This is a genomic window from Saccharothrix mutabilis subsp. mutabilis (assembly GCF_039521145.1).
GTDB lineage: Bacteria > Actinomycetota > Actinomycetes > Mycobacteriales > Pseudonocardiaceae > Actinosynnema > Actinosynnema mutabilis.
Genome location: NZ_BAAABU010000024.1, coordinates 57672 through 115342, shown reverse-complemented (window position 1 = coordinate 115342; position 57671 = coordinate 57672). Strand labels below are relative to the sequence as shown.

At 70.0% G+C, this 57671-nt stretch carries 54 protein-coding genes (2 of these 54 cut by a window edge); 30 read left to right on the top strand and 24 right to left on the bottom strand.

The window, feature by feature from the left end:
• On the bottom strand, positions 1 to 3602 hold the 5' portion of the coding sequence (locus ABD126_RS33120; RefSeq protein WP_343938489.1) for a polymorphic toxin-type HINT domain-containing protein. It extends 3043 nt beyond the left edge of the window; 3602 of the gene's 6645 nt are visible here — the first part of the coding sequence; it begins with the start codon at positions 3600 to 3602; the stop codon falls past the left edge of the window.
• A gap of 385 nt (positions 3603 to 3987) precedes the next feature.
• Here ABD126_RS33120 and ABD126_RS33115 point away from each other — a divergent pair, with 385 nt between their 5' ends.
• Positions 3988 to 9381: a LamG-like jellyroll fold domain-containing protein gene (locus ABD126_RS33115; protein ID WP_343938487.1), complete on the top strand. Its 5394-nt coding sequence runs from the start codon at positions 3988 to 3990 to the stop codon at positions 9379 to 9381.
• Positions 9382 to 10008: 627 nt separating this feature from the next.
• Positions 10009 to 10590, top strand: a complete 582-nt coding sequence (locus ABD126_RS33110; protein ID WP_343938485.1) for a hypothetical protein — start codon at positions 10009 to 10011, stop codon at positions 10588 to 10590.
• Between the two features lie 352 nt (positions 10591 to 10942).
• Here the strand turns inward: ABD126_RS33110 and ABD126_RS33105 are convergent, their stop codons facing one another.
• Positions 10943 to 11098 carry an acyl carrier protein gene (locus ABD126_RS33105; RefSeq protein WP_343938483.1) on the bottom strand — a complete coding sequence of 52 codons (156 nt, stop codon included), beginning with the start codon at positions 11096 to 11098 and terminating at the stop codon, positions 10943 to 10945.
• Entirely contained in the window at positions 11091 to 11438 is a 348-nt protein-coding gene (locus tag ABD126_RS33100; protein WP_343938481.1) for a hypothetical protein, read from the bottom strand. The genes ABD126_RS33105 and ABD126_RS33100 overlap by 8 nt, the downstream gene beginning before the upstream one ends.
• Positions 11439 to 11759: 321 nt before the next feature.
• Between ABD126_RS33100 and ABD126_RS33095 the strand changes: the two genes are divergently transcribed.
• The 5 genes from ABD126_RS33095 (at position 11760) to ABD126_RS33075 (ending at position 16739) form a co-directional block, all read left to right on the top strand.
• Positions 11760 to 12065: a type VII secretion target gene (locus ABD126_RS33095; protein ID WP_343938479.1), complete on the top strand. Its 306-nt coding sequence runs from the start codon at positions 11760 to 11762 to the stop codon at positions 12063 to 12065.
• Positions 12062 to 13339, top strand: coding sequence for a WXG100-like domain-containing protein (locus tag ABD126_RS33090; protein WP_343938477.1), 1278 nt, complete (start codon positions 12062 to 12064; stop codon positions 13337 to 13339). The genes ABD126_RS33095 and ABD126_RS33090 overlap by 4 nt, the downstream gene beginning before the upstream one ends.
• The gene (locus ABD126_RS33085) at positions 13336 to 13674 is read left to right on the top strand and encodes a hypothetical protein (protein ID WP_343938475.1); all 339 of its coding nucleotides are present in this window, start codon (positions 13336 to 13338) and stop codon (positions 13672 to 13674) included. The genes ABD126_RS33090 and ABD126_RS33085 overlap by 4 nt, the downstream gene beginning before the upstream one ends.
• A 333-nt stretch (positions 13675 to 14007) precedes the next feature.
• Positions 14008 to 16368, top strand: coding sequence for an FxSxx-COOH system tetratricopeptide repeat protein (gene fxsT, locus ABD126_RS33080; protein ID WP_343938473.1), 2361 nt, complete (start codon positions 14008 to 14010; stop codon positions 16366 to 16368).
• 245 nt (positions 16369 to 16613) lie between these two features.
• Entirely contained in the window at positions 16614 to 16739 is a 126-nt protein-coding gene (locus ABD126_RS33075; RefSeq protein ID WP_343938471.1) for a hypothetical protein, read from the top strand.
• Between the two features lie 579 nt (positions 16740 to 17318).
• Here the strand turns inward: ABD126_RS33075 and ABD126_RS33070 are convergent.
• Both ABD126_RS33070 and ABD126_RS33065 read right to left on the bottom strand, forming a co-directional pair.
• On the bottom strand, positions 17319 to 17609 hold the full coding sequence (locus ABD126_RS33070) for a DUF4342 domain-containing protein (RefSeq protein ID WP_343938469.1): 291 nt from the start codon (positions 17607 to 17609) through the stop codon (positions 17319 to 17321).
• Positions 17610 to 18003: 394 nt separating this feature from the next.
• Positions 18004 to 18483, bottom strand: coding sequence for a DUF6326 family protein (locus ABD126_RS33065; RefSeq protein ID WP_343938467.1), 480 nt, complete (start codon positions 18481 to 18483; stop codon positions 18004 to 18006).
• A gap of 162 nt (positions 18484 to 18645) precedes the next feature.
• On the opposite strand from ABD126_RS33065, the gene ABD126_RS33060 reads away from it, so the two are divergent.
• Together ABD126_RS33060 and ABD126_RS33055 are read left to right on the top strand one after the other, a co-directional pair.
• Positions 18646 to 19788: a sensor histidine kinase gene (locus ABD126_RS33060; protein ID WP_343938465.1), complete on the top strand. Its 1143-nt coding sequence runs from the start codon at positions 18646 to 18648 to the stop codon at positions 19786 to 19788.
• The gene (locus tag ABD126_RS33055; RefSeq protein WP_343938463.1) at positions 19785 to 20441 is read left to right on the top strand and encodes a response regulator; all 657 of its coding nucleotides are present in this window, start codon (positions 19785 to 19787) and stop codon (positions 20439 to 20441) included. Before ABD126_RS33060 ends, ABD126_RS33055 begins: the two co-directional genes overlap by 4 nt.
• A gap of 345 nt (positions 20442 to 20786) precedes the next feature.
• Here the strand turns inward: ABD126_RS33055 and ABD126_RS33050 are convergent, their stop codons facing one another.
• The 3 genes from ABD126_RS33050 to ABD126_RS33040 all read right to left on the bottom strand — a co-directional run bounded on the left by ABD126_RS33050 (position 20787) and on the right by ABD126_RS33040 (position 22896).
• Positions 20787 to 21536, bottom strand: coding sequence for a GH12 family glycosyl hydrolase domain-containing protein (locus ABD126_RS33050; protein ID WP_343938461.1), 750 nt, complete (start codon positions 21534 to 21536; stop codon positions 20787 to 20789).
• Between the two features lie 437 nt (positions 21537 to 21973).
• Positions 21974 to 22585 carry an HAAS signaling domain-containing protein gene (locus ABD126_RS33045; RefSeq protein ID WP_343938459.1) on the bottom strand — a complete coding sequence of 204 codons (612 nt, stop codon included), beginning with the start codon at positions 22583 to 22585 and terminating at the stop codon, positions 21974 to 21976.
• The gene (locus ABD126_RS33040) at positions 22582 to 22896 is read right to left on the bottom strand and encodes a PadR family transcriptional regulator (protein WP_343938457.1); all 315 of its coding nucleotides are present in this window, start codon (positions 22894 to 22896) and stop codon (positions 22582 to 22584) included. Before ABD126_RS33040 ends, ABD126_RS33045 begins: the two co-directional genes overlap by 4 nt.
• Before the next feature lie 321 nt (positions 22897 to 23217).
• Here ABD126_RS33040 and ABD126_RS33035 point away from each other — a divergent pair, with 321 nt between their 5' ends.
• From ABD126_RS33035 to ABD126_RS33020, 4 genes are read left to right on the top strand one after another with little or no spacing between them, the layout of a single operon-like run.
• Positions 23218 to 23664, top strand: a complete 447-nt coding sequence (locus tag ABD126_RS33035) for a YbaB/EbfC family nucleoid-associated protein (RefSeq protein WP_343938455.1) — start codon at positions 23218 to 23220, stop codon at positions 23662 to 23664.
• Positions 23661 to 23969 carry a type VII secretion target gene (locus ABD126_RS33030; RefSeq protein ID WP_343938453.1) on the top strand — a complete coding sequence of 103 codons (309 nt, stop codon included), beginning with the start codon at positions 23661 to 23663 and terminating at the stop codon, positions 23967 to 23969. The genes ABD126_RS33035 and ABD126_RS33030 overlap by 4 nt, the downstream gene beginning before the upstream one ends.
• Entirely contained in the window at positions 23966 to 25354 is a 1389-nt protein-coding gene (locus ABD126_RS33025; protein WP_343938451.1) for a hypothetical protein, read from the top strand. Before ABD126_RS33030 ends, ABD126_RS33025 begins: the two co-directional genes overlap by 4 nt.
• A complete protein-coding gene (locus ABD126_RS33020) occupies positions 25351 to 25824 on the top strand; it encodes a DUF6346 domain-containing protein (RefSeq protein WP_343938449.1) in 474 nt (157 codons plus the stop codon). Before ABD126_RS33025 ends, ABD126_RS33020 begins: the two co-directional genes overlap by 4 nt.
• Positions 25825 to 25912: 88 nt before the next feature.
• Here the strand turns inward: ABD126_RS33020 and ABD126_RS33015 are convergent, their stop codons facing one another.
• Complete coding sequence (locus ABD126_RS33015; RefSeq protein WP_343938448.1) at positions 25913 to 27286, bottom strand: MFS transporter; 1374 nt, start codon at positions 27284 to 27286, stop codon at positions 25913 to 25915.
• 58 nt (positions 27287 to 27344) lie between these two features.
• On the opposite strand from ABD126_RS33015, the gene ABD126_RS33010 reads away from it, so the two are divergent.
• Positions 27345 to 27737, top strand: coding sequence for a MerR family transcriptional regulator (locus ABD126_RS33010; protein ID WP_343938446.1), 393 nt, complete (start codon positions 27345 to 27347; stop codon positions 27735 to 27737).
• A 115-nt stretch (positions 27738 to 27852) separates the two neighbouring features.
• Here ABD126_RS33010 and ABD126_RS33005 read toward each other — a convergent pair whose 3' ends face one another.
• Together ABD126_RS33005 and ABD126_RS33000 are read right to left on the bottom strand one after the other, a co-directional pair.
• A complete protein-coding gene (locus ABD126_RS33005; RefSeq protein WP_343938444.1) occupies positions 27853 to 28488 on the bottom strand; it encodes a choice-of-anchor M domain-containing protein in 636 nt (211 codons plus the stop codon).
• Positions 28485 to 29132, bottom strand: a complete 648-nt coding sequence (locus ABD126_RS33000; protein WP_343938442.1) for a choice-of-anchor M domain-containing protein — start codon at positions 29130 to 29132, stop codon at positions 28485 to 28487. Before ABD126_RS33000 ends, ABD126_RS33005 begins: the two co-directional genes overlap by 4 nt.
• 225 nt (positions 29133 to 29357) lie before the next feature.
• Between ABD126_RS33000 and ABD126_RS32995 the strand changes: the two genes are divergently transcribed.
• The 6 genes from ABD126_RS32995 to ABD126_RS32970 are packed head-to-tail and all read left to right on the top strand — an operon-like array spanning position 29358 to position 36212.
• Positions 29358 to 30824 carry an anchored repeat ABC transporter, substrate-binding protein gene (locus tag ABD126_RS32995; RefSeq protein ID WP_343938440.1) on the top strand — a complete coding sequence of 489 codons (1467 nt, stop codon included), beginning with the start codon at positions 29358 to 29360 and terminating at the stop codon, positions 30822 to 30824.
• Positions 30812 to 31609, top strand: a complete 798-nt coding sequence (locus tag ABD126_RS32990; protein WP_343938438.1) for a choice-of-anchor M domain-containing protein — start codon at positions 30812 to 30814, stop codon at positions 31607 to 31609. Before ABD126_RS32995 ends, ABD126_RS32990 begins: the two co-directional genes overlap by 13 nt.
• On the top strand, positions 31602 to 32354 hold the full coding sequence (locus ABD126_RS32985; protein WP_343938436.1) for an anchored repeat-type ABC transporter ATP-binding subunit: 753 nt from the start codon (positions 31602 to 31604) through the stop codon (positions 32352 to 32354). The genes ABD126_RS32990 and ABD126_RS32985 overlap by 8 nt, the downstream gene beginning before the upstream one ends.
• Complete coding sequence (locus tag ABD126_RS32980) at positions 32351 to 33229, top strand: anchored repeat-type ABC transporter permease subunit (protein WP_343938434.1); 879 nt, start codon at positions 32351 to 32353, stop codon at positions 33227 to 33229. Before ABD126_RS32985 ends, ABD126_RS32980 begins: the two co-directional genes overlap by 4 nt.
• On the top strand, positions 33226 to 34599 hold the full coding sequence (locus ABD126_RS32975; RefSeq protein ID WP_343938432.1) for a choice-of-anchor M domain-containing protein: 1374 nt from the start codon (positions 33226 to 33228) through the stop codon (positions 34597 to 34599). The genes ABD126_RS32980 and ABD126_RS32975 overlap by 4 nt, the downstream gene beginning before the upstream one ends.
• Positions 34596 to 36212, top strand: coding sequence for a choice-of-anchor M domain-containing protein (locus tag ABD126_RS32970; RefSeq protein ID WP_343938430.1), 1617 nt, complete (start codon positions 34596 to 34598; stop codon positions 36210 to 36212). Before ABD126_RS32975 ends, ABD126_RS32970 begins: the two co-directional genes overlap by 4 nt.
• A 63-nt stretch (positions 36213 to 36275) precedes the next feature.
• Here ABD126_RS32970 and ABD126_RS32965 read toward each other — a convergent pair whose 3' ends face one another.
• Both ABD126_RS32965 and ABD126_RS32960 read right to left on the bottom strand, forming a co-directional pair.
• On the bottom strand, positions 36276 to 36701 hold the full coding sequence (locus tag ABD126_RS32965; RefSeq protein WP_343938428.1) for a Fur family transcriptional regulator: 426 nt from the start codon (positions 36699 to 36701) through the stop codon (positions 36276 to 36278).
• 20 nt (positions 36702 to 36721) lie between these two features.
• Positions 36722 to 37342, bottom strand: coding sequence for a methyltransferase family protein (locus ABD126_RS32960; protein ID WP_343938426.1), 621 nt, complete (start codon positions 37340 to 37342; stop codon positions 36722 to 36724).
• A gap of 300 nt (positions 37343 to 37642) precedes the next feature.
• Between ABD126_RS32960 and ABD126_RS32955 the strand changes: the two genes are divergently transcribed.
• From ABD126_RS32955 to ABD126_RS32935, 5 genes are all read left to right on the top strand, one after another.
• On the top strand, positions 37643 to 38665 hold the full coding sequence (locus ABD126_RS32955) for a hypothetical protein (RefSeq protein ID WP_343938424.1): 1023 nt from the start codon (positions 37643 to 37645) through the stop codon (positions 38663 to 38665).
• A 156-nt stretch (positions 38666 to 38821) separates the two neighbouring features.
• Complete coding sequence (locus ABD126_RS32950) at positions 38822 to 38968, top strand: hypothetical protein (protein ID WP_343938422.1); 147 nt, start codon at positions 38822 to 38824, stop codon at positions 38966 to 38968.
• A 47-nt stretch (positions 38969 to 39015) separates the two neighbouring features.
• Positions 39016 to 39516 carry an Imm26 family immunity protein gene (locus ABD126_RS32945; protein ID WP_343938420.1) on the top strand — a complete coding sequence of 167 codons (501 nt, stop codon included), beginning with the start codon at positions 39016 to 39018 and terminating at the stop codon, positions 39514 to 39516.
• Positions 39517 to 39758: 242 nt separating this feature from the next.
• On the top strand, positions 39759 to 40193 hold the full coding sequence (locus tag ABD126_RS32940; RefSeq protein ID WP_343938418.1) for an SUKH-3 domain-containing protein: 435 nt from the start codon (positions 39759 to 39761) through the stop codon (positions 40191 to 40193).
• Positions 40194 to 40929: 736 nt separating this feature from the next.
• Positions 40930 to 41946 carry a hypothetical protein gene (locus ABD126_RS32935; RefSeq protein WP_343938416.1) on the top strand — a complete coding sequence of 339 codons (1017 nt, stop codon included), beginning with the start codon at positions 40930 to 40932 and terminating at the stop codon, positions 41944 to 41946.
• 209 nt (positions 41947 to 42155) lie between these two features.
• On the opposite strand, the gene ABD126_RS32930 is transcribed toward ABD126_RS32935, so the two are convergent.
• Positions 42156 to 42323: a hypothetical protein gene (locus ABD126_RS32930; RefSeq protein WP_343938414.1), complete on the bottom strand. Its 168-nt coding sequence runs from the start codon at positions 42321 to 42323 to the stop codon at positions 42156 to 42158.
• Between ABD126_RS32930 and ABD126_RS32925 the strand changes: the two genes are divergently transcribed.
• A complete protein-coding gene (locus tag ABD126_RS32925) occupies positions 42303 to 43088 on the top strand; it encodes a class I SAM-dependent methyltransferase (RefSeq protein WP_343938412.1) in 786 nt (261 codons plus the stop codon). The genes ABD126_RS32930 and ABD126_RS32925 overlap by 21 nt on opposite strands.
• Here ABD126_RS32925 and ABD126_RS32920 read toward each other — a convergent pair.
• The 4 genes from ABD126_RS32920 to hisS form a co-directional block, all read right to left on the bottom strand.
• Positions 43072 to 44349: an MFS transporter gene (locus ABD126_RS32920; protein WP_343938410.1), complete on the bottom strand. Its 1278-nt coding sequence runs from the start codon at positions 44347 to 44349 to the stop codon at positions 43072 to 43074. The two genes, ABD126_RS32925 and ABD126_RS32920, sit on opposite strands and share 17 nt — an antisense overlap.
• A gap of 37 nt (positions 44350 to 44386) precedes the next feature.
• Complete coding sequence (locus ABD126_RS32915; RefSeq protein ID WP_343938408.1) at positions 44387 to 45247, bottom strand: M24 family metallopeptidase; 861 nt, start codon at positions 45245 to 45247, stop codon at positions 44387 to 44389.
• 42 nt (positions 45248 to 45289) lie between these two features.
• A complete protein-coding gene (locus tag ABD126_RS32910; RefSeq protein WP_343938406.1) occupies positions 45290 to 45949 on the bottom strand; it encodes an HAD family hydrolase in 660 nt (219 codons plus the stop codon).
• A gap of 402 nt (positions 45950 to 46351) precedes the next feature.
• Complete coding sequence (gene hisS / locus ABD126_RS32905) at positions 46352 to 47629, bottom strand: histidine--tRNA ligase (protein ID WP_343938404.1); 1278 nt, start codon at positions 47627 to 47629, stop codon at positions 46352 to 46354.
• Positions 47630 to 48054: 425 nt separating this feature from the next.
• Here hisS and ABD126_RS32900 point away from each other — a divergent pair, with 425 nt between their 5' ends.
• Both ABD126_RS32900 and ABD126_RS32895 read left to right on the top strand, forming a co-directional pair.
• Complete coding sequence (locus ABD126_RS32900) at positions 48055 to 48834, top strand: hypothetical protein (protein ID WP_343938402.1); 780 nt, start codon at positions 48055 to 48057, stop codon at positions 48832 to 48834.
• A complete protein-coding gene (locus tag ABD126_RS32895; protein WP_343938400.1) occupies positions 48835 to 49047 on the top strand; it encodes a hypothetical protein in 213 nt (70 codons plus the stop codon).
• A 55-nt stretch (positions 49048 to 49102) separates the two neighbouring features.
• Here the strand turns inward: ABD126_RS32895 and ABD126_RS32890 are convergent, their stop codons facing one another.
• The 3 genes from ABD126_RS32890 to ABD126_RS38875 all read right to left on the bottom strand — a co-directional run bounded on the left by ABD126_RS32890 (position 49103) and on the right by ABD126_RS38875 (position 51660).
• The gene (locus ABD126_RS32890) at positions 49103 to 50152 is read right to left on the bottom strand and encodes an NAD-dependent epimerase/dehydratase family protein (RefSeq protein WP_343938398.1); all 1050 of its coding nucleotides are present in this window, start codon (positions 50150 to 50152) and stop codon (positions 49103 to 49105) included.
• Positions 50153 to 50219: 67 nt separating this feature from the next.
• On the bottom strand, positions 50220 to 50888 hold the full coding sequence (locus ABD126_RS32885; RefSeq protein WP_343938396.1) for a DUF1990 family protein: 669 nt from the start codon (positions 50886 to 50888) through the stop codon (positions 50220 to 50222).
• Positions 50889 to 50952: 64 nt separating this feature from the next.
• The gene (locus tag ABD126_RS38875; RefSeq protein ID WP_425542918.1) at positions 50953 to 51660 is read right to left on the bottom strand and encodes a GbsR/MarR family transcriptional regulator; all 708 of its coding nucleotides are present in this window, start codon (positions 51658 to 51660) and stop codon (positions 50953 to 50955) included.
• Between the two features lie 173 nt (positions 51661 to 51833).
• On the opposite strand from ABD126_RS38875, the gene ABD126_RS32865 reads away from it, so the two are divergent.
• A complete protein-coding gene (locus ABD126_RS32865) occupies positions 51834 to 52244 on the top strand; it encodes a hypothetical protein (RefSeq protein WP_343938394.1) in 411 nt (136 codons plus the stop codon).
• A gap of 61 nt (positions 52245 to 52305) precedes the next feature.
• Here ABD126_RS32865 and ABD126_RS32860 read toward each other — a convergent pair whose 3' ends face one another.
• On the bottom strand, positions 52306 to 52932 hold the full coding sequence (locus ABD126_RS32860) for a class I SAM-dependent methyltransferase (RefSeq protein WP_343938392.1): 627 nt from the start codon (positions 52930 to 52932) through the stop codon (positions 52306 to 52308).
• A gap of 135 nt (positions 52933 to 53067) precedes the next feature.
• On the opposite strand from ABD126_RS32860, the gene ABD126_RS32855 reads away from it, so the two are divergent.
• Positions 53068 to 54954, top strand: a complete 1887-nt coding sequence (locus tag ABD126_RS32855) for a PA domain-containing protein (protein ID WP_343938390.1) — start codon at positions 53068 to 53070, stop codon at positions 54952 to 54954.
• Positions 54955 to 55034: 80 nt separating this feature from the next.
• Here ABD126_RS32855 and ABD126_RS32850 read toward each other — a convergent pair whose 3' ends face one another.
• Both ABD126_RS32850 and ABD126_RS32845 read right to left on the bottom strand, forming a co-directional pair.
• Entirely contained in the window at positions 55035 to 56036 is a 1002-nt protein-coding gene (locus ABD126_RS32850; RefSeq protein WP_343938388.1) for a C40 family peptidase, read from the bottom strand.
• A 345-nt stretch (positions 56037 to 56381) separates the two neighbouring features.
• Positions 56382 to 57671, bottom strand: the 3' portion of a protein-coding gene (locus tag ABD126_RS32845) for an MFS transporter (RefSeq protein WP_343938386.1). Its footprint extends 180 nt past the window's final position; the window shows 1290 of its 1470 coding nt (coding positions 181–1470); its start codon lies off the right edge, out of view; its stop codon occupies positions 56382 to 56384.

Sequence of the window (57671 nt, the reverse complement as noted above, 5' to 3'; positions counted from 1 at the left end):
CGGACGTCGGTGATGGTGGTACGCGTGACCGAGCCGTGCGGCGGGAAGACGGTGGTCCGGTCACCGCCGTGCACCGTCCTGGTCTTCCATGTCGGGGTGAGGCCCTTGTAGGCCGTGGTCAGCGTGGCGCGTCCCGCGCCGTCGTACTCGGTGACGGTGCGGTCGTCGACCTCCGACGGGCCGACCTGGAGCAGGGTGGTCGACGGTGCGCCCGTGGTGGCGTAGCGGTTGTAGCTGTGCCGCACGCGGCCGAGCGAGTCGTAGAAGACGTCCTTGACGACTCGGTTCGCGGTCCCGTCGAGAGCTTCGGACTGGGTGCTGCGCAGTTGTCCGAGTGAGTCGAAGACGTCGATCTTGGTCAGGTAGTTCAACCCGGTGCGGTAGTCGACCAGCGTTCTGGTGGTCACGGCCAGCGGTCCGTTGGTGCGGACCGTGTACTCGTAGGTGGTGGCGGGCGATCCGCCACCGGCGCGGCGGATCTGTCCGGGCTTCCACACCTCTACGACTCGGCCCAGTGCGTCGTAGACGACGTCGTGTCGTCGTCCGCCGACGTCGATGGCGGCGGTGGTCTTGCCGCGGGCGGGCTCGACCTCGACGGTGCTCGTCTGGTTCTTGGCGTTGGTGGTCACCGTCTTGGTGAGCACGCCGCCGTCGGCCGGGGTGTAGGCCACACGCGTGGTGCGCTGGAGCGCGTCAGTGGTCGTGAGGAGGCGGCCGGTGGCGTCGTAGCTGACCGTGCCAGTGGTGGCGAAGGTCAGCTGGCCACCGGTGTCGGCGGTCGCCGAGTCGGTTCGGAACGCGTTGCCCGTGGTGACCTGGCCGAGGGTCGCCTGCTGGTCGTAGTAGGTGCGCTTGGCACTGAGGATGTCGGTCTGAGCGACTCCGTCGGCGGGGCACACCTGCTGGGAGACAACGGTTTCGGCGACGCGGTCGCGTACCCACGCGGTGGTGTTGTCGGCGTAAGTGGTCCTGGTGCACAGGTCGGGCACGCCGTCGCCGGATTCGGTGCTGTGGGTCAGTCGGCCCAAGGCGTCGTAGCGGCTGGTGGTGGTCGCTGTTCGCGTGCCGCCGCCGGCCAGGTCTGTGATGGTCCTTTTGCGTGTCTCCGCCACGATGACGGCGGTCAGCGGAGGCAGGCCGGTGCGGGTGCGGGTCGCGGTCGTGCCCACGATCGTGGGCTCGGTGATCGTGCTGGAGACCCGTGGGCCGCCGTCGCCGTTGAACACCTCCTCCTCGAACGCCGCGCCGGCGAACCGCGCCTGGTCGGTCACCGTCTCGCCGAGGGAGTTGGTGACGGTGGCGGTGCGGCGCCCGTTGGAGGGCAGGGTGTCGCCATCCATACCGCGGAAGTAGGTGGTCCGTGTCAGGGTCTGCCTGTCGGCGACGTCGTCGTACTTGTACGCGGGGTCACCGGTGCGCTTCTCGACCTTCGCATAGCCGCGGAACTGGCCGTAGGTGCGGTGTTCGGGGCGGACGAGTTCGAAGTCGTCGTAGTGCCAGGCGGGCGTGCCGAGGTAGGTGTAGGTGCTGACCTGGTCGGGTGAGGTCGTTCGCCGGTCGTTCGGGTCCTGGTACCGGCCGAGGTCTTGCGTGACCACCTTCTCCACCACGTACTTGTGGAAGAAGTCCAGGGTCGGGTCCTGGTTGAACGGCAACGTCCAGTAGACCGGGAAGCAGCGACGGGTGTTGTTAACGAGGTCGGTCGGGACGTTGTTCGCGGCGCAGTCCACCGGGCTGTAGGTGACCCGGATCGCCGAGCCCGTGTCGGTCTGGATCTCGGTGAGGCGTTTGTGCGCCATCGCCGAGTTGTCGCGGTACCCTACGACGCGGTTGTCCATCGACTGGTAGGCGAAGGTCAACGGCGGCAGTTCGATCGACGTGGTGCCTTGGAAGCCCTTGCGGGTGATCGAGGTGAGCAGCAACTCCTTGACCGTGTCGAGGTGGTGCGGAAGCTGCTGGCCGAGGCTGTACTGGTCGACCTTGACCGGACCCGAGCCCTGGTTGTACTGGGTGGTGATCGTGGTCAGGCGCTTGGTCGACCAGTACGACGGCGAGTGCACGTTGCACACGGCACCCGCCTTGCACTCTTGGTCCTGCGGGACGTCGGGCCAGTACTTGGCGTTGGCCGCAGTGAACTTCGCCGGGTCGCAGTCGAACTCGGCGCTGGGCTGGCAGCGCTCGGTGACGTCGAAGACGACCTGGTGCGGCACCACGCCGCCGTAGATGGAGCCGTTGACGTTGCGCAGCCCGTAGTCGATGCGCTTGAGCCAACCACCACGGGTATAAGAGACGCCGGTGGTCTGCTTGTTGGCGCCGTAGTGGTTGTTCTCCGGTGTGTAGTAGTACGAGGTGACGTTGCCCTGCGTGTCCTCGACGAAGTCGAGGTTCCACCGCCACGCCTGGTTGCACCACGAGGCGGCGAAACCGCTGGGGTTGTGGCACTTGTCGCCGGAACGGGGGCCGTACACCGGAACCGTCCAGGCGGAGTTGGTCTGCTCCTGGTCGGTGTAGCCGGGACCGCGGTTGCGGCCGAAGTAGTAGCTGACGCCCGACGTGTTGGTGACCTTCCAGTACTCGCCACCGTTGACGCCGTTGGCCGCGCCGGTCAACAGCTCGATCCGCGCGCCGCCATCGCTGGCGGACTTCCACGTGTTCGTCGCTTCCTCGTACACCAGTTCGGCGGCTTGGCCTTCGAGGTTCATCGTCACGATCTGCCCGGCCCAGCACAGGTCACCGGTCCGCTGTTCCTGTGGCAGCGTCTTGTCCGAGGAGCAGGACCGGTAGGTGCGCTCGATCGATCCCGGCGAGAACCCCCAACCCTGACCGATCGCCCCCGCCTGGTTGTTGGTCGCCATGGTGCGACCATCCACAGTCGACGAGCTGTAGGACAGCGCCACCGTCGGCGCGACCGCCTTGCCGTACGTCAGGCTGGGCAGCTCGATCGGGTACGACCACCCGAAGGTCCCGGAGTTCCCACCCACCGACCAGGTGCCCGACGGAGCAAGCGCGGACGCCTCGTAAGTACCGTTGGGCCCCTCGCCGTCCGCCGTGGCGGCGAGCACGACCGGCTCGGCGGCCAGCTCGGCGGTCACCGTCTTCGCCGCGCTGTCGTTCCTGGACGGCAAAGGTTCCCGGACCTGGCACTGTGCCGACTCGGGCGTCGTCAGCGCGCACGCCGGAAGCCGCTCAAGCCGGAGCCTGGACCCGAACTCACCACCGACGGCATTGCGGAAGGCGGAGTAGTCCACGCCCACCGACATCGAGGCGTCCGCATCCTCGGACGGTGTCACCGCGAGCACGACACCGACGACCCCGGCCCGCTGCGCTGCGCTCTGGTCGGCGACTACGACCTCGATGTCCTTCTCGCCCGCCTGCACCGCGACCGTCACCGGCAGGTCACCCGCGCGGCGGGGGGAAGCACCGGCGGCCACGGTGGCCGTGCCCCCTCGGGGCCACGTCGCGTCGACGGCTTCGAAAGGCGCAGGCCCGGGTGCGGTCCGCTGCTCGGCGAGCGGGTGCTCGGTGTGCGGTACCGGCTTCACCGGCTCCGCGACCGGCAGGTCGACCGTGCGAAGGACGTCCGAGGTCAACCCGGCGGTCATTGAGGCGGCCACAACACCTGCCAGGAGCAGGGACATGGCACGCCTGGGTCGTCCGGGACGGGACGGCTCCACGGCCGACGGGCGCGCGGATCTACCACCGAGCATGTCTCAAGCCCCCCTGAGAACAGGACCGTGATCGGTCACAGGCGAGCGGAACAGTAAGCCATCGGAAGCGCCTTAGGAAGCATTCGCGAACGACGGCTGCGAGGTGCTCCCGACCTGTGAGTCGTGTTCGTGAGCGTTACACCGATCGCTGTGATACTCGCCACGCGCGACAGGGTTCTCCGCAGGTAGACGGCGTGGTTAGGGTCTGCTCCGGCCTGAACCGGCCCTATCGCGGAACCGTCCGGGGGGACACATGCGTCCAAGACCATCCGGCTTTGCCATGCGCAAACGACCGGCCGTGCTCGCCGTGGCGACCGCGTGCGCACTGCTCGTGCAGACCTTGGTCGGGCTGCCGTTCACGGCATCCGCTCAAACGGAGCACGCCCCCGCGCCGGACACCCCGTCAGCCGATAGCGGCTCCGAGCAGGAGCAGACCGCGCTGGCCGAGGCGCAACGCACCGGCCAACCGGTGCCAGTGGGTGACAAACTCACCGAGACCAGCACCGTGTTGGCCAACCCGGATGGCACGCTCACCCTCCGGTCGCACGCGAAGCCCGTGCGCACCAACAAAGACGGCACCTGGCACGACATCGACACCGACCTCACCCGCTCCGCGGACGGGACGCTCACACCGACCGCGACACCGGTCGACGTGTCCTTCTCCGCCGGTGGCACCACGCCCCTGGTGACGATGCGCGAAGGTGACAGGCAGTTCACCCTCAGCTGGCCCACGCCGCTGCCCGTCCCGGTCGTCGACGGCGCCACCGCGACCTACCCGGAGTTGTTGCCCGGAGTCGACCTGCGGCTCACCGCGAACAGCACCGGTTACTCCGAAGTCCTGGTGGTCAAGAACGAGCAGGCGGCAGCGAACCCGGAACTGTCGTCGTTCAAGCTCAACGCCACCACCACCGGTCTGGACCTGTCCAGCACCGGTGACGTGCTCAGCGCTACCGACAACACCGGCAAGGTCGTCTTCCAGGGCTCCACGCCGATCATGTGGGACTCCTCCACGGACGAGAGGCGCGGCCCGGCACCCACTCCCACCGACCCCGGTGGCGGCAAGGTCACCGAACTCGGCGTCACCGCCACCACGACCGACACCGGCACCTCCGCGACCGCCGAACTCACCATCACCCCGGATGGCGAAGCCCTGCGCGGCGAAAACGTCCAGTACCCGGTCTACATCGACCCGCTCATGTCGCGCCACAAGTCCGCGTGGCTGGAAGTGACCAGCAACGACTGGCAGTACTGGAACGCCGACATGGACGCCCAGGTCGGTCGGTGCGAGTGGTCGGGCTGCGGCAGCGTCTGGGTGGCGCGGTCGTTCTTCCGCTTCGACACCGCGGAGCTCAAGCCCCGCAACGGTCACAAGCCGCACTTGTACGGCGCGATGATCTACACCACTCAGAAGCACGGCACCTCGTGCACCGAGGAGGCGGTCGCGCTCTACCACACCGACGCGTTCGGACCCCAGACCCGCTGGCCGGGCCCCAATGGCCACCACGTCGAGACCAAGTGGTCGAAGGTGGGCGACCAGTGCGGCGGCGCGGGCACGGTGCCGTTCAACGCGTGGTCTCCGGTCACGAGTGCCATCAACGGCAGTTGGGACTACTTCCATGTCGGCCTGCTCTCGCCGGACGAGGGCGACAAGTACCAGTGGAAGAAGTTCGACAACAACCCCTATCTCGACGTGCTGTACGCCTATCCGCCCAACGGCGCCAGCGGCCTGTGGGTGGGCAACGGCGTGACCTGCGCGGGTAAGGTCATCACTCCGGACTCGAAGCCGACGCTGTACGCCACGGCCACCGACAACAACAACCCCCCGTTGCCACTCGAACTGCACTACGAGGTGCAGACCAGCGGCGGCGCCGCGGTCGTGGCCAAAACCGACGAAGCCAACCCCACCGTCATCTCCTCGGGAAGCCAAGGTGGGTGGCAGACCAACAACGCCCTGTCCAACGGCGTGTACGCGGTCAAGGTCGGCGTGAAGAACCGGTTCCCGGGTGACTCCACGAAGAACCTTTGGGGTCCGTGGCTGGACTGGTCATACTTCACCGTCCGCCCGAACCCGATCACCGCGACGCCGACGATCACCAGCGCCGACTACCCCGCCGACTACTGGGGTCGCCCGCAGAACCAGCCGGGCACGTTCACCTTCGACGCCAAGGGCGCGGCCAACATCGTCGGCTTCACCTACACCTTCAACGGTTCCGGCACCGCGGTGGTGCCGACGACGACCGACTGCGACTACAACCGGACGTTCGGCACGACCGGTGGCTGGGTGGCCAACAACGGCGGCAAGGCGACCATCACCGTGCCGCCGAACCTGAGCCCCGGTTACCACACGTTGCACGTACGCAGCTTCGACGACGCCCACAAGCTCTCGCCGGAGTCCCAGGCCTACACCTTCTACGTCGCCCCGTCCTACATCGCACCGGTTCCGTCACAGCGGATCGAGGCGGAGAACACCACGCCGACCGGGGCCATCCCCGGTGCGGTGACCACCGATGCGATCGCCTCCGGCGGCAAGTACGTCACCGCCACCACGTCGACCAGTGGCGGCACCGCACGCATCACCTTCCCGTTCACCGTACCGACCACCGGCTACTACAACGTCGACGCGGGTCTGATCGACAGCGCGACCGTGCCGGACAGCGCCGAGTTCGAACTCGACGGCAAGTGGGTCCACACGATGTTCACCCCGTCCGCCGCCCAACCGACCAGCGTCGACCGGCAACTCTCGGGCGTGCACCTGACGGCGGGACAGCACCAACTCTCCGTCAAGGTCACCAAGAAGACCGATTCCACCGCGACCGCCTTCAAGGTCGGCATCGACTACATCGACCTGTCCCCGACCGTGAAGCTCGACTTCAACTCGCTCGCGGTGGAGGCGCAGGACAAACCGCTGGCCCGCTTCGGCGGCGTGCCTTGGCACAGCAGCGACATGGTGCGGTTCGAAGCCGACGGCACCAACCAGTCGGTCAGCTTCAGGTTCACCGCGCCGATCGAGGCCGACTACGCCGTAGGCGTCGGCGTGGTCAAGAACGTCAACCGCGGCAAGTTCACGGTCAGCGTCGACGGCACGGTGGTCGGCAGGACCGACACCAATCCCGTCGACGGCTACGACCCGAACCTGACCAACACCTTCGTCGGCCTCGGCGGCGCACACCTGACCGCCGGTGAGCACAAGATCACCTTCACCACAGCCGAACCGAATCCCGCGTCCACCGGACCCAGGCACCTCATCAGTGCCGACTACCTGACCATCCAGCCGATCAACAACGTCACGACGTCCAGCTTCACCGATGCCATGAACAACAAGGGCATCTCCAACGACGGCGTCACAACCGGCAACTTCGGTCTCGCGGACCACTCCCTGTCCGCGCAGACCCTCGCGGCGGCCGGCCTGGCGCCGGGCAAGACGATCGCGATCAACGGCGCGGCGTTCACCATGCCCGCACCCAACCCGACCACCGGCAACGACAACGTCATCGCCATCGGCCAAACCATCCCGTTCCCCGCCGCGCAACAGGTGAAGGCCAACTCGATCGGCCTGCTCGCGCTGAGCACCTGCGGCACCAGCCCTTCCCGCTACGCCACGATCACCTACACCGACGGCACCACGACCAACCCGTGGTTCCCGGAGGTCGGCGACTGGGTCAACCCCATTCCGCAGGACCACACCGGGATCAGGCTGCCGTACCGCAACGTCCTGCTCGCCAAGGAACCGCGCTACCAGCCCGTCATTCAGCCGATCTTCGTGCCCGCCGACCCCACCAAGACCGTCAAGTCGATCACCCTGCCCAACTACGGCAGCACCTTGCGTGACCGCGCCTGCGACGCCGAACTCCACGTCCTCGCCATCGCCCCTCGCCCGGTCGACACCGGCTGGGTCGGTGCGTGGGCCGCGCCCGCCGATGCGGTGGTCGTCCCACCGGGTGGCCACGGTTTCGGCAACAAGACGCTGCGCACCGTTCTGCATCCGACCGTCACCGGCGGTCAGGCCCGGGTGAAGCTGTCCAACGCCCTCAACAACGCTCCGGTCACCATCAGCGCCGCCACCATCGCCGCCCAGACCGGAACCGACTCGGCCACCGGCACACCCACCTCCCTCAAGTTCGGCGACGCCGGCTCGATCACCCTTCCCGCCGGCGGCGAGACCTACAGCGACCCGGTCACGTTCCCCGGCGGTGGCAACGGGAACCTGGTCGTCAGCCTCCACCTGCCCAACGCCACCGCGCTGGCCCCGGTGCACGGCAACGCCACCGCACCGACCTACCTGGCCTCGGGCAACACCGTCACCAACACCGACGGCACCCCGTACACGACCACTCTGACCGGCAGCTACTTCATCACCGGCGTCGACGTGTCCACACCGGACACCGGCCACGGCACCGTTGTCGTCCTCGGCGACCACCTGACCGCGACCGCGCCGCCCGGCAGCACCCAACGCGACACCTGGGTCGACGAACTACCCGGCAAGCTCGCCGGCGTCGGTGCGACCTTGCCCGGCGGCCTGGTCAACGCATCCCGCGCCGGCATCCCCGACACCGCCCGCTGGCGCCTCAACGACGGCACCGGCACCACCGCGCGCGACACCGTCGGCACCCACCACGCGACCCTCAACGGCGGCGCCGCCTGGAGCACCGACCGAGGCGGCAGCGCCGTCCTCAACGGCACCACCGCCTACCTTCAGACCGCGGGCAACGTCCTCGACACCTCCAAGAGCTTCAGCGTCTCCGCCTGGCTCAAGCCCAACTCCAACGGCTGGCAGACCGCCATCACCCAGGAAGGCAGCCAGTACAACGCCTTCCACCTCGGCTACGACGGCGACGCGAAACGCTGGAACTTCACCACCCTGTCGGCCGACGGCGACAACTACACCTTCCTACGAGCCCACTCAGCGGCCGAACCGGCCCTCAACACCTGGGCCCACCTCACCGCCACCTACGACCACACCACCGGCACCATGCGCCTCTACGTCAACGGAACCCTCGAATCCACCGTCACCGGCGCAACAGTCTTCGCCGCCACCGGCCCCCTTGTCATCGGCCGCGGCAAGCACGACGGCTACTACATGCACAACTACAACGGCGGCATCGCCGACCTCCGCGTCCACCAGCGCACCCTCAGCCCCGCCGACGTCATGCACACCGTCCGCACAACGGGAACGGGTTCGGACATCGGCGCGACGGCAGCAGCCAGAGCCGGACAAGATCTGCACCGCACCACACTCGCCGCACCGAACGTTCGCACCGTTATCGTCGCAGCCGGCGCCACCGACATCCTCAACGGCGCCACCGCCGTCGAAGTTGGTCAGAACCTCACAAAGCTGATCGGCACCGACACCGCCGACGGCATCAAGCGCCAGAGACGCACCGACGGAACGCTCGTGCACGTCATCGTCACCACGATCCCGCCCCTAGGCCTCGACGCGAACGACCCGCGCGAAGGTCACCGGCAGGCTCTCAACCAAGCCCTGATCGCCAATCCGACCCGCTACGGAGCGGACTACGCCGTCGACTACGACGCCGCGGTCCGCGACACCGCGAACCCCAACAACGTCGCAGCCCACTACCTGACCAGCGGCATTCCCAACGAGGCCTACCACAACCAGCTTGCGCAGTACCTCGCTGACGCCGTCAACGACTTCCCACCCCGAGCCGAACTCTGACTGCACACGACACTCCTTGTCAGCCGCTCAAACCGCTGAACCGACCGCGAAGATCACCACCTCCCAACGCAATCGCTGACCGTGCAGGTCCGAACCCTGCCGAGGCTCGAACGTACACAGCGTCGTTCCCGTGTCCACGGTGAATCACTTGATTCACCGTCAAGGGAGTCGGCAAGGAGGAGTCAGAGAAGCAGAGTCCGTTCTGCCGCAACGGGTTCCGCCTGTGCCAAACTGCCCTCAACAGAGCCGTTCCGGGTGCCGCTGGACCTGTTTCCGCAGGTCAGGGCATGATCAAAGCCACCCTGGGGTAAAGGGAGCGCAGGCTGAAGTCCTGTCTTCTCAACGGTCTGAAGGAGCCCGCTGGCTCTGGGTATAAGCCCAGGTCAGCGGGCTCTTTCACGTTGTGGTGTCGATCACCGCATGATCGCCCGGACCACGGTCAACAGGGGCGTGAAGGAGCGACGAAGGAGCGAACGGCTCCAAGTTTTTGACCAACGGCGAATGGGGTCGTCCCCGAGCGGGTGAATCTGCGCTAACCGACGCCAAATGTCACCCGTCAGGGTGGACCGCCCTGAACATCCGTCAAACGTCTGTGACCGCTCCGTACATGGTCCTCGGCTCGTTCAGGTGACCGGAACCGACGCGGCAGGGCGCAGGCTGCGGGTAACCGCCTCGATCGACGTCGAGGTGACCGATCCTGCGGCGTTGGCACAGGCGGCGCTGCGGCGACTCGATCAGAACGACTACCTGGACGAGGACCGGACGGACGCCCTCGACGAGGTACGGGCCGCCGCCGAGCGGGACGGCGTGCGCGGTGATGTGGTGGCGGCGTTGCTGGAGTTGGTTGATCCCTATCGGATCGTCGATGTCAACGGTGTGGAGGTCTCCGGCTCCGAGTGTGACGTCGACGAGGTGGACGGGGACTGCCATCGGCTGCTGTCCGGGTCGGATTTCGCCACGATCTTCCCCGTATGCGGAGGCAAGCCCGATTGTGAGGACTGCGCGTCCGATCACCTGACGCCGCGGACGGCGGCGGTGCTGTGGAGCATGGCTCAGTTGCTCGCCGACCAGGCCTACGACGACGTGATCTGGCGCTTCCGGATCGTACGGATGGCGACGCCGCTGTCGAGGTGGTGGCGCCGGGTGGCCCCACCGCGTCGTTGGAGTTCGAATCGCTGCTGCGGGAGAGGACCAAGTCGTCGGGGGTGACGCCGTTGTGACGGCCATGGCCCGGTGGTCGGTGTCCTGGTCGTGTAGCTGTCCCGCTCGCTGAACCAGACCGACACGTTCTGCGCTTCGAGGAGGTCGTGCAGTTCGGTCGTGGTCTCTCGCCGGTTGTCCCAGGCATGGCAGAGGAACAGGTCGTAGGACTCGGCGCGAGGCTTCCCCGCTTCGACCCGCTGGCAGTAGCGATTCAGCGCCGCGACTTCGTCAGGGCTGTAGGTGAAGGCTAGCCGGATCGCGCCTCGGCTCACGTCCGGTCGATCTGCGGGGCCAGGTGAATCACGGTGGTGTCGATGGTGGGGAAGTCCCAGGCGAGTGTGGGTTCCACGAGGATCCCCTAGTGGTCTTCGATGTCGACGCACAGGGCCATGGCGTGCACGGAGTCGAGGCCGAGTGAGCGCAGTGCCACTCCGGTGCCGACCTGCGACGGCGGCAGCTTCAAGTAGCCCGCCACGGCGTTGACGAGCCAGGTTCGCAACGACTCGTCAGACACGGGTTCCCTCCGAGGTGGCGACGGTGGCGGCGACGGCGGGGGAGAGGGCGCTGTGCAGCGGTTCCAGTCCATTGTGGAGGAACAGCTCGCGCATGTGCCCTCGGCGCACCTTGCCGCTCGTGGTGTGGCGAATGGTGTTCGGCCGGACGACGACCATGCTCACGGGCACGCCGAACTGCTTGGTCACGGCGTCGAGCACGGCCTCGGCGAACCCGCCCGGGTCGGCCTGCGCGGTGCGGCGCATCTCCTGCACCAGCACGACGTGCTCGCCGCCTTCCCCGTCCAGCACGCCGAAGGCGGCGCTTCGGCCGGCGTCCGGGTGCGCTTCGCGTGCGGACAACTCGATGTCGTGCGGGTACAGGTTCCGGCCGCGGATGATGATGAGTTCCTTGATCCGGCCGGTGACGTACAGCTGTCCGTCGAGGAGGAACCCCAGGTCACCCGTGCGCAGCCACCGGCCGTCGGGGCCGGTGACGAACGTGGCGCGGGTCGCGGCGGGGGGTTCCGGTCAGAGTCCCATGATCTGCGGCTTTGTGCTTTGCCTCGCCACATCGGGTGGGCGGTACATCTGATCGGGTTATGTGGTCCTGATTTGCGAGTCGCGCGCTTGTTCGCCGCGTATAACCCCTCCCGTCCTGGTCCGAGCGAGGGAGGGCTTCGGGTGGCTTTCGAGGTTGTGCCGGGTGAGGTGCGGGAGCACGCCGAGCAGGTGCAGGGACAGGGTGATCTGTTGGCACAGGCGTTGGACGCGGCGCGGCAAGTGTCCATGCCGTCGGATGCCTACGGTGTGTTGTGTCAGCCGTTCGCGATGATGCTCGACCCGCTGGAGAAGTGGGGTGTGGACGCGTTGTCTCAAGCGGCGGAGGCGTTGGAGTCGATGTCGGAGTCGTTGAAGGCGACTGCCGAGGTGTACGAGCAGGCCGACAAGGACAACGCGGACCGGTTCGGCCTGCTGGGCACGCGGTGAACAACCCGTTCATCGCCAGACCGGAGGACGACACCACCCCCATCACCGGTATCGGACTGCTCGAGGCCGGTCAAGCCGCTCTGGACGGGATCAACAACGGGGATTGGGTCGAGGCGGGCCTGGGAGTCGTCGGTGTCGGGCTTGAGGCGCTCGGTGTCTACATGGACCCGGTCGGCACGTTGGCCTCCTACGGTGTCGGGTGGTTGATCGAGCATGTCCAGCCCTTGCAGGACATGTTGGACAACCTGGCCGGGACACCACCCGTCATCCGCGCCTACGCACAGACCTGGCGGAACGTCAGCGAAGGGGTCGAGCAGGCGGCCGGGGAGTTGGAGACCACCTCGCGCGATCGCACTGCCGGCTGGCTCGGCGCCGCCGGGGACCAGTACCGGGCTCGAGCGGCCGAAGTGGTCGACGCGTTGCGCGGTGCGGCGAAGGTGTGCAGCGGTGTCGGGGCCGTCGTCACCGTCATGGGCGAGATCGTGGCAGCGGTGCGCGAGTTCGTGCGTGACCTGATCGCCGACGCGGTCGGCAGGCTGGTGGTCTGGGGGTTGGAGTTGCTGGTCACCGGCGGCGCGGCGGCGCCGGTGGTCGCGATGCAGGCGACGAGCCTGGTCGCCAAGTACGCGGCCAAGATCGCCGACATCCTGCGCAAGCTGCTCAAGACCATCTCCAACGTCGCCAAACGGCTCGACGGGTTGGCTGAGGTGCTGCGCCTGGTGTGGCGCAAGCTCAAGGAACTGGTCGACAGGTTGCGGCGGAAGGACCCGGATCCGCAGCGCAAGGACCCGCGTGAAGTCGAGCGGCAGCGCAAGGAGCGGGAGAAGCGGGAGCTGATCGAGGAAGCTCAACGCGACGGGGTGAAGCTCGACCCGGACAAGGTGGTCGAGATCGGCAAGGACCCGAACGGGAAGATCGTGTTCCTGGAGGAAGGCGGGGTGAACCCGCGCACCGGTAAGGAAGCCGGTCTGGCGCACGTGATGAAGCACAAGGACGAATTCGTCGCCGCGGGCATCCCCGAGGACAAGATCGCCGAGGTCGTGCACCGCGCGGCCACGGAGGGCCGCTATACGGGTCATTGCCAGGGCAAACCGCCGGGACGGCCGATCTTCGAGGTCGAGTACGGTGGCCAGAAGCACTACGTGTCGGTGTCGGTGGGCAACAACGGCTACATCGTCGGGGCGAACATGCGCAGTGCGGACAGCCCGTTCGACGGTGCCCGGCGCGACCCGCGCGCGGAGACCGATCCGAACTACCGGGGATGGGGACGATGAACGGCGTGGTTTCGGTGCGGCTGGCGCCAGAGTGGGGTACCGACCCGCTGTGGGTGCGCAGGGACGGCGACCCGATTCCGGCGAACTACTCGGCGGACCGGTTGGGGCGTGAGTTCGGTGTGCCGGCCGGGCTCGTGGCGGCCGTCGACGCGTGGGATGACGAGTTCCAGGCGGTGTACGACCCGGACGACCCCGCCGACTCCGGCTTTGCCGACGAGGCGGCCACTGTTGCGTGGCATGAGCGGGGCGAACAGTTGGCTGAACAGTTGGCCGAGGTGCTTCAGGTCCGAACGGAGTTCCACACAGCGCGTGGAGACCGCGTTTTCGGCCTTTAGATCACGGCGTCCGACCTTGCGGGCGACGGCAACCCCGAGACTCGGACGCACATCGCGTTGTGGCCGTGGCACCCGGTCGAACCACTTGGCACTCGACCAGGAGAGTGGTCAAGGAGGAGCGCAGCGGCGCTGCCGCTGTTACCGCTGGTCAGCGCATGATCTAAGCGACCCTGGGGGTTGAGTTCGCAGCACATCGGCTGGTCAAGTGGTCGCCTCTTCGGGCTCGACTGAAGGCAACTCGTGATGTGCTGTTAGGGCTACAGCCGTCACCGAAGCCAACACCACGAGCCTGGACTTCGACACAAGCCACTCCTCGCGGGCGCCCTCACCGAGGTGATCGCCACCGGCACGCCCGCTGTTTCGCCGATGCCCGAGTCGCGCGACGGAACCGGCGATCTCCGCAATAGTGCGTTGTGGTGGGTGCGGGTGTCGGCTGGGGTGGCGCGTGTTGCTGTCGACGGTGCGGGGTGTGGGTTGGTGGGAACTGGTGCCGACGGCGGCTGGAGCCCGGTAGCGCAGACCGGTGCGGCCTCGGGTGGGTCGCAGTTCTACCAGGCCGGACGGGACATCAGGCTCGCGGCGCCACCGGTGGTGCCGCGCATGGAGTCCGTTCCCTCGGTCGCGGGTGTGGGTCGGGTTCCGGTGGGTTCGGGTGTGTTCGTCGGCAGGTCGGGGGAGTTGGCGCGCCTGGAGGCTGCCGTGGCCGGGTCCGGTGGGCGTGCGGTGGTGGTGGCGGTGCACGGCCTGGGTGGCGTCGGCAAGAGCACGCTGGCGGCCCGGTTCGCCGGGGTCCATGCCGGCCGGTTCTCGTTGGTGTGGTGGGTGACGGCGGATTCGTCGTCGGCCGTCGAGGCGGGGTTGGCCGAGTTGGCGGCCGCGGTGGCGCCGGAGGCGGCGGCGTTGCCGTCGGAGCAGCGGTTGGAGTTGGGCGTGCGGTGGTTGGCGACCCACGAGGACTGGTTGCTGGTTCTGGACAACGTGACCACCCCGCAGCATGTGGCCGGTGTGCTGGATCGGGTGCGGACCGGGACTGTGGTGATCACCAGTCGCCGGCGTTCGGGGTGGCGGGGCGCGGAGACCGTGCCAGTGGACGTGTTGTCCGGGCACGACGCGACGGAGTTGCTGGCCCGGATCGTGCGGTCGGACTGGCCGGAGATGGATCTGACCGGTGGGGACCGGTTGTGTGCGGAGTTGGGGTGGTTGCCGTTGGCCGTGGAGCAGGCGGGTGCCTACCTCGCCCAGAACCGCATCACCCCGATCGCCTACCTCGACCTTTTTGCGCGTATCCCGGCGCGGATGTTCGCCGCGACGGCGGAGGGGGGTGACGCGCAGCGCACGATGGCGAGGGTCTGGCACGTCACCCTGGACCGCCTGATCGACACCCCCGCGGCGGGCACGCTGCTGCGACAGCTGGCGTGGTACGCACCGGACCACATCCCCCGCAGCCTGCTGGGCGCGGCGGTCGGAGAACCGGAGTTGTCCGAGGCAATGGGCCGCCTCGCCGCCTACAACATGATCACGCTTACCGCGGACGCCGTGTCCGTGCACCGCCTGGTCCAAGCGGTCACGCGCATCCCCGACCCGACCGACTCCCACCGACAGCCCGACGACATCGCCTCCGCACGCGACACCGCCACCGGCACCCTGACCGCCGCTCTGGCGGATCACGAGCCGCACGACCCTGTTGCCTGGCCTGCTTATCGGGTCGTCCTGCCGCACGCGCGAACGTTGTTGGCGCACGCCGCACCCGTCACCGACACACTGCACACCAGCCGACTGCTCAGCAGTTTGGGCCTGTACCTCGAAGGACAGGGCGACGTAGATACCGCCATCGCTTACCACATGCGCGCTGCCGATGGCTTCGACCGTCTCAATGGCCCGGATCACCTTGCCACCCTGTCCGCCCGGAACAACCTGGCCTACGCCTACGAATCGGCAGGTGATCTCGACCGGGCGATCCCGCTGTACGAGGCGACCGCAGCCGATCACGAGCGCGTACTCGGCCCCGAAGACCCGAACACCCTGGCTCTGCGGAACAACCTGGCCAGCGCCTACGAGTCGGCAGGCGACTTGGACCGGGCGATCCCGCTGTTCAAGGCCACCCTCGCCGACCGGGAGAGGGTGCTGGGTGCCGACCATCCGAACACGCTGACCTCACGCAACAACCTGGCCTTCGCCTATGTGTCCGCAGGCGAACCCGGTCGGGCGATCCCGCTGTACGAAGCCAACATCACGGACATCGAGCGCGCACTGGGCCGCGACCACCCGAACGCGTTGGCCGCACGGAACAACCTGGCCTACGCCTACAAGTCGGCGGGAGATCTTGGCCGTGCGATCCTGTTGCACGAGGCGAACCTCCCGGACATCGAGCGCGTACTCGGCCCCGACCACCCGACTGCCCTGTCCGCGCGGAACAACCTGGCGCACGCGTACGAGTCAGCCGGTGACCTCGGTCGGGCGATCCCGTTGTACGAAGCCACTCTTGCGGACCGGGAACGAGTGCTGGGCCCCGACCACCTCGACACCCTGTCCTCGCGCAACTACCTGGCCGGTGCCTATCAGTCTGCCGGGGATCGGGATCGGGCGGTTCCGCTCTACGAAACCGTCCTCGCCGACGCCGAACGGGTGCTCGGGCCGGACCACCTGACAACCAGATCGATCCGGTCGAACCTCGGCAAGGCGAAGTCGACCTGAGGCCGCGCCCGTGCCGTCACTACGGCCTGCGCCGTGGAAGGTCGACGCAGTGGAGCCAGTCCGGGCGTGGGTGGTCGTAGTCGTCAGGGCCGAAGGACCCGTGGTGCGGTGGTCGAATTGCTACGGGTTCCCGGCCATTTGTGTCACTCGTTCGCGGGACAGCGGCTTGCTGGAGCATCGGCGGTGCTGAAGATGGTGGGGTGGACGAGCAAACGAAGTGCGGGTCGTGTGAAGGTTGGTGGCGATTGCCCGCTGCCGAGCAGGGCACGGTGGTGGGTGTGGCGGCTGATGAGCAGCCGGTGGGCAACGTCGCCCAGGCGAATCTCGCGCACCGCACCGACTGGTCGCTGCCCCGGCGCACCGCCGGCTGATTCGTGCGCACCGCGCAGTTGCCCGGGAGGTCCGCGGCCCGGCAGGTTGCCGGGGGTAACGGCTTGGGCTTGGTCCAACTGTTGGACTTGTCGGGGTTGGGCTTGCCCGGGTGGTCCGATGTGGTCGGTGGTTGTTCGTCGACCGGGTGGTGTGGCGGTCGGATTGCGGTCGTCGGGAGGACGGTGCGCGCCGGCTCGGTTGACAGTGGCGGTGGTGTGGTGGGGGCGGTCGTGGTCGGTGGTGTGGGTGGGTGCGGTCGGCGAGAGGGTGGTGGGCGGAGCAGCGGGTTCCCCGATGTGGGCGGCCGGGAGGGGAAGACGGCGGTCAGCACGGCGGTGAGTGGCGCGATCAGTGTCACTCGCAGAGCGGGGCGTCAGTACGGCGCGGCGCGTGCCTGTCAGGCCGGCCCCGACCTTCCCGGCGCTGGCCCCGGCCGATCAGATCGCCGATCTGATCGGCCGGGACTTTCTGCCGAGCGTCCTGGTGAGCGGCTGGTCGGCGACATCACCTGCCCGATCACCGGCCAGGGCCGGCCCCACCTCGCCACGGAGCCCGTCGGGACAACCCGCGGCTGCTCATCACACCTGGTCGGTCTCGACCGTCGTCGCGGGCTGACCACCGAGCCGGCGGCGGTCCTCGATCTTGATACCGCACTTGCCGACCAGCGCGACACCGGCACCGACGGTCGTGGCCACCGGAGCGGCCAGCGCCGCGACCAACCCGAGAGCCACCGGCACCTCCAGCACCACGTCCTGCTTGCGGTCACGTACGACCACGCGACGGTTGATGCCCTCGCTCACCAGCCCGCGAACGGCGTCGACCACCGAATCGACGGCGGCACGGGTGGACTCGGACCTGGACTCGCTCATGACCCTCCTCGAACTGCGGATCCCCTTGACGACTCCAGCCTGCCCGCGGCCGCGCACACTGCCATCAGGGTTCCCCCTGACCCTCGCCTGATTCAGCCTCAGGGCACCACCCAGTGGTTGATCTCCAGTCGCAGGCGGGGACTCTGGCCGTTCGGGTGCGTCATGCCTTGAAGATCGACGACCTTGGCGCGGTGGACCCGTTAAGCGCGAGGCCGGGGTGCGGGGACGTGGCGGCACGCGACCGTGGCCCTGCGCCGCCGACTGTCGCCGGCGGGACTGGCGGTGCTGGGTCTGGCCTGGGTCACCGCAACCTGGACAGGCTCCCCGACGGGCAGTTCTTCGTCACCGCGGCACCGAGGCAGGTGGCTCCGAACAGGACGGGGGCTGAGCTTCGCTACTGGGCGCGGACGGTTTCACGGTCCGGGCTGGTGGGCATGGTCGCCGACGGTGCGGTGCGGGGCCAGGTCCAGGCGGACCGCAGGATGAAGGCTAGGAGGATCACTTCCAGGGCGACGCCGAGGCCGTAGAAGTACGTCCAGGACCCGCCCACCACGTTGAATGCCGCGTAGGGGATCTGCACCGAGGCCACGATGAGGTTCGTGACGCGGTTCGCCCTGGCGGGCAGCGTCGTCGACAGCACGATCATGAAGATCGGGATCGCCATGAGCGTGAGGAAGAGGACGTACAACGGCTGGCTGATGTCGAACTCGAAGACGACGCCTGCCAGGATGTCCGTGACGACGCCGGGCTTGAAGAAGGCGAGAATGTCCACGTAGGCGTACAGGAACATGACGCCTGTCCACGCCGCGGCGAGCTTGGCCTGCACCGGGATCCGCGGGTCTTCCAGTGTGGTGGTGGGTTGAGGCGTTCTCATCATGGGCTCCGTTGTCGTGGTGAGGATCGGTGGGTCCACGATCGCTGAGCCCGGCGGTGAACACCTCGGCGTCGAGGCCGGACCCGCCTCGGCCGTCGGGAGGAGCGGCGTCTCGTTCTTTCGATCGGTCCCCGACGCCTCGGCGGTCCTTAGGCTGGGTGGGTGATTACCAACGCCCTGCGCTCGCTGTGGGCCGAGCCCCGCGCCACGGACGCTCCCGAACGGGTGTCGCGCGACTGGGTGCTGGTCGGGGTGTTGATGGTGTCGGCGCTGCTTGAGGGCATCTTCCGGGACGACGTCGCCTGGCGGCCGTTCGTGACGTTCGTGGCGGTCGGACTCGCGCCGGTGCTGCTGTGGCGGCGCACCCACCCGTTGGCCTGTGTCGTGGTGGCCTTCGGCACCGCGATGGCGTTGGGACTGGCGAGCCTGCTGAGCGGGGTTCCGAGCGTGGGCCTCGACACGATGATCTACGTCCTGGTGCTCGTCTACGCGCTGATCCGCTGGGGCTCGGGGCGCGAGATCGTGATCGGGCTGGCGGTGGTGGCGGTCGCCGTGGGAATCGGCATGGTCCCCGACCACATCGGGCCGGCCGATGTCATCGGCGGGTTCGGGATCCTGGCCGCGGCGGGGGCGGGCGGAGCGGCGTTCCGTTACCGCGCCGAGAGCTGGCGCCGGGCGTTGGACCATGTCCGCAGCCAGGAGCGGGTCGGCCTCGCGCGCGAGCTGCACGACATAGTCGCCCACCACGTCTCGGCGATCGCCGTGCAGGCGCAGGCGGGCCGGGCGATCGCCGGGCAGCGACCCGAAGCGGCGCTTGAGACGCTGGCGGTCATCGAGGGGGAAGCGTCGCGGACGCTCGCGGAGATGCGGGCGATGGTCCGGGTGCTGCGCGACGGAGCGCCGGCGGAGTACTCCCCCCGGCCCGGCGTCGCCGACCTGGTGTCCCTCGCCCGCCGCGCCCCGGTCCCGGTCGTCGACGTGGAGTTGCCGGATGACCTGGACGAACTTCCGCTCCAGGTCGACGCGGCGGTCTACCGGCTGGCGCAAGAGGCGCTGACCAACGCCCTGCGGCACGCCCGCAACGCCTCGCGTGTGGAGATCCGGGTCGTTGAGGGCGCGGGACGGTTGCGACTGCGCGTGACCGACGACGGACAGATCGACCCGGCACGGTCGGTGAACCACGGCTTCGGGCTGCTGGGGATGACCGAGCGCGTGCAGCTTCTCGGCGGCACGCTGCGTGCCGGGCCGGCGCCCGGGGGTGGGTGGACCGTCGACGCCGAACTGCCGACTAAGGTACGCCGATGACGGTGCGCGTGCTGGTGGCCGACGACCAGGATCTGGTGCGCACCGGCCTGTCGATGATCCTTGACGCGCAGCCCGACATCGAGGTCGTCGGCAAGGCCGCCGACGGCCACGCCGCCGTCGAGCTGGCGCACAGGCTCCGCCCCGACGTGTGCCTTATCGACATCCAGATGCCCGGGCTCGACGGCATCGAGGTGACCCAGCGCCTCGCAGGGCGGGGCGTCCCGGACCCGATCGCGGTAGTGGTGATCACGACGTTCGACCTCGACGAGTACGTCCACGGCGCGCTCCGGGCCGGCGCCCGAGGCTTTCTGCTCAAGGACGCCGGGCCGGAGCTGCTCGTCCAGGCCGTCCACGCCGCCGCCGTCGGCGATGCGCTGATCGCGCCGAACATCACCCGGCGGCTGCTGGCCACCCTCGCCGCCAGGGAACCGTCGAGCCGACGGACCCAACCGATCGAGCCGCTCACCGATCGCGAGGAGGAGGTGCTGACGCTGGTCGCCCGTGGCCGCACGAACGCCGAGATCGCCGACGAGCTGTTCATCGGCTTGACGACCGCCAAGACCCACGTCGCGAGCCTGCTCACCAAAATCGGCGCCCGGAACAGGGTCGAGATCGCGATGTGGGCGTACGACACCGGCCGGGTGGGGCACTGAACCCAACGGTCGGGTGGCTGGAGCGCGACGGCCTGCGCTTGACAGTCGTCCCTGGTGCCGGCGGTGAGCTCAGGCGACGAACCTGGAGGCGACCAGCCGACGACTGGCCGCCGCATCGGCCGGTGGCGCTGCCACTCGCCGATGCCCCGTGACCAAGGGGGTGCGGAGGATGACGCCGACGGTGGTGCCGATGAGGTAGGCGGCAACGGCCGACACAACAGACACCACTCGGGTGCTCGTGCGTGACGTCGCTTTCCGGCCGCATGCCGACGACGATGCGCTTTTCCGACGCGGAGCCGGTCCGGGTGTCGGCCCGGACCGGCTCGGGGGATGAGGTCGTGCGCGTTATCCGCTGACCGAGGCCGAGAAGTTGTTGACCGCCAGACCCACGCCGCCGTTCCACGGCTCGAATCCGGCCTGGATGCTGGTCAGGTACCACGAGGTGGTGATGGCGCCGCGGTTGCGGACGTCGTTGACGAAGTCGAGCACGTTGAACGACCACGACGTGATCGGTGACGGCGCGACGTAGGAGATCACGTTGTTGGCGCCGTTGCTGCCGCGCCAGACCTGCCAGTTGCGGCCACCGATGGTGGTGTTGCCGACTGCGCTGCCGATCGGCTGGATCGAACCCTGGCGGTTGAACCAGATCATGATCTCCATCTGGTTGACGCCGTTGGTCTTCGGCGTCGGGTCGAGCCAGATGTCGTAGGAGGCGTTGTAGGTGCCGCCCACGTAGGTGTAGTTGATCGAGGACGACGCGCTGCGGATCCGACTGACCTGCATCGGCAGGTTGGAGCCCGGCGAACAGTTGGAGTAGTGGCAGCCGAGGTACACCGACGGGTACGACAGCGGTGCGCCGTTGGTCGGCGCGGAGCCCTGCTGCTGGGTGATGCGGAAACCGGTCGACGTGACGTTGATGCACTGGGTCGCCGAGGTGCCCCACCGGTTGTTCTGGACCACGTAGCGGCCTTGGATGGTGGTCGACCCGTACTGCTCACAGATGGTCGTGTCAGCCTGGGCCGAGGGCCCGGCTGCGACGACCGCGCCGGCGGCCATGAGCCCGGCCAGCACGAGAGCGCGGACGGTGCTTCGCATGGAACTCCTCTCGGAAGGTCCACGACGGCGGGGAGCAAATCTCCGGGAGCGCTCCCACACTACAGTGCGCGGTCGAGGGAGTCGACACGGAGGAGCGCGAGGAAGACAGTTCGTTGTGACGAAAAGGGTTCGGCCTGCGCCAAACCGTGCGTAACCGAGCTGTTTCAGGCACCGCTGAACCTGCTTGGCGGACCGCCAAGATCACGTTTCGAGTATGACCTTGACTGGATCAACTCCGGGGGTTGTGACAATCTGTGGACGTGAGTGACTGACTGGGTGACTAGACCGCCCTGAGTTGCGGGGTGATCCGCGGAGGATCTGGTCGTTGGCCAGCCTGATGCGACGGCCGTCCTGCTCGATGCGTTCCGTACCGGGACGCCGGCGGCTTGGCCGAGCTCGTGTCGGTCGTCTTGGTCGTCTTGGTCGCCGAGTGGCTTTCAGCGCCGGTCGAAGTGGCTGGAAGTGAGCCGAACCGCGAGCAGCGCGAGCACTTGGAGCGCGGTGAACGGCAAGACGTCCGCAGCGAGGCGGCGAAGCCCGACGAGTGTTTGTCGCGGTTCGGAGAACAGGTCGGCGGGTGTGTACCAGTCGCCTCGCGCCAGCAGGACGATGACGACGCCGGCCACCGCCACTGCGGGCAGGGCTGCCAGTACGAGCCTCGCGGTGGGCGTCCACCGCCGCGACAGGCCGACCATCGCGGCGCCGAGGAGGTAACCGACGGGTGGGAGCAGCAGGCCGCCCAGCAGCAGCAGCCCGAGTCCGATCAGGTCCGGTGGTCGGAGCGAGGAGAATGCCCTGCGCCACGGCGGCTTGGCGGCAGACGGCACGTCGACCAGTTCGGCGTCTACGATCTCTTCCGGGGCGCCGAGTCGGTGCAACACGTCTTCGACCTCCGCTTCGGACGGGTCGGTCGACGTCGAGGCGTCGAGGTGCGCCCGGATCTCCTGGAGGAGTTCGTCGCGCCGAACCGGCCCCAGCTTCGCGGCCCGGCGGGCGAGCCGGTCGAGGTAGGCGGCAACCAGTGGGTGCCGCGTCACGGAGTCGTTCATGCCAGATCGTCCTCTCCCGCAATGATTCCCTGCACGGACGTGGTCAGCGCGGTCCAGTCCCGCACGAACTGCTCCAGCGCCGCCGCTCCCTCCGGGCTGACCCGGTAGTACCGCCGAGGCGGTCCGGTGTCGCTCTCCTGCCAGGTGGTTTCCACCAGCCCCTGCTTGCGCAGCCGGGACAACAGCGGGTAGATCGTGCCCTCGCCGCCGATCAGCCCGTGCCGCGTGAGCACCGCGACCAGCTCCACCGCGTACCGCTCACGTCGTTCCAGCAGCGCGAGGACGCAGTACTCGACCACCCCCCGCCGCATCTGCGCCAGCGGTGCTCGTCCTAACAAGCTCGCCGGCGGGGCCAAGGGCAGGTACTTCTACGGCGACGACTACTCGGTGCCGGCCCCGCAAGCCGGAGAGGTCACGGTCCCATCCCGGGTTCGAGGTACCGCTGGGCGGCCTCCGTCGCCGTCGCCGAGCAGGCGCGCTGCGTCAGTCGGTGATCGGCGGCCGTGTCGCCTGGGTCGTCACCGGCCGCCTCTGCTTCGCTCTGGTGGATGCATATCGTCCCGTTTCGGCCTTCTGCTCCTGGCGACCGTGCCACTATCCCAGCAGAGAACCGCCACCACGAGGACTTCGACGTGACCGACCCACATCAGTACCTGGCCGACTTCGAGCAGCAACTGCAGCGCGCGCAGCAGCAGGTGGACGCCATCCAGACCGCGTTCCGCGACGCCCGCACCACGGTGACCAGTCCCGACGGCGCGGTGACCGTGACGGTCGCCAGCGGCGGGCGCATCGAGTCGCTCCAGCTCTCTCCCAAGGCCGACAGCCTGGGCCACACGGCGCTGGGCGCGGCGATCATGACCACGATCCGCAAGGCCCAGGTGGACGCGGCGCGGATGATCGAGGAGACCGTCCGGCCGGTGCTCGGCGACGGCGAGGGCATGAGCTTCCTGCGCGAGCAGGTCGAGCAGGGCATTGCCGCGATCGACCCGACCGGGGTCGTCACGCCGCCCGCCGAGCGCGAGCGGCGTGAGCCGCCCAAGGACGACGACGACTACTACGGCGGGCCGGTGCTGCGATGAGCGGGTTCAAGGCGACCAAGGCAGACCTCGACGACCACGCCAAGCTGCTCGACGGCACGCTGTCCTCCGAGGTGCAGGAGGCCGTGGACGCCGCCGGGCAGGTGAAGCTCGGGGCCGAGACGATGGGCGTGATCTGCCAGGTCTACTCGTTCATCTTCAACGACGAGCTGGACACCGCCCGCGACCTGCTGTCCAAGCTGCCCGAGGCGCTGGACGCCACCGGCGCGGAGCTGCGGGCGTCCGCGAACCTCTACGACACCACCGACCAGGGTGAGCGCAAGACCTTCGACGGGATGAACGGATGACGAACGAACTGGTCCAGAAACCCCAGGACGACGGCAAGATCTTCACCGGCGCGGGTGTGCTGGACACCGGCGAGGACCTCTTCCGCAACTTCTCGGGCAAGAGCCAGGCCAAAGACGGCAACGACAACGTCAAGGACAAGGAACTCGACGAGGTCGCGCTGGCCATCGACGGCATCGCGATGGGCCTGGGGCTGGTGGGCTTGGCCGTGGACCCGTTGGGCACGCTCGCCGCCAGCGTCGTGGGCTGGATCATCGAGAACGTCAGCTTCGTCCGCAAGCCGTTCGACGACCTGGCCGGCGACCCGCCCGCGATCGAGGCCGTCGCCAACACGTGGACGAAGATCGCAGAGCGGCTGAACGAGGTCGCCGGCACGTACCAGACGGGTCGCGGCAAGATCGCCGACTGGGAGGGTGGCGGGGCCGACGCCTACGGCAAGCGCGCCGACGCCCTGGTCGCCCACCTGAAGAAGGCGGCGACGTCCGCCGAGGAGGCCGCGACGGCCATCAAGCTCGCCGGCGCGGCGGTCGCCGCCACCCGCGCGCTGATCCGCGACGTGCTCGCCGAACTGGCCGCCACCCTGATCACCTGGGGCATCCCGGCCGCCGCCGCGGCGGTGCCCACGGCCGGCGCGTCCATCGCCGCGTTCATCACCCGCGCGGTGACCAAGGCGATCCAGATCGGCGGCAAGATCGCCCAGTTCCTCAAGAAGCTGTTCACCATCATGGACAAGCTGTCCGCGGTGGCCAAGCGGATGGGCAGCAGCATGCGCGGCCGGGCGGACGAACTCGCCGACATGGCCCGCATGTCGCCCAACACCCCGGCGGGCAACCAGCGGGCGGGCGAGCTGCTGCACACGTCGTCGGTGCGCAACGCCCGCGCCGACCGGCTCGACAACCTCGGCGACAACCTGGCCGGCGGCGCCAACCGCGGCCGGGACTCGATGGACAACATCACCAACCGCGCCAACGACATCGCCCAGAACTGGAACCGGCGCGTCGGCGACTGGGCGGACCGCGTCAAGCAGAACGGCCCGAACCGCAAGCAGCGCGTGCAGGACCTGTTCAACCGGATCGGCAGCCCGCCGCCCGGTACCCGCAGCGCCGACATGCCCGACCCGACCCACGTGCCGCGGCCGTTGTCCCGGTTCGACAACATCGTGGGCAACGGCATCATCGACGGCCAGAACTGGGCGCGCGCCGCCCGCACGTTCGACATCGGCCACCTGATGCCCGCCCCCGGCGACCTGATCTCCCCGACCCGCGAAGGGCTCAAGGAGATCAACAAGGGTTTCTGGGCCGATGACGTGGAGAAGTCCGAGGAGAAGGACCGCAACCAGGGCGACCAGGTGTTCTTGCCGTACCGGAACCGAGAAGAAAAGAAATGACCCCCCGACCGTGGCACCGCAAGCGCCGAGTGCTCGGCCTGCTCATCCTGCTGTGCGTCTACGTGATGCTCTTCCTGTACGACGGAGTCCGCTGGGGTGACAAGCCGGAGAACACCGCCGACGCCGTCGGCAGGAACGTGAGGTGCGAGGCCAGCGGCTTCCACCTGGGCCTGGTCCACGACTGCTCGGTGACCTTCGAGTGGGAGGGCAAGACCTACACCTCGTCGTTCCGGCACGAGATCACCCCGGCGGACATCGGCCGCGAGGTCCCCATCAAAATGACCAGCAAAGCCCCTCGGACGGGGTATCCGAGGTTCATCGTCGCCCGCGCCTACGACGGCCCACCGGAGTTGTTGCTGCCAATTTCGTGGTTCCTCCTCTTCGTCACCGCTATCGTCCTCATGTTCCGCATCTTCGCGGTAACCAATTCTTTGAACCGCGAGAGGCAACAAGGACAGACGGCGCCATAGACTCTGCGCCCGCGGCGCCGGTGCTCGGCGGGCGCATCGTCCGCTCCGTTCATGCTGCTGTCTCCGGCGTCCGTTCCGGCTCGCCTGGTCAGGCTGTTGAGCGTCGGCCGGCGAGTGCCGCGAGGCCGAGGAGCACAGCCACCCCGATCGCCGCCACCACGACGAGTCCGGGTGTGAAGCCGTGTCCGCGCTGGACGTAGGTGCCGATGCTGCCGAGCACCGCCACCCCGAGGGCCAGGCCGAACTCCACGCTGGTCTCCGACAACGCCGACGCCGCACCGGCCCGACCTGGAGGTGCCGCGCTGACCACGGTGTCGGTGCTCAGCGCCATCACCGGTCCCAGGCCGAGGTAGATCAGCACGAGTCCGGTGACCAGTGGCGCGACCCCCTGTTCGGCGGGGGTCCAGGCCAGGACGAAGAAGCCGGTGGCCGACACGACCAGTGACCATGCGAGCAGTCGGTGGACGGGGATGCGGCGGGCCAGTGCCGGCGCCGCGACCGAGGTCAGGACCATCGCCACCGCGGAGGGCACCAGCCACGACCCGGCTCGGATGGGGGACAGCCCGGCCTGTTGCTGGAGGTAGAGCGCGGCGAACAGGTAGACCCCGGCGACGCAGGCGAGCGCGCCGAGCAGAACCAGCAGCGCGTTGCGGAACGGCCGTTCGGCGAACAGCCGCAGGTCGATCAGCGGCACGCTCAGCCGCCGTTGCCGTCGCAGGAACACGACTCCGGTGCTCGCGCCGAGCAGCAGCGCGGTCGCACCCGGGAGCAGCGATCCGCCTTCGGCGAGGTGCTTGATGCCGTAGACGATCGGCAGCACGGTCGCCAGGGACAACGCCACGCTCGCCGGGTCCAGCTTTCCGTCTTCGGTGTCGCGGTGTTCGGGCAGCAGGATCGGTCCGGTGATCAGCAGCAGGGTCATCACCGGGACGGCGAGCAGGAACACCGAGCCCCACCAGAACCATTCGAGCAGCAGCCCGCCGGCCACCGGGCCCAGCGCCACCCCGCCGGACAGGCCCGCGGACCAGAGACCGATCGCGGCGCCGCGTTGGCGCGGATCGCGGAACATGCCGCCGATCAGCGCGAGTGTGGAGGGCATGAGCGTGGCGCCGGCGATGCCGAGCAGCGCTCGGGCCACGATGAGCAGTTCGGCCGATGGCGCGTAGGCCGCCAGCCCCGACGTGACCAGGAAGGCCGCGGCCCCGATCAGCAGCAGGCGGCGCCTGCCGATGCGGTCGCCCAGCGTGCCCATGGTGACGAGGAAACCGGCGACCAGGAAGCCGTAGGCGTCGGAGATCCACAACAACTGGCTCGGGCTCGGGTCCAGTTCGGCGGCGAGGCTGGGCAGCGCCAGGTAGAGGACCGTGGCGTCCATGGACAGCAGCGCGGTCGGCAGCACGAGGACGGCGAGGCCGAGCCATTCGCGTGGTCCCGCGGAGACGTGGAGGTGTCGATCGGACATGCCGCGACGCTAAAGTCTCACACAGGTGTGAGAGTCAAGCGCGGAGTTCGGAGGCGGGATGCGCATCGGCGAACTGGAACGCAGGACCGGGGTCAGCCAGCGCCTGCTGCGCTACTACGAGGAACAGGGCCTGCTGCGGCCACAGCGCCTGCCCAGCGGCTACCGCGTGTACTCCGACGCCGACGTGACCACCGTCGGACACATCCGCAACCTGCTCGCCGCGGGCCTGTCCACCGCCACGATCGCCGATCTGCTGCCCTGCATGGGCTCCGCGGGCGGACAACTCGTCGCCGACTGCCCCGAACTGCTGCTGGACCTGCACCGGGAACGCGCCCGGATCAGTGCCGCGATCGCCGAGCTGACCACCGCCCGCAACACCCTGGACCAGGTGATCGCCACCGCACCACCCTCGGTCGAGCACGCAGCCGCCCAACTGCGCGACGTCGGCTGACGAAGAGACCCGGCACGGCCAGGTCCATGGCGAGCGCGACGACGAGCACTGGCGCACGGGAGGTCCGCGGCGCCGGTGGGCACCGCGGACCTCGATCCGGAAGCTCCGACGGCGATCAGGGCTGCACGGTGAAGGTGTAGCTCTTCTGGCCGGTGCTGACCGCGGTGCCGCCCGAGGTGGTCGCGGTGACCTCGAAGACGGCGGTGTAGGTGCCCGCCGCCTCGAACGCCCAGTTGGCGTGGGCGTGGGTGTTGACCGCCAGGGCGCGGGTGTCCGGCAGGCCGTTGCCGCTGTCGAACCACACCGTCGGCGTGCCGAACGCGTTGGTGGTGTAGACGCTGAAGTCGTCGGGGCCGGTGACCGAGACGAGCTTCACGGTGAGCGAGTTGTTCAGCAGCACGCCCGTGGGGACGCCCGCGGTGTTCAAGCCCGGCCACAGGATTCCGCCGACCTGGCTCTGCGGCAGGACCCAGACCGTCGACCCCGGCGTGCCGAGGAACGCGTAGGCGCTGCTGGAGGGGACGGTGGTCTTGCTCGCCGGGACGGCGACCAGGGTCACGGTGGACGGGTCGCGGTCCACGGCGGGCGACAGGGTGCCGTCGTGCACGTCGAGGGTGAGCGCGCTGCCGGTCCAGTCGACGTCGACGGCGTCCACGTGGCCGGAGGAGAGGGTGACGCTCGCGTGGGCGGTCCCCGTGGTGAGCAGGGCGAGCCCGGCGGCGAACGCGGCGGCGGCGAGGCGGGCGATCATGAGTTCACCTTGAAGTGGTAGGTGGCGGGGGCGGAGACTACGCGCTCGCCCGTCGCGGCCAGCGTGCCGACGGCGCGGACGGTGACGCTGTAGCAGCCGGCCGCCTCGAACGCCCAGTTGGCGTGCAGGTGGCTGGCGGGGGTCAGGCCGATGCTGTCGGGCAGGCCGTTGCCGCTGTCGACCAGGACGGTCGGCGCGCCGACCGCGTCGGTGGTGAAGATGCTGAAGTCGTCCGGGCCGTACACGCGGGTGACCCGCAGGCGCAGCGAGCCGTCGACGAAGACGCCGGGCTCGACCTCCTCCGTGGCGATGCCCGGCCACAGCAGGGTGGTGTCCTCCACCTGCGGCAGCACCCACACCGGGGCGCCGGGGCTGCCGAGGAAGGAGTAGGCGGGATCGTCGGGCACGGTCGTGCGCGCTTCGGGCTTGGCGACCAGCAGCACCTCGGAGGGCGCGTACTCGGTGTCGGTGGTCTCGTCGTGGACGTGCAGGTCGAACTCGCCGTCCTCGAAGGCGACGCCGAAGACGTCGACGTGCCCGGTGTCGAGCGTGGCGAGCGGGGCGGCCGTCGCCGGTGCGGTGACGAGGCCGGACAGGCCGGTCACCGCCGTCAGCAGCAGGGCGATGCGTGCGGTTCTGCGCAAGGTCGGTGCACTCCAATCGTGCGGACATGGCGGTCCGGTGGGACCGTGCCCGGAGCGTTGCACACGACAATCGTTGTCGATAGGACCGTATGGCCTATTGAAAACGGTTGTCATTGAGATTAGGTTCGCGGTGCCCCGCTGGCCGGGCGACGGGTGTCTGGAGGTTCGAGAACAGTGCGTGCGCCTTTACAGGCCACAGCGTCCTTGTGCGCGGTCCTGCTCGCCGTGACCGCGTGCACGTCGACAAAGGACCAGGCCGACGACGGCCTGTCCGTGGTCGCCACCACGGAGATCCTCGCCGACCTGGTGCGCAACGTCGGAGGCGAGCGCGTCCGGGTGGACTCGCTGGTGCCGCCCGGCGGTGACCCGCACTCCTACGAACCCACGCCCGCCGACGCGAAGAAGGTCGCCAAGGCGGACGTGACGTTCACCAACCACCTGCTGCTGGAGGAACAGCGGCTGATCAAGGCCATCGACGCGAACGCGCGCGAGGGGACGCCGAACGTCTCGCTGGCCGAGGCGTCGGAAACCTATGGCGCGCACGTGATCCCGCTGGTGGAGAACGTCGGGCTGGACGTGCTGTGGTTCGGGTTGCGGGTGCGCGGCGACGGCGAGCAGCGCGGCGCCACCCGGTCCTCGGAGGTGCGGTTGACCGCGACCGCCGTGGAGGGTCCCGGGAAGCTGGTGGCCTACCTGACCGAGTCGCTGGGCAAGCCGGTGGTGTACTTCGACTCCGGCGACGGTCTGTCCGATGTGGACTCCACCACGTTGCCGCCCGCCGCGCACACCCACCTCAACTGGGCGTTCACCGCGCCGGGCACCTACCGGCTGACCCTGCGCGCGGCGCTGGTCAACGGCGGAGCGGAGGTCGAGCTGGGGGAGGGCACGTTCACCTTCGCGGTGGGCGTCGACCCGACCGGCATCGCCCCGACGGTGCTGGGCGAGGGGCACACCGACGTGACCGTGGACCTGGACACCGGCGAGCTCTACACGTTCAACGACCGCGCCGGCGGCACCACCCAGCAGGTCGTGCCCGCCGCGCAGGCCGTGATCGAGGTGCCGAACAAGGCGATCACCACGGTGCCCGACGACCCGCGGTTCGCGTTCCTGGGTGCTGCCGGCGCGTCGGTGCACCAGTTGCCGCAGGCGGTGCTGGGCAAGCACGTGCACGGCGAGATCGACCCGCACCTGTGGCAGGACGTGCGCAACGGCCGCGCCTACGCCGAGCTGATCCGCGACACGCTGCGCACCGCCGACCCCGACGGCGCGGCGGACTACGACCGCAACGCCCGCGACTACCTCGCCCGGCTCGACGAAGTGGACGCGCGGGTCCGCGAGACCGTGGCCAAGGTGCCCCGCAACCGCCGTCACCTGGTCACCACGCACGACGGGTTCGGCTACTTCGCCAGCGCCTACGACATGACCGTGGCCGGGTTCGTGGTGCCCAACCCTGCGCAGGAACCCAGCGTCGAGGACGTGCGCAAGCTGACCGAGACCATCCGCAACCTGAAAGTGCCCGCCGTGTTCATGGAAGCCAACCTCGCCCAACGCGGCTCGGTGCTCACCCAGGTCGCGCGCGACCAAGGCGTCCAAGTGTGCCTGCTGTACGGGGACTCCTTCGACGAACGCACCCGCAGCTACGCGGACATGATGCGCCACAACGCGGAGGAGATCGCCCGGTGCCTCGCCTGATCCAGGCCCTGCTCGCGACCGTCGCCGCGTTGCTGTTGCTCCCGCCGGCCGCGCACGCCCAGGCCCCGGTCGTCATCGCCGACGGCCACGTCGACCTCGGCCCGCGCCTGGTCGAGGGCCGCTGGACGCTCCAGCTCCGCGACGACACGGGCGACGGCCCGGTGTGGCGAGAGCCCGGCGACGTGGTGCTCCAGGTCGGCGACGCGGCGAAGACCACCGTGCCGAACGACCCCGCCTACGCGTTCCTGGGCACGCCGGGCAGCGAGGTGTGGGTGCTGCCGCAGGTGCAGGACCAGCGGCTGGTGTGGCCCGGCTGGAACACCCAGGACCCCAGCATCGCCGAAGTCGTCGGCCGCGAGGTGGACTGGCGGCTGCACGGCGTCGCGGGACCCGGCCGCTTCGAGCTGTTCCTCACCGGCGACTTCGGCGCGCCGCGGACGATCTTCGGCAGCGGACGGCCCTACCCGCAGGAGACCGGGGTCGAGGCGGGCACCCACGTGCACGGCAACTGGGTGTTCACCGCGCCCGGCGCGTACTCGCTGGACGTGGAGATGGCCACCGCCGACGGCCGCTCCGACCGGGCCACGTTGAAGGTCCACGTCGGACCCGGCGACCCGGCCACGGCGTTCCCCGCGACCGAACCGAGCGCCCCGCCCCCCGACACCCATGCGCAACCCGCTGACGAGCAAGGCGTCCCGTGGGGCTGGATCGCGGCCGGGGGAGTGCTCGTGGCGGTCGTGGCGCTGGTCCTGTGGTCACGGCGTGCGAGGAGGACCGATGGCTGATCCGGTGCTGGACATCACCGGCGCGACCGTGCACCTGGGCGGCCGGGAAGTTCTGTCCGATGTGGACTTCCGGTTGTCCTCGGGTGAGCTGGTCGGCCTGATCGGCCCGAACGGCGCGGGCAAGACGACGTTGCTGCGCACCGCGCTCGGCCTGGTCCCGGTCCACCGGGGCACGGTCGCGGTCGCCGGCCGCTCGCCGCGCCGGGCGCAGGGCTCGGTGGGGTACGTGCCGCAGCGCCACGAGTTCGCCTGGGACTTCCCGATCACCGTCGAGGGCGCGGTCGCCACCGGCCGCACCCACCTGACCGGGCCGCTGCGCCGCCGCACGGCCCGCGACCGCGAGGCCGTGGCCCACGCCCTGGACCGCGTCGGCATGGCGCACCTGAGGACGAGGCCGGTCGGCGAGTTGTCGGGCGGCCAGCGGCAACGGGTCCTGGTCGCCCGCGCGTTGGCGCTGCGCCCCCGGGTGCTGCTGCTGGACGAGCCGTTCACCGGCATCGACGCACCCACCCAGGAGTTGCTGGGCACGCTGCTGTCCGGCTTGCGCGACGAGGGGGTGGCGGTGTTGACGACCACCCACGACCTCGCCGCCGCGACCGCGCTGTGCGACCGGCTGTGCCTGCTCAACCGCACGGTCGTCGCCGACGGCCCGCCAGCGGAGTTGGCGGACACCGACATCTGGCTGCGCACCTTCGGCCTGGACCGCGCGGAGCAGTTGCTCAAGACCCTGGGGGTGACCGGGTGACCGCGTTCCTGGAGGCGCTGGCCGCGCCGTGGGAGTACGACTTCTGGCGCCGCGCGCTGCTGGTGGCGTTGATGTCGGGCGTGGTGTGCGGGGTGATCGGCAGCCACGTCGTGCTGCGCGGCATGGCGTTCATCGGCGACGCCGTCGCGCACGCGGTGTTCCCCGGCATCGCCGTCGCCTTCGTGCTCGGCACGAACCTGGTGCTCGGCGGCGCGGTCGCGGGCGTGGTCACCGCGCTGCTGATCGCGGTGTTCACGCAGAACCGGCGACTCAAGGAGGACTCGGTCATCGGGATCTTCTTCGCCGCGTCCTTCGGCCTGGGCATCGTCATCCTGAGCACCGCGCCGGGCTACGGCGGGTCGCTGGAGTCGTTCCTGTTCGGCTCGATCCTGGGCATCGGCGACTCCGACGTGGTCTCGGTCGCGGTGATCGGCGCGCTGGTGCTGCTGTGCACGGCGGTGTTCAACAGCCGCTTCGTGGCCGCGACGCTGGACCGCGAGCAGGCCCGCGCGATGGGGCTGCCGGTGTTCGGGCTGGACGTGCTGCTGCACGTCATGGTGACCCTGGCCATCGTCATCTCGCTGCAGGCCGTGGGCAACATCCTGGTGCTCGCCCTGCTGGTGACCCCGGCCGCCGCGGCACGCCTGCTCACCGACCGCCTCGGCACGATGATGCTGCTGGCCCCGCTGATCGGCGCGGGCGGCAGCGTGCTGGGCCTCTACCTGTCCTACGCGCTCGACCTGGCGGCCGGCGGTCTGATCGTGCTGACCCTGACCGGTGTGTTCCTGCTGTGCTGGTTCTTCGCGCCACGCCACGGCCTGCTCACCCGACCCCGCCGAGCCGCCACCGCCGCCCTCGCCGAGGAGAAGTCGTGACACCCGCCCGAACCGGCGCCCTGCTCGGTGTGGCCGCAGCGCTGCTGATGACCGCCCCCACCGCGACCGCCGAACCCACGCGGCCCGACGCGGTGGACGTGGTGCTGGACGTCGAGAAGGGCGCGCCGGCACTGGACGCGGTGCTCGACGTCGAGAACGGCGCGCTGGCACTGGACGCGGAACCCGAGCTGCCCGCGCCGGACCCGTCGCTCGCCCCGCCCGACCGGCCGGCGTCGTCCGACCGGCTCGCGGTGCCCGCCGGCGCGGAACGGGTGCGGCTGCGCTGGGACACCACCGGCATCGAGCCCGGCACCGTGTTCGGCGACGCCGTGCGGCTGCGCGCCTGGCTGCTCGACTCCCCGGCGGACGAACCGACCGCGGTCCCCGTCGCCTCCACCGGCACCGTCGAACTCGACGCGCCGCCGTCCGGTGAACACCTCCTGCGCGTCGAGGCCGCGGCGCACACGCTCGACGGCACACCGTTGACCGCCACGCGGGACTACGTGGTGTCGGTCGCCGCGCAACCCGCGACCGCCCACGTCCCGGAGGTGCTCGCGCAGGCCCCGGCCGGCGCCGCGCCGCCGCCCCGCGTGCAGGCCGCCGCGCAGCAGCCGCCCACCGCCACCGGCCGCGTCACCCTCGACCAGGGCCACGTCGACGCCGTCGCGCCCCGCCTGCTGCCCGAGGGTCTGCACGTCCAGGTCAAGGACGGCACCGTCACCGGTGTGACCACCTGGCGCGAACCCGCCGACGTCGAGTTCCGCGTCCCGGACGCCGCACGTGCCGAATTGCCCGCGCAACCGGCGCTGTCCTTCCTCGGCACCGCGGGCGAGCAGGTGCACCTGCTGCCGCAGACCCAGCGCACGGACCTGCTGTGGACGGGTTGGAACACCGAGGAGTTGCGCCCGGCCGAGGTGTCCGGCGCGGTGACGTGGACGCTGACCGCCGTCGAAGGGCCGGGCGCGTTCGGCTTGTTCACCACCGGCTCGTTCGGCGCGCCGGAGGTCATCTTCAACAGCACCGACGGCCTGCCGGACACCCGGTCGGTCCCGCTGGGCACCCACGCGCACGCCAACTGGGCGTTCGCCGAGCCCGGCCGGTACCGGCTGACCTTCGCCGTCTCCGCGCGGGCCGCCGACGGCCGCCCGCTGACCGACACGGAGACCTTCACCTTCGTCGTCGGTGACGGCGCCGGCGGCCAGACCCAGCAGCCGGCCGGCGCCGACCGGCAGACCGGCACGCCGAGCCGCCTGGCCTCCACCGGCCCCGCCGCCCTGCCCGCCACCGCCGGCCTGGCGCTCGCCCTGGTCGCCACGGGCGCGGCCCTCCTCGTGCTCACCCGCCGTCGCCCCGCCAAGGAGAACCCGTGACAACCCCGGCCCGCGCGCGGGCGGTGGTCGCCGCTGCCGCGGTCGCCGCCCTCGTCGCCCTGTCCCTGACCGCCCTGTCCCCGACCGCGCTGTCGCTCACCCCGTCCGCCGCCGAGCAGGCCACGACCGTCGTGGACGCGGGTCACGTGGACCTGCTCGCACCGGACGTCGGCGGGGACGGCGCCCTCGACATCCGCTACACCTGGCAGGGAACCGACCTCGATCCCGAACAGGTCGTCACGCACGTCAAGCCCGGCGCGTACCTGCCCGTGCCCGACATCCCCGGGTACGAGTTCCTCGGACCGGTCGGCAGCGACCTGTGGATCATCCCCGAGATCCAGGACGACAACCTGGTCTGGGCGGGCTGGAACACCGAGGACTTGACCCCGGCCGACGCCGACCCGGCCTCCGTGCGCTGGCGCCTGGACGCGGTCGGCGGCGACGAACCCGGCAGCCCCGCGCCCGGCAAGATGACCGTGTTCGCGACGAGCCCGGTCGGCGAGCCGCTGCCGCGCGTGTTCGACACGTCCCAGCCGCTGCCGCAGGAAAACCCGCTGGCGCTGGGCACCCACGCCCACGCCAACTGGACGTTCTCCGCCGAGGGCGTCTACCGGCTGACCTTCACCGTCGAGGCCACCACCCCGGACGGGAAGCCGCTGCGCGACACCGCCACCTACGCCATCGCCGTGGGCGAGATCGACCCCAAGGCGGTCAAACCGGGTACCGGCGAGGAACCCACCACGACGACCACCACAACGACGACGACCACCACCACGACCGCGGGGACGACGACCACGACCGTCCCGCCCAAGTCGTGCGTGGTGCTCAACGACGGCCACGTGGACCTCATCGCCCCACGCTTGCACGACGGCGCATTGCGCACAGAGGTCAAGGACGGCACGGCCGGTCCGGACAAGGCCGTGTGGCGCGACCCGGCGGACGTGGTGCTGCACCTGGTCCCGGCGGCCCGCAACACCGTGCCCGCCGACCCCGCCTACTCGTTCCTCGGCGCGCCGGGCTCGCCGGTGTGGCTCATCCCGCAGACCCAGATCCCCGGCATCGTCTGGGCGGGGTGGAACACCGAGTCGCTCAGCCCGCGGGACGTCCCCGGTGACGTGAAGATCCGCGTCACGGCGGTGGAGGGCCCCGGCCGCGTCGGCGTCTTCCTCTCCGGCATGGCCCCGACCGTGCTGGTCGACTCCGGTGACGGGCTGCCCGACACGATCTCCGTGGTCCTGGGCACCCACGCGCACGCCAACTGGGCGTTCGGCGCGGAGGGGACCTACCGGCTCACCGTCGAGGTCGCCGCGACCCTCGCCGACGGCCGCACCACCACCGACACCGACGTGTTCACCGTCGCGGTCGGCGACGTCGACCCGACCGCCGGCGGGAACTGCACGCCCCCGCCCTCGCCCATCCCGGCCTCCACCGGCACGACCTCGCCCGGCCCGGTCCCGACCACGCCGCCCGCGGGGTCCTCGCCCAAGGCGAAGGGCCTGGCGGCCACCGGCGTCGGCGGCGTGGGCACGGCCGTGCTGCTCGCCGTCCTGCTGACCGCCGCCGGCGGCGCGGCACTGCTGTTCACCCGGCGCAAGCGCACCGGGCGCGGCTGACCCACGAGGTGGTGCGGGGCCCGGACGGACTCGTCCGGCCCGCACCGCGTTCAGCGCCCCGGCTCAGCGTCCTTCGGTGCTCCGACACCGCGAGCAGACGCCCGTCAACGCGATGGACAGGCTCAGGTCCGAGAAACCGTGGTCCACAGCGGTTCTCATCGCCCAGTGCGTCACAACCGCGGCGTTGACGGGGACACCGCAGCCGCACTCGGTGCACATGAGGGTGTTGCTGTGCTCATCGCCGGATCGCAGGTAGTACAGGTGCAGGCCCGCGTGGTCGACCATCGCGGCGACGGTGCCGGCCCGGACCAGGGAGGCGAGGTGGCGGTAGATCGTCGTCAGGCCGATCCGCACGCCCGTGTCCAGCGCATGGTGGTGGATCGCGTGCGCGGTCGAAGGGCCGGGCAGGTCGGCGAGCACGCGCAGGACCACGTCGCGCTGCGCCCTCGACCGCGGTCCGTTGACGCCGCCAAAGGTGTGCTGGAGCACCGTCCACTCCTCGTCCGGGCTCAGACCGCAGCGGCTTCGACGAGGCAGAACCCCGACGGAGGCAGCGGCACGACCTCCACGACGGCGAACCCGCCGCCGCGCAGCAGCACCTCGACCTCCGCGCGGGTCCGTTCCCGGCCGCCGAGGTTGACCAGCATGTTCAGGTCGCTGAGGTAGACCACGGGCGCGGCGGCGTCCGCCACCGCGTCCGGCAGGACCGGTTCGACCACGAGCAGCGTGCCGTCACCGCCGCCGACGTCCGCGACCGCCGCGAACCGGCCGAAGTCGTAGGCGCCCGGCAGCACCGCGGCGGCCATGTGGGTGCCCTGGCTCATCGCGGTGTTGAACGACCCCGCGCCCGTCGACCGCAGCAGCCTCCCGGCCGCTGACAGCGCGAACCGCCCAGGTCCGGGCTCGACCACCAGCTCCAGCGCCGTAGCCGCACGCAGCAGCCGGTGCATGGTGCCCGTGAGGGTCCCGCACGCGGCGGCCACCTCCTCCACCGAGCGCTCGTCGTCGTCCAGGGCATCGGCGACGCCGAGCTTGACGCAGGCCCCGACGACCTGCGCCGACATCGACCCGAAGACGAGGTTCACCACGGCCCCGCGTGCGGCGGTGGCCGTGTCCTGTGACGCGGACATGATTCCCCCCCAGAAGCACCTGAGCGACAATGATTATCAAAACCAACCATAGCGCGCCCCCGCCCCCGCGCACACCGCTTCCGGCACACCCTTGATCGACGCAGCGGGCGAGCACCGACGCGCGTGGCGAGGGCTGCGACCAACCCGGCCCGCCGCCGATCATGGGCAACATGCCCGAAGCGCACCCGCCCGCTACCTCGTCGAGCGGGCGTCTTCGTTGTGCGCGCCTCGGTCTCGCCGCACGCTGCACGGATATCCTGGCGGCGGATGCGACGGGTGCTCGCCGGGCTTGGGGGGAACATGACGGAGCCGCAGCCGCCGCGGTGGGTGGTGTGGGTCGCTCGGGTTGTGGCCGTGGTGGTCGTGGTGCCGGTGACCTTTGTCTGGGCATGGGTGAAGACCCTCGTGCTGCGGCCGGTGGCTGCTGCCCTGCGGTGGGTGTGGAGGTCCGGCGCCGTAGTGGCGCGCTTCCTGTGGCGGTCGGTGCTCGTGCCCTTGGGGCGGGGTGTCGAGTGGGTGGCGCGACTGGTCCACCGGCGTGTGCTGCGGCCTGTGGGGTGGGTGCTGTTCCAGGTCTGCCGGGTGGTCGGGATCGGCCTGTGGTGGGTGGCGAGGCAGGTCGGGCGGTTCCTCATGTGGATCGACGCGCCCCTCACGGCCGGGGTGCGGTGGTTGTTCCGGTGGATCGGGAAGATCATCACGTTCGTCGCGCGAGGGTTGTGGGACGCCGTCGTGTGGGTCGTGGTGCCGTTGTGGCGGTGGCTGGTGGTCGTGCCGGTGCGGTTCGTCTACCGCTGGCTCCTCACGCCGATCGGGCATGCGTTGCAGTGGGTGTTCGTGTGGGCCGTGAAGATCATCGAGGTTGCCGCGCGGGTGTTGCGGGATGCCGTTGTGTGGGCGGTCGTCCGGGTGGCGTTGCCGTTGTGGCGACTGCTGGTCGTCCTGCCGCTGCGGCTTGTCTACCGCTGGCTCCTCACACCGATCGGACATGCGCTGCGGTGGGTGTTCCGATGGACCCGGAAGATCATCGCGGGTGGCGTGCGGGCATTGCGGGTCGCCGTTGTGTGGGCGGTGACGCGGGTGGCGTCGCCGTTGTGGCGGTGGCTGGTCGTCCTGCCGGCACGGTTCGTCTACCGCGAGGTGCTCACGCCGGTCGGCAACGCCGTGCGGGCGGGTGTGCGGTGGGTGCGGCGGACGTTGGTCGAGCCGGTGCGGCAGACCGTGTCGACGATGACGTCCTGGCTACGGCGCCAACCCGCCGTCGAACCCTCTCGCGACGGGCAGGGGAGCGGGACTCCGGCGGGCCAACGCGTTGATGGTTGAGGAGAACCGGGGAACTAGCGCCTGGGAGTGGGAAGCTCCGCAATCGCCTCACAGCGGCGGTGGTCAGTTCGGCACGAGGTTGCGCAAGGCGGACCGTGTGGAGACCGCAGACCCAAACCGGCCTCAGTGCCCTACCTCCTTCTGAAGGTGGCGGCAATGAACCGGGTGGTGTTCGACGAGTTGCTCAAAGCCATGGATGCCGCGAAGAACGGCTACGTCGATGGGATCGCCGAGCGGATCAACAGGGCACTGGCTGTGCCATGCCCTGCCGGAGGTTGCCCGCGCTGTGAAGTAAAATTGTAGTCGTTGATTTCGTCCTGATAACAACCCGGTGCGCAGGTGGAGGGGGCGTGGAACTAGTGGGCGAGCCCAATCTGCGGGTGCTTCAGAAGAGTCGACGCCGGCCTGAGGTGGGCGACCTCTTTGTTCTGTCTCCTCGCGATGACCTCTATGTGTTCGGTCGCGTCATCTCTGATCAGGCGAGGTGGGCGCAAGTTGATCCGCAGATTCCTCCCGTGAACCTCATCTATGTTCACAGATACACCTCGCCTGTCGTGGAGGTGCCTCCGGATGCGGAACTGCAGGCAGGCACGTTGCTCATTTCCCCGACCATGGTCAACAACCTGCCCTGGAGCAGGGGATATTTCCAGACCATCGCCAACATTCCGTTGCGTCCAGGGGAAAGGCTGGCGGTTCACTGCTTCCGCGATGCACGCGGCAGGTTCGTGAACGAGTTCAACGAGCCGCTTCCGGCAAGGACCGAGCCGTGGAGCGTCCTGGGGCTCGGTAGTTACCGCACCGTAGACGACGAGGTCTGCGAGGCTTTGGGTATCGCGCTCGCGACTGACTGAACACACCCCCAGTGATGCGGAGCGGGGATCCAACTAGAGTTCAAGCGCTATGTGAGGCCCAAAATGCTGGACAGGGTTGATCCGAGGGTGAGGGACTGGGGCGCGGTAGTTAAGGTCCCGTCGCTGGACGGAAAGCACGGGATCTCGTGGTTGCCGTGCGACAACCGTCTGCCACTGGTCAGATTACTTCCGTCTCGACTTCCTGACTCGGAGGTGAGCGGTGAGAGCATCCGGAGGTCGTGATGCACGAGTGGTCCGTTGAGGTCTACGAGGCGCTGCATGACGCCGGTTGGCGGCCTGGTCGGCGAGTGGAGACCGCGCGGTGGCGGGAGAGGTTCGCGGCGGCCGGGGTCGAGATGCACGACGTGGCGGAGAGGTTCCTGGCCGAGTTCGGTGGCCTGGTGTTCGACATCGGTGGTCCGGGAGTGACCTCGGCGAAGGAGCCGTTCGAGTTGGACCCGGACTTGTGCGAAGGGGAGGAGGGTCGCTTCCTCGGCTGGGGCGCCAGGCTCGGGAAGTCGCTGTTCCCCATCGGGGAACTGGACGGAACCTTCTTCCTCGGCATTGATCAGGACGGGGCGATCTACCTCGTGGTCGACCGGGTCGCGCGCTTCGGTGTGCTGGAGGAAGGAATGGAGGCGCTGGTTCGAGGAGACCTGCCGGAAGAGCTGGCGTGAGCGAGACGTCCGCTCGCGCAGGTGGATCATCGGAGTGATCGCTTCGAGTCGACTCAGGCGACCAGGGCGGTTGCGGTGGCGCAAGAGCGAGAGTGGCGCCGCGGCCACGACGGTCACGGGTTCTGGCGAGGACATCGCTTCGATCTGCTCCACCAAGCGGAACGGAGCAGGTCAGTGGCAACCCCATCTGGGTGCTGGTCATCGACCGTGCCCAGGACCTCGGGACCGGGTGGATCAACGCTGCCGACATCTCGCTCACCGGGCCCGTCCCGTCGTGCGGTAGCCCGACCGACTGACCGGGTCGCCGAGCTTTCCCGTTCGTTCTGCCTGACCGGTTTTTCCGGGTGCGGCTGTCGCTCGAACCTCGGACGAGACCGGGCAGCCGCACCCGTGGACGTGCCGGATGTACGAGTAGGGCTCCTTGATCGCGTTCGCGCTGGTCAAGGGCCCTTCGTATGGGTGGGTGCGAACCTCCGGCGGCGACGAGATCCACCGGACCGGTGGTACGCCGACAGTTCGGCGTGCCACCGGCGACAGTGACGTCAGCTCTCCTGCTGCCGGCGCTCTTCCCAGCGGGCAGCCATCCCAGCCAACTCGTCGAACATCTCGTGCAGCTCCTCCGACTTGTGCGCGGCAGCCGTAAGCGCACGTCGGCCGCCGGCTTCAGTCAGACGGGGAGTGGTTGGCGGGTGCACCGAGTGCTGCGGGGGTTCGGGAGTTCTGGCACGGTTGGTTGGTGAGCAAAGTGATCGCCGGGGTTGGGGTGGTCCTCGCGCTCGTCGTCGCTGTGGTCTTCTTGCGCGATCCGCCTGCTCCTCCCACCAGCACCCCTGAGCCGCCGCGGGAGGTTGCCCGGGTGGTGGTTGCGGATGTGCCTTGGCGGTCTGTTGCGGTTCCGGGGGATGTTGAGCAGGTGCGTTATGCCGTCGCCGATGGTGAGCGGGCGGTGTTTCCGGTGCGTGGGGTGGATGGGGTGCGGCGGCTGGTTGTTGGTGGGGGTGGGGGGACGGAGGTCGTCGGCGGGGGTGGCGGCGTGTTGCGGGGGGTCCTCGCCGGATCGACGTTGGTGGTTCAGGATCAGGACGTCGCCGGGGTGGCTCGGGTGTCCACTGTGGACCTGAAGACCGGCGTGAAGCGTGTGCTGGTCGAGAAGGTGCGCCTGGGGGCGTTGGTTGCCGTTGACGGGCTTGTTGTCCTGCAGGAGGGGCAGGAGTGTTTGCGGGTGTTCGCCGGTGCCGGCGAAGGGGTTGCGCACTGTCCGCCTGAGGGTTCGACGATCTCGTTGTTGACCGCTGGGCCGCGCGATGTCCGGTGGCGCGAGACGGCTCCGGCTGAGGCGTGTGCCAACTGGTTCAGGCTCGAACCGGGCGGGCGGCCCCAGCGGGTCGAGGCGGGGGAGGGGGCTTGCCGCGCCGTCGGGGCGACCTGGTTGGACGGGTGGGAGATCACCACCGGGGTCACGCCCTACGAGGCCGGGGCCGCCTACCCGGGGCCGCTGGTCGCCCGGCGCGACGGACGGGAGTTCGCGTTGGACACCACCGTGCTCGACGCGGAGGTCTGCGGCCGGCACCTGTACTGGCTCAGCCGGCCTCGCTACCCCGACCAGCTCGGCGAGGTCGTGCGGTGGCGGCCGGGGGCGGACCGGGTCGAGGTGTTGGACACCGGCGGACCCGCCTGGCCGCCCCGGTGTGTGAACGGGACCCTGGCCGTCTCGACTGCCGGTCCTCGCCTGCTCGTTCTCGCCGAACCCTGATTCCGGCGTCATCGGGAAATATTCCCGACAAGCGTGTTTCACCCGTCTGTCGTAATTCTCGACTAATCGCGCGTGCTAACCTGTTGGCGTTTGCTGGGGAGCGCGTGAGTGACTAATCGACGGCAGTGTCGGCTGCTGCGCGCTGAAAGGTGTTTCCGCAGATCACAGGGGGAACTGTGGCATTGCAGGAATTGTGGGAGAACTATCGGTCAGGGGTTGGACATGCCCGCCTCGGTGGGCTTGTCGATGGGGCCGAGGAGGAGTTTTACGTCGGGCTTGTCGCGCTGGCCGAAGGTGACCATCCGGCCGGACTCGCGCACGTGGCCCGGGCGCGGGACTTGGCGCCGGATCGGCTCGTGTTCGCCGAGTGCGCGCATTACCTGGAGCACCCGCCGAGCAGCGTGCGCGCCGGCACGGCGGAGATCTACCTCGACCCCGAGGCGTTCTCGGCGTTCGGGCGCGGCGGGGGCAACGTCGCCCTCTACGAGCGCACCCACGCGGCGCTGCGCGAGCGGTACGAGGCGTTGCAGCCCGAGGCGCTGCTCGACATCGGCACCGGCGAGGGCCTGGGGTTGCTGCCGGCGCTGACGCCCGCCGTGGGTCGCGTCGACGTGGTCGAGCCGTCCACCACGCGCATCGACGTGGTGCGGGCGGGGCTGGTCGAACGCCGGATCCCGCACCGCGCGTTCGCCACCACGATGTCCGACTTCATGGCTCGGACCGAGGGGACCGAGGACCGCTGGGAACTGGTCCAGGAGACCTTCGCCATGCTGTCGCTGCCCGCCCACGAGCGCGCCGACACGTTGCGGTGGCTGCGGGAGCGGACGTCACGGCTGATCCTGGTCGAGTTCGACGTGCCGCGGGCCGAACACCCGCTGCACCCCGACTGGTTCCGGTACGTCGTGACCCGCTACGAAACCGGCATGGCCGAGTACCCGGGCGCGCACAACCTGGTGCGCCAGGGTTTCCTCGCCCCCGTGCTGCTGGGCACGCTGCGGCCCGCCGAGGACAAGGTCCACTTCGAGCAGACCATCGACGACTGGTGCGACGACCTCGCCGCGGCCGGGTTCGCGCTCGACGGCGAACCCCGCCGCGTCTCCGACTTCTGGTGGGGCGCGGCGTACCTCATCGAGGCGAAGTAGCCGACCCGGCGGCCGACCGGCGGCGCGCCGAGGCCGCCGCGAGCACGGTGCACGCGATCCCCGCCGCGCACGTCACGACGGTGGGGATCGCGCCCAGCCGCCACCCGCCCGCCACGGCCGCCGCCGCGAACACCGGCGGGCCGAGGAAGCTGCCGATGTTGCCGGTCTGGGCGAACGCGCCGTGCGCCAGCGCCGCCATCCGGTCCCCGGCCACCAGCGGGATGGTCGCGAACGTCGCGCCCTGCACGCAGCCGTCGAACAGGAACAGCGCGATGCTGGCCGCGGGCAGGCTGCCGGTGCCCAGCACCGCCGTGAACAGCAGCACCCCGCACACCGCCTCGCCGGCGAAGCACACCACGAGCGTCCGGAACGGCGAAACTCCCAAGCGCAGCAACACCCCGCCGATGACGATGGTGCTGCCGATCGACAACAGCGCCAACATCGACATCCACGGCCCGATGCGACCCTCCGGCATCGCGCCCGCGTCCAGCAGCACCTGGCGCACGTAGGTCAGGTAAGCGTTGAACAGCAGGCAGTGCAGGCCGAACCCGACCGCCGCCAGCACGATCGGCGCGTGGCGGTACAACACACCGTGGTCGTGCAGGAGGCTGCGCATGAGCCGTCCGGGTGACACGCCGGTGGGCGGTGGCTCCAGGGTCTGCCGCCGTGCCAACCGGTTCAGCCGCGGCACCACCAGCACCGCGATGGCCAGCAACAGCGCCGCGTGACCCCAGAACAGCGACGGCCAGTCCCACGCCCGCAGCAGCGCGGGCGCGACCGCGTCGGTGATGGCGAACCCGACCGCGAAGAAGCTGCCCCACAGCGTCATCACGGCCGTGCGGTCCGACGGTTTGGCCAGCACGCCCATCAGGCTCGGCGCGGCCACCACGATGACCAGGTGCGAGACGCCCTCGACGAAGCGCAGGCCGAGGAAGACGGCGGTGCCCGGGAGCAGCGGGATCAGCGCGGAGGTCACCGCGCCGACCACCAGGGCGAAGATCAGCAGCCGCCGCCTGCCCCAGTTGTCCACCAGCGTCCCGGACGCGACGCCCAGGACGGTGCCGACGACCGCGACCAGCGACACCGCCAGCCCGCCGACCACCGGCGACAGCCCGAACCGCGCGGAGATCTCCGGCAGCGCGGGCGGGATCTTGGCGAAGTGCATCGCCGCCGCGACCCCCGCCACGAACAACGCCAGCACGGTCACCCAGTCGGTGCTCGTGCGCTGCTCCCCGTAGACGTCGTCCACCGTGTTGCTCACACCGTCCCCCTCGGCCGCACTCGTGCGGGTTCCACGATCAGACGATCGCCAGGTCCCGCAAGGAGTCCTCACAAGCGTCGCACACCGCGACCCCGTCCTTGGCGGTGACGACGTAGTGCAGCATCACCTTCGGCAGCGTCGGGTCGTCCGGCGCCACGACCTGCGGCTCCACGGTGAACTGGTCCACCGAGTCCAGCCGCCAGTCACCGCCGCGCCGCACGAACAGCCGGTCGCCGCGCAACGCCGCGATCTGATCGGGCCGCAGCACCCCCGCCAGCGGGCCGATCGACAGGCGCGGCAACGAGTGGCCCACGTTGTCGCCGTCCGGGTCGGTGTCGCTGTGCGTGGTGCCGCGCAGGCCGTACCGGTCCAGGACGGCGAGCGCCTCGGCGTGCAACCGGCCCGCGGTCATGTCGGGCGTGATCGACGCCAGGATCTCCCGCGACGCCTCGGCGGCGCGCCGGAAGTGGTCGCGCACGCGCTCGTCGCGGCCCAGGTAGACGGTGGTGGCGAAGTCGCCGGGCAGCCCGGTGCGGCGGTGGACGTTCGAGGCGTAGCCGAGCACGATGCCGTCCTCGGGGTCGAGCACCCGGTCGGACACGAAGCTCTCGCGGTCCCGGAAGGTCCGGAAGTGCACCCGCGATGGGTCGGCGGCCGTCGCGAACAGCACCGCCATGCCCATCAGCGGCGGGCTGTACCAGCCGTCCCAGGTCATCTCCCCGGACTCGGCGACCAGGCGGTGCCAGTGGTCGCGGAACGCGATCTCGGTGACGTCGTCGCGGTCCCGCAGTTCGTGCAGGGTGCGCCGGAAGGCGTCGGCGACGATGGCCCGGCCGCGGTTGAGGACGTCACCGTCGAGCGGGCGCGCTAAACCGACGCCGCCATTGATGGCTGACACGAATTCCCCCATGTATTCGTTTGTGTGGATTGTTGTCGGGCGTTATTGGGCGCCGATGAGGTCCAGTGCGATCCGATACGCGTCCAACAGCGAACCGCCGCGGTACTCGGCGGCGCTCACGTCGGCGATGGACGGGGTGCCGTTGACCGACACCGTGTACTTGAGCGAGCGGAACAGCGGCAGGTCGCTGCCGGAGTCGCCGAACGCGACGGTGTCGCCGTAGTCCAGGCCGTGGCGTTCGCACAGCTCGCGCACGATCACCGGCTTGGACTCCGGCGTCAGCACGTCCTCGGCCCGCACCACCGCGCCGGCCTCGGCGGGGTAGGCGCTGGCGTGGACGTGGTCGAACCCGAAGTCGAGGAAGTGGTCGGCGAAGACGTTCTGCGACATGGTGATCAGGCACGACACGTCGCCGTTGCGGGCGATGTCGGCGGTCACCCGGTGGATGTCGGCGAGCTTGGCGCACCCGTCGAACGCCGCCCGCGCAACCTCCGGCGCGATCACGCCCCACAGGCGGTGGATCTCGGTGGTGAAGCCGACGGTGTCGAGCGTGCCGTCGGCGAACCGGCGCTCCAGCTCGTCGACGGCGTCGGCGGTGCCCAAGGCCGTGGCCAGCGCCACCATCCCGGTCGCGTCGGGCAGCAACGTGCCGTCCATGTCGAAGACGAACAACCGCCGCCGACCCGACCGTGGTTCACCCACGTCGTAGCTCAAAACATCCCCCAAGAAAACACATCCCCCACGCCGGCGCGTTTCCTCCCAGGCGCCCGACGCCTACCGGCCGACCATAGCAACTTCTGCGGAGCCGTTGTCAACGGTCCGTTCGTATTGCTCGTCAGCAGCCCGACCGGCGTATTGTTCCCCGCGATGTGGAATAGGTGATCGTTGCTCGGGTAATGGCAAGAGTGCTGCGGGCGTCGTCACCGCCGCGGGACCGGAAGTGGTGGAGCGCGACCCGGCCCGGGTTCGGGAGTCCGTCGTGCGGCTGGCTGTTCGGGCGCGCAGGAGGACGAGAGTCGGCTCATCCGGCTCCGGGCCCGCCTCTGCGGCCGTCGCTTGTGTCCACTGTGGACCGTGCCGCGCTCCGGCGGTCGAGTTCCCGGATTACCCGGCGGAACCCAGTGGCCGTTCCGGTTCGGCGGTGCCGTCCGCCGAGCGGAGGTGGACGAAGCCGGTGAAGCCCTGCGCTTCCAGCCGGCCCAGCTGGGCCGGGAGCTTCCCGCTGCGCCGGACCACGGTCACCTCGCGGCCCTCGGCGCGGGCTTCGCGGGCGTGGCGCATCGCGTGGTGGACCGGGACGTCCTGCTCGACCAGCACGGCGAGCGCGGCGCGGGCGGGGGTGGTGGGGATGAGGTCGATGATGCGTTCGAAACCCAGCGAGAAACCGCAGGCCGGAACGTCGCGGCCCAGCGAACGGCCCACGAGCGAGTCGAAGCGTCCGCCGCCGGCGACCGACGAGGACGACGCCGGGTGCGAAACCTCGAAGATCTGCGCGGTGTAGTAGCCCATGCCGCGCACGAGCGTGGGGTCGAACTCCCACCGGACGGGCCTGGTCGCTCCGAGGGCGGTGAGGCCCGCGACGGTGGTGGCCATGTCGGCCACCACGTCGTCGGGCACCGCGGGCACGGCGTCGGAGATCCGGTCGGCGACCTTGCTCGGGTCCAGGCCGACCAGGCCCTCGATGATCGAGCGGGTCTGGTCCACGGCTGTCGCCGGCAGGTCGCGCTTCTCGACCAGTTCGGTGCGCACGCCGTCCCAGCCGATCTTGTCGAGCTTGTCGAGGCTGATGAAGAAGCCCGGCCACTGGGACTGGTCGAGGCCTACGTGGTGGGCGAGCGCGGAGAGGAACCGCCGGTCCGACAGCCGGACGGTGGTGTCGGTGAGGCCGACGGCGTCGAGTGCCTCGGTGGTCGCCTCGATGAGTTCGATCTCGGCCAGCACCGAAGCTTCACCGATCAGGTCGATGTCGCACTGGTAGAACTGCCGGTAGCGACCCTTCTGCGGGCGTTCGGCGCGCCAGACGGGTGCGAACTGGAAGGCCCGGAACGGCGAGGGCAGCGTGGCGTGGTTGTTGGCGTAGAACCGCACCAGCGGGACGGTCAGGTCGAAGCGGAGCCCCAGGTCCACCAGGTCGGGCAGGCGCGTGCCGCCCTCGACCACCTCGTCCAGGCCGCGCTTGAGGACCTGGAAGATCAGCTTCTCGTTCTCGCCGCCCTCGCCGCCCTTGAGCCGCCGGATGTCCTCCAGGGCCGGAGTCTCGATCCGGTGGTAGCCGTAGCGCCGGTAGACCTCGGTGATCTTGGCCAGGGCGTGGTCACGGGCGGCCACACCGTCGGGGAGCAGGTCACGGGTGCCACGCGGTGGACTGTTGTCGATTTTCACTGTCGGCCCTCTACGGCTGCGGTTTGCGAGGTACGCCCGAGTGGTGCGTCGCCGCTACCCGGACCGAAGCACGGTACCGCTCCCGGTCGGGGCGGGGGCGGGGCCGGTGGAAGCGGGGTCCACTGGAACGTTCGGGCTGATCGATGGTCGGCCCCCGCGTACTTCGTAGGGCGGCGTGCGGGTGGACCGAAGCGTCTCCGTCGACCGGTTCCGCCCTCCTACGAAAAGCCCGACTGCCGTGAAGGGGTGCTGTGCTTGGGGTGTGGGTGGTGCGCTAGGGTCTCGGCGTCGGCACGGGGTTCGGGATTGGGCCTGAGCTTCCGCCGGCTTTTCGGGCATGGAGCGCGGGTTCGGGTCTGCGCCACCGCTTCCCACTTGGAACCACGGACGGGTGCTGTGCGCCCTGTTCGGGTGAAGGAAGCATCATGACCATTTACTCGCAGCATCCCCATCGCGGCAAAGTGCAGGTTCTGGCCACCTATCGCGGGCCGGTGGGGGTGGTGTCGACGACTGTGACCAGTGTGGACAGTCCTGCCCTCGCTTCCCCGATCGTCGATGCGCTCAACAGGATCTCGGCGTGTGCCACGGTGCCGGTGAGCGTGCACGACCTGCGCGGCGGCAGGTTCCGGTACTACCCGGCTGAGCATCTGGGGGCGCTTACCGACCGGAATGCCCGGTCCGGGCTGCTCGTCGGCGCGCACAGCCTTTGGTACGAGTACGTCAAGGCCCTGTTGCACGACGGGCTGATCAGGTTGGACCGGGCGGTGGAGTCGGTGCCGGCACCGGTGCGCAAGGCGATCGAAGCGGAGCTCCTGGTGGAGGAGCGGGACCTTCGTGCGGCCTTGGCCGGGTACAACGGCGACGTGAAGGGTGGTGGGGGCGACTGTCGCGAGTGGAGGTTCGAGAGTCCCTTCGTCAGTTCCGGGGACATCGCCGAACTCGCGGACGAGGGGCGTGCCGACCTGGACCGGGTGGAGCGGGGCGTCACCCACGAGCGGGTGGGGGACGGGGTTGTCGACCTGCGGCTGCTGCTGGAGGCCTGTCGGCTGAGCGCGAACCCGGGCGCCAAGCTCGACGCGGGGTACTTCGCGATCACGGACGACCCGGGTGGGGCGACACCGGATGGGTTCTACCTGAGCGTTGAAGCGCCCATGCCCAACGGTGACTTCGACCGGAACTGCTGGCGGGTCGAGGTCTGCCGGTGAGTGCCGGAGGAACTGGACGACGACGAGGGCGGTGCGGCGGGTGAGCCGGTGCTCCAGTGCGCCCTCTTCGCGCGGCCCAGGGTGGGCGAGATCGTGGAGTTGTTGAACGCCAGTGCGCACAGTGCGGAGCTGTTGGCGGTCTGGGCGAAGACGCCTGTCGGTGAGTCGCTGGCGGACACGGTGTTCGTCGTGACCGCGAGGTACGAGTACTGACGCCGGTCGCCCGGCGCCAGACCCGACGCCTTCCAGGTGCGCCCCGGTGGGACGGTCAGGTCAGGGCGTCGGCGCGGTTGTCGTCGTGGAGGCGGTCGCGGTGCAGGGCCGGGGTGGGGCCGGGGGTGGCTTCGGCCAGGCCCGCGAGTTGCTCCTCGGCGCACGTGGCGCTGGGCGTGCGCGGGGTCCAGCCCAGTTCGGTCCGGGCGCGTGTGGTGTCCACCAGGGGCGAGCGGGTGCCTACGTCGAACCAGCCCGGGGACATGCGGATCGCACGCGAGCGCCAGAGCAGGGCCACGGCTGCCCGCATCACCTGTCCGGGGATCGGCACGGCTCGTGCGCCCACCACCCGGGCGAGGTCGTCGGCGGTGAGGGTGTCCGCGGCCAGGTTGAAAGCGCCGGTCGCGCGGCGGTGGAGGATTCGGACGACGGCGTCGCCCACGTCGTCGGCGTGCACCAACTGCACGCGCAGCGCGGCCGGCAGCGGCAGGAGAGGGACTTTGCCGGCGCGCAGGAGCTTGATCAGCCACTGCGGCACCAGAGGGTCGAAGAACAGGGCCAGGAAGCTCGCCGACGCGGATTTCTGCGCCACCAGCGTCGGGCGCACCACGGTGACGGCGGTGTCCGGGTTCTCCCGGGCGAACCGGTCCACGGCGGCTTCCACCTCCGCCTTCCCCATCCCGTAGACCGAGCCGGGAATCCCGGTCGTCGGCCACGTCTCGGGCACCGGCTGGTCGTCGGCGGGCTGGTAGGCGGCGATGGACGACGTGTGCACGACGTGCGGCACGCCCGCGCGCCGTGCCGCCTCCAGCACCGCCGCGGTGCCCTTGTGGTTGGTGCGGTGCAGGCGGTCACCCTGTCGGGTGGGTTGGAACATCCACGCCAGGTGCACCACGGCGTCCGCGCCGGCCACGGCCCGGTCGAGCACCTCGTGCGCGCCCTCGTCGGCCAGGTCGCATGCCTGCCACACCACCCCGTCGAACGCCCCGTCGCGCGGCGGGCGGCGGCACAGGGCCACGACCCGGTGGTCCGGGCTGTCGGCGGCCAGGGCACGCAGCACGCCCGTGCCCACGTTGCCCGACGCCCCCGTGATCACGACTTTCACGACACGCTCCCCATCCGCTCGGCCGGGTCCGGTCGGCATGGGCTACCCGAGGCGCACCACCGCAACCTCAGCTCAGCGGATCGGGCACGCTGACCCCCCAACCGGTGGGTCGCTCCAGCACCGTCGGCACCGCCACGACCGGGTCGGCGGCCAGCCGCCGCAGCCGCTGCCCCGCCCGCCGGTAGAACCGCAGCTGCACGCGCCGCCCGAACAGCCGCCAGCCCCACCGCATCCACCACGGCGCACGCGGGTGCAACTGCGAGTAGCTGCGCGCGATGAACTCCACCTCACCGGTGGCGTGGTGCTTGACCAGCTCGTAGTCCACCCGCCCCCGCTCCAGGTGGCCCTCCAGCGTCTCGTACCCCCACCCCCACGCGGTCCGCTCGGCGGACGCCTCGTCCCGCACGTCGGTCACCCGCACCCCCATGAGGAACCGCAACCCGGGCAGCCGCGCCTGCAACAGCATGTCCCGGCCCAGCAGGTCCGTGCCGGGCTCGTGGAACGCGCGGACGATCTCCGGCGGGCTGAACTCGTACTCGGCCACCAGGTCCTTCGCGCGCGACCACAGCCCGCCCTCGACCGGCGGTCCGACGGCCTCCCGCCCCAGCCCGTGCCGGTGCACGTCGAACGTCCACGCGGGCCGCCGCACCTCCGCCGGGTCGTAGTTCAGCCCCCGCCCGCGCAACGCGCGCACCAGCGCCCCGACGTCCACCCGTCCCGACCAGACCACTCGCACGACGACTCCTCCCGGTGACCCCCGTCGAGTACCCGGGCGGACACCGGTCAGTCGACCGCGGGTGTCACCGGCCGGGGAAGTAGACCTGGCGCCAGTGCTCGGCGGAGCGGACCAGGTCGCGGCTGACGTGGTCCAGGAAGTGGCCGAGGGTCTCCAGGCGGGCGCCGGCCGGGGTGGTCGGGTCGAGGGCCCGTGCGCTGTCGCGGGACACCGCGGCGATCTCGGCGTCGATGCGGGCACTGGCCATGACGGCCTGGAACCACGCGTCGTCCTCCACGACGTAGCGCTCCGCGCGGCGGTGCGGGTCGCGGTCGCGTTTGACGATCTTCAGCGCTTCCAGGTAGCCGACGGCCTTGGAGACCGAGGCCGGGCTGACGTCGAGGCGGCGCACCAGTTCGGCCGAGGTGAGGCTGCCGCTGTCGGTGGTGAGCAACGCCGCGAGGACCCTGGCCATCATCTGCGGCAGCCCGGTCCGCATGAAAAGGTCCGCGGTGCGGGCGGCCACCGCCTCGACGGTGCGTGGGTCGCGTCCGCCGTGGTCGGCGCCGGAGCGGACCGCCGGCCTGGTCGGGTGGCGGCGCGTCTTGCGCCGGCCCGCCCAGTGGGCCTGGTCGGCGCGGTAGTCGGCGGGGCCGCCGTTGCGCATGACCTCGCGGGTGATGGTCGAGGTCGGGCGGCCGAGGTGGCGGGCGATGGCGGCGTAGGTCAGCCCGTCGCGCAGGCCCGCGGCGATCTGCCGCCGCTCCTGTTGGGTGAGTCGTTCGCCGGGCACGGTTTCAGCTTAATGCAACACGGCCATTGCATTAGCGGTCAAGCGGGTTGCAACGATATTCGCTTGTTGAGCTGGGGTTATGTTTCGGAGTTCGCAGAACTGTGATTGTCGGTTTGGTGGGTGCAACGTAACTTTCGCGGTGTCGTGAAGGTCGGAAGGAGGGTGCTGGGGGCATGGGTCATGAGAAGACGCAGGACGTGCTGGACCGGGCGGTGGCGGAGTCGGGTGTGCCCGGCATCGTCGCCGAGGTCCACGACCTGGTCCGGTTCCTGCGGGCGATGGCGACCGGCGACCTGCTGCCGCCGGCCCAGCACCGCGCGATGTGGACCACCGTACCGACCGAGGGCAGCGGCTGGATCCCGCACACCCACTACGGGCTGGGCGTGTTCGAGCTGGACCGGGCGGTGACGGGTGGTCGCGTCCTGCGCGGCATGGCGGGTGCGTTCTGGGGGACCGGCACCATCGCGGTGGGCACGCCTGATGGCGAGCGCACCCTGGTCCTGCACACCAACACCGACTGGCGCGACTTCAACCTCGCGTTCGAAGTCGTCGACGCGGCGTTCGGACTGCCTGGGCTGAGGTGACCACCGGCCGGGGTGCTCGGCGGCTCGGTGCTCGGCGGCCGGGTGCGGGGCGGCTGGGTGATCACCGGCTGGGCGCCTCGGCGTGGACGAGGAACGCGACCCGGGTGCGGTCGGTGACGATGCGGACCTCGGTCGCCGACACCCGCACGAAGCCCGCGGCCTCGGCCAGGCGGGTGGCACCGGCGACGTCGGTCGGCAGCGCGATGTCGTCGGCGACCAGCTCGGCGAACGCGGGCGAAGGTGAGAAGACCTCGGCGGAGGGGACGCTGAACGCCACGACCCCGCCGGGCCGCAGGATGCGCAACCAGTCCGTGAACGCCGCCGCACCGAGGAAGTGCAGGGACGACGCGCACAGCACGACGTCCGCCGTCCCGTCGGCCACGGGCGCCGGCACGGCGTTGCCCACCGACCACTCCACGACCCCGGCGGGGTCCAGCGAGGCGGCCTTGGCCACCGCGGACGCCACCATCGCCGACGACAGGTCCACCGCCACCACGCGGCGCGGGCGGAGGTGTTCGAGGGCGGCGAAGGCGGCGCTGCCGGTGCCCGTGGCGACGTCCACGACGAGGTCGGCGCGCGGTGCCGGGATGCCGGTGACCAGGCGTTCGGCGACGACCCGGTGGAAGTCGTCCTCGTCGTAGGCGGCGGCGATGGCGTCGAACGGGGTGGCGGTCGCGTCGGCGGTCATCGGCGCATGTTAACGCCGCAATCCGTTGCGTCGCCCCGGTTTCGAATCCCCCGCTCAACCCCTACCGCGCATAGTAGTCGGGACGTAGAGTCCGCGAGCTACCGGGAACACTCGGAACGGTTAGGGGTGTGCGACGTGCGTAGACGACGGTTGATCGCGTTGGGCGCGGTGGCGGCGGTGATGAGCGGGGTGGTGACCGGGCTGGCCGGGGCGCACCCGGACCACGGTGGTGGTGGGCGGGAGGACTTCCCCGGCGAAGGCGTCGCCGACGGCATGTACAAGCAGCACGACGGTGACGAAGGGCACCTGCCCGCGGTGTCGCGCAACGTGTCGCTGGTGGGCAAGGGGAAGGTGAGCAACCCGGCCGGCACGGCCGGGCGGGTGGCGGACGTGACCGCGTTCGGCGACTACGCCTACCTGACCGCGTTCCGCGAGCCGACCTGTGAGCGGACCGGTGTGCATGTCATGGACATCTCGGACCCGACCAAGCCCGTCGAGGTGACCGGCGCGTTCATCCCGACAAGCGCCGGCTCGTACGCGGGTGAGGGCATCCAGGTCGAGCACGTGGAGACGCCGTTCTTCCACGGCGACCTGTTGATCCACCAGAACGAGACCTGTCCCGGCGCGACGCCGGGCGCGGACTCCGGTGGCATCTCGCTGTGGGACGTGACCGACCCGCGCGGCCCGAAGCCGGTCAAGCTGCACACGGGTGACTTCACCAACGCGTCCGGTGGTCTGGACCCCGCGCCGAACCAGACGCACAGCATGCGGATGTGGACCGACGTCTTCGCCAGGAAGGTCTACGTGGCGCTGGTCGACGACGAGGAGGGCGCGGACGTCGACATCCTCGACATCACCGACCCGTACCACCCGGTGCTGGTCAACGACGAGCTGGACCTGGGTGCGGTGTTCGGCGTGGACCAGCCCACCCCGGCCACGCTGACCTCGGTGTTCAGCCACGACATGATGATCACCAAGGTCGGTCGTCGGTACGTGATGAACGTGAACTACTGGGACGGCGGGTACGTGCTGCTCGATGTCACCGACCCGCGGCCGGGCAAGGTGACCCTGATCGCCGAGTCCGACTTCGCCGCGCTGGACGAGGAGCGGCTGGCCCGCGGCCACGAGATCGCGCCGGAGGGCAACGCGCACCAGTCCGAGTTGTCGCCGAACCGGAAGTTCATGATCGGCACGGATGAGGACTTCAGTCCGTACCGGGTGACCGCGCGGATCGACTCGGGCCCGTACGCCGGGTCGGAGTACACCGCGACCTCCGCCGGTGGTGCCAAGCCTGTGGACGAGAACACCACGATCAGCGGCCCGACCACGTTCGTCGGCCTGGCGTGCGACGCCGCGGCGATTCCGGCGGGCACCGGCACGGCGCTGGTCGAGCGCGGTGTCTGCCCGTTCCAGGCCAAGCTGGACAACATCGTGGCCAAGGGCTACACGGCCGGCATCGTGTTCCAGAACGTCCGCTCGGACTGCCTGGGCGGTGTCTCGATGGCGGCGGCCGGGCCGATCCCGTACGTGTTCGCCAACCGGTACGCGGGCCTGCGGCTGCTGGGCGTGCCGGGTGTGACCGAGGCGAACGCGTGCACCACGCCGACCCCGGCGAGTGGTGGCGAGGCGACGACGATCAAGGCCACCTTCGACGGGTGGGGGTACGTGCGGCTGTTCGCCACCGACGTCCCGAAGTCGGGTGCCGGCTCGATCCAGCAGATCGACACCTACGCGGTGCCGGAGTCGCAGGACCCGGCGTACGCGCGCGGGTTCGGTGACCTGTCGGTGCACGAGGTCGCGATGGACCCGGACAACGACAACCTCGCGTACCTGTCCTACTACGCGGCCGGGTTCCGGGTCGTGGAGTACGGCGCGGACGGCATCCGGGAGGTCGGCGCCTTCATCGACGAGGGCGGCAACGACTTCTGGGGCGTCGAGGTGTGGAAGGACGAGACCGGCGAGCAGTACGTGCTGGCCAGCGACCGCGACTTCGGGCTCTACGTGTTCCACTACGACGGCTGACGCGGGCGCGGTTCTTGGTGTGACGCTGACGCGGGGTGCCGGTGTGGTCCGGGAGGCTCGTTCCCGGACCACACCGGTTCTCAGCCCTCGATGCGGCGGATCGTGTTGATCGGGCCGATCGAGTCGATGTCGGCGATGCGCACGGGGACGCCTTCGGTGGAGGCGTGGACGGCGCGCACGTTGTCCACGGCCATGGCCACGTGGTGCTGGTCGGCGTAGTAGACGATGATGTCGCCGGCCTTGACCTCGCCCCGCGAGACCGCGCGGCCGACGCCCGCCTGGCCGTAGCTGGTGCGCGGGATGGACACGCCTGCCGCGCGGTAGGACTGCTGCATCAGGCTGGAGCAGTCCCAGGCGTCCGGGCCGTTGGCGCCGTAGACGTAAGGGTCGCCGCGTTGGGCCAGTGCGTACTCCAGCGCCTTGCCCGCGGTGCCTGCCGGTACGGAGATGCGGGACGTGTCGCCGGGGTCGGCCAGCGTCCGGCGGTCGGCCGCGCTGAGCTGGTCGTACTGGGCACGCGCCTCCTGGACCTGGTTGTCCAGTTCGGACTTGCGGCGGGCGATGTCGTCGGCGATCTTGGCGGCGGCGTTGGTGGCTTCGGTGGCGCGGCGTTGCGCGTCGTCGGCCTTGGTGACGGCGTCGGTCAGCGCGCCCAGCGCCTCGGCGTTCTCGGTGGCGAGGACGTCCAGCGCGGCCATGCGGTTGAGGTAGTCCTGTTGCGAGTCGCTGACCAGCAACGCGGACAGGTGGGAGAACCGCGCGCCCTCGAAGGTCGCCTCGGTGAGCAGGTCCACCTGGCCGCGCAGGTGTTCCTGGGCCTGGCGGGCGGTGGTGAGGTCGGTGTTGGCGCGGTCGAGTTCGGCTTGCTTGGCTTTCAGGTCGTCCTGGGCGCGCAGGTGCTCTTCGTTGAGCTTCTCCGCTTCGCCCGACAGTTCGGTGTACTTCTTCAACGCCTCGGAGGCGTTGGGCGGGACGACCGGGTCGGCCGCCGCGTGGGGGAGCGCGAAACCGGCAGCCAGTGCTGCTGCTGTGGTGGCCGCTAGTGCGGCCCGGACGGTGCGCCGTGCGGGTGGTGACGCCACGGTGGCGTGAGCCTCCTTGACTGCTTCCGTCGTGGATAGTCCGATCGGGTTACCCCGGTAGGTCTCGGACAGGTTACGGAACGCGGTGGCTTTCGTCCACTACCGGGGTTAGTAGGTGGGGGTCGCTGGTGGAATCGCGGGACGGGACGGGACGGGACGGGGCGGGGTGGGTCGGGTTGGGTCGGGTTGGGTCGGGATGAGTTGGGGCGGGGCGGGATGCGGCGGGGCGGGGCGGGATGCGGCGGGGCGGGGCGGTGACCGGTTGCCTGCGCGGGGTGACGGCGGCTGGTGGGCTGCCGTCACCTGCGGCGGTTGGCGGGGCTTGCTCGGCGGCTTGTCGCTTGGTCAGTGCGCGAAGACCGGTCCGTCCGAGCTGGGTTTCCCGGCGGGGAGCAGCACGGGGGACGCCACGGCCGCGATGAGGGAGACGATGGCGCAGGCAAGGAAGGCGTTCTCGTAGCCGCTGATCGCCACGGCGCCGGTCTCCACGCTCCCGCCCGCGACGGCGGCGACGAACGCGATGCCCAGGGACGCGCCCAGCTCGTGGTTGGTGTTGACCAGGCCCGACAACAGCCCGGCCTCGCGGTGGTCCACGTCGTGCATCGCGCTGGTGGTGGCCACGACGAACATGCACGCCAGGCCGGCCGCCGCGACGACGAACCCGATCAGGACGTCGCCCCCGCCGGAGAGCCGGGACAGCCAGAAGAAGCCGCCCGCCGCCACGACCATGCCCGCTGTCGCGATCGGTCGCCAGCCCAGCTTGGGCAGGAGGTGCGAGCACAGGTGGACCGCGACGATCATGCCGAGCGCGACCGGGAGGAAGGTCAGGCCGGTCTTCATGGCGGAGTAGTGGGCCACGGCCTGGAGGTACAGCGAGGCCAGGAAGAAGGCGGCGATGAGCAGGCCCGCGCCGGTCAGCATCGCCAGGTTGCCGGCCACGACGTTGCGCCTGGTCAGGACGGGGATCGGGACCAGTGGGTCGCGGGCTCGGCGCTCTACCGCGATGAACGCCGCGACCAGGGTTGCGCCCAGGGCCAGGGGGACCAGTGTGGTGGGTGCGCCCCAGCCGGCGCTGCCCGCGTTGACCAGGCCGAAGATGAGGGACGCGGTCATGGCGGTCATGAGGATCGCGCCCGGCCAGTCGGGGCGCGGGGTGTTGTGTCGTTCGGTGTGCGGGTCGGTGCCTGGGTGGGTGCCTGGGTTGGTGTGGTTCGGGCCTGGGTTGACGAGTGCGAACGTGGCTGCGAGGACGGCGGCCCCGATGGGCACGTTGATGAGGAACGCCCACTCCCAGCCGGGGCCGCTGGTCAGCGCCCCGCCGAGCAGCACGCCGACCGCCGAGCCGGTGCCGCCGATCGCCGCCCACACGCCCAGCGCCCTGTTGCGCTCCGCGCCGTGGAAGGTGGTGGTGATGATGGACAGCGCGGCGGGGGACAGCAGCGCCGCGCCGGCACCCTGCGCGAGGCGGGCGGCCAGGAGCGTGGTGCCGTTCGTCGCCAGGCCGCACGCGAGTGAGGCGGCGGTGAACAGGGTCAGGCCCCACGCGAACGTCGTGCGCCTGCCGATGAGGTCGGCGAGTCGGCCGCCCAGGAGGAGGAAACCGCCGAACACCAGCGTGTAGGCGGAGATCACCCA

Coding starts and splice junctions, on each gene's coding strand:
- ABD126_RS33115 (WP_343938487.1), top strand. CDS start 3,988: ATGCGCAAACGACCGGCCGTGCTCGCCGTGGCGACCGCGTGCGCACTG.
- ABD126_RS33085 (WP_343938475.1), top strand. CDS start 13,336: ATGAACGGCGTGGTTTCGGTGCGGCTGGCGCCAGAGTGGGGTACCGAC.
- ABD126_RS33070 (WP_343938469.1), bottom strand. CDS start 17,609: ATGAGCGAGTCCAGGTCCGAGTCCACCCGTGCCGCCGTCGATTCGGTG.
- ABD126_RS33065 (WP_343938467.1), bottom strand. CDS start 18,483: ATGAGAACGCCTCAACCCACCACCACACTGGAAGACCCGCGGATCCCG.
- ABD126_RS33055 (WP_343938463.1), top strand. CDS start 19,785: ATGACGGTGCGCGTGCTGGTGGCCGACGACCAGGATCTGGTGCGCACC.
- ABD126_RS33050 (WP_343938461.1), bottom strand. CDS start 21,536: ATGCGAAGCACCGTCCGCGCTCTCGTGCTGGCCGGGCTCATGGCCGCC.
- ABD126_RS33045 (WP_343938459.1), bottom strand. CDS start 22,585: ATGAACGACTCCGTGACGCGGCACCCACTGGTTGCCGCCTACCTCGAC.
- ABD126_RS33040 (WP_343938457.1), bottom strand. CDS start 22,896: ATGCGGCGGGGGGTGGTCGAGTACTGCGTCCTCGCGCTGCTGGAACGA.
- ABD126_RS33030 (WP_343938453.1), top strand. CDS start 23,661: ATGAGCGGGTTCAAGGCGACCAAGGCAGACCTCGACGACCACGCCAAG.
- ABD126_RS33025 (WP_343938451.1), top strand. CDS start 23,966: ATGACGAACGAACTGGTCCAGAAACCCCAGGACGACGGCAAGATCTTC.
- ABD126_RS33020 (WP_343938449.1), top strand. CDS start 25,351: ATGACCCCCCGACCGTGGCACCGCAAGCGCCGAGTGCTCGGCCTGCTC.
- ABD126_RS33015 (WP_343938448.1), bottom strand. CDS start 27,286: ATGTCCGATCGACACCTCCACGTCTCCGCGGGACCACGCGAATGGCTC.
- ABD126_RS33010 (WP_343938446.1), top strand. CDS start 27,345: ATGCGCATCGGCGAACTGGAACGCAGGACCGGGGTCAGCCAGCGCCTG.
- ABD126_RS33005 (WP_343938444.1), bottom strand. CDS start 28,488: ATGATCGCCCGCCTCGCCGCCGCCGCGTTCGCCGCCGGGCTCGCCCTG.
- ABD126_RS32985 (WP_343938436.1), top strand. CDS start 31,602: ATGGCTGATCCGGTGCTGGACATCACCGGCGCGACCGTGCACCTGGGC.
- ABD126_RS32960 (WP_343938426.1), bottom strand. CDS start 37,342: ATGTCCGCGTCACAGGACACGGCCACCGCCGCACGCGGGGCCGTGGTG.
- ABD126_RS32955 (WP_343938424.1), top strand. CDS start 37,643: ATGACGGAGCCGCAGCCGCCGCGGTGGGTGGTGTGGGTCGCTCGGGTT.
- ABD126_RS32950 (WP_343938422.1), top strand. CDS start 38,822: ATGAACCGGGTGGTGTTCGACGAGTTGCTCAAAGCCATGGATGCCGCG.
- ABD126_RS32940 (WP_343938418.1), top strand. CDS start 39,759: ATGCACGAGTGGTCCGTTGAGGTCTACGAGGCGCTGCATGACGCCGGT.
- ABD126_RS32930 (WP_343938414.1), bottom strand. CDS start 42,323: ATGCGCGCACTCGGCGAACACGAGCCGATCCGGCGCCAAGTCCCGCGC.
- ABD126_RS32900 (WP_343938402.1), top strand. CDS start 48,055: ATGACCATTTACTCGCAGCATCCCCATCGCGGCAAAGTGCAGGTTCTG.
- ABD126_RS32865 (WP_343938394.1), top strand. CDS start 51,834: ATGGGTCATGAGAAGACGCAGGACGTGCTGGACCGGGCGGTGGCGGAG.
- ABD126_RS32860 (WP_343938392.1), bottom strand. CDS start 52,932: ATGACCGCCGACGCGACCGCCACCCCGTTCGACGCCATCGCCGCCGCC.